Here is a 42,698-nt window from a genome sequence, read left to right on the forward strand (position 1 = left end):
CCGTCCTTGTCCACCGCCTTGGTGAACTGGTCGCGCACGTTGAAATTGCGGATCTCGTTGATGGAGTTGCGGACCTCGTCGAGGTTCGCCTCGCGCACCAGCTCGTCGGCCTGGCCCTGGAACTCGCTGGCCATGCGGCGCAGCTTCGCGATGCCGCGCGCCACGCCGCGGATCGCCTCGGGCAGGTCCTTCGGACCGATGACGACCAGCGCCACCACGCCCACCAGCGCTATCTCGGACCAGGCAAGATCGAACATACCGTCTCCCGCCACGCTGTGGGGCTACTCCCCGGATCGCGCGGCCCCTCCCGTTAGCAGGATAGCCCCGCGGCGCCAATCTAGGGAGGCGGGGGCGGAAATACGAAGGCCCGTTCGGGATCCAAAGCGACCGTCACCCGCTGTCCACGTGCCAGCCGGGCGCCGGGCGGCAGCCGGGCATGCAGATGCAGCACCCCGCCCGCCCCGTCCGCCACCGCCAGATGCACCAGGGTGGTCGCCCCCAGCAGCCGGCAGGCCTCCACCTCGGCGGGGGTACCCGCATGGCTCCCCCCGGCGGCATCGACCCGCAGCCCCTCCGGACGCAGCAGCAGCTCGGCCGGGCCATCCGGCAGGCGGCAGTCCTCCGGCCGCGGCATCGGCCCGATCGCCGTCTCCACCCGCCCGTCGCGCAGCCGCGCCGGCAGCCGGTTCACCTCGCCGAGGAAGGTGGCGACGAAGGGATCGGCCGGCCGGAGATAGAGCGCCTCCGGCGTCCCGAGCTGCACCACCCGCCCGGCCCGCATCAGGGCGATGCGGTCGGCCAGGAACATCGCCTCCTCGGCGTCGTGGGTCACGATCAGCGCCGGGATGCCGGCGGTCTGGAGCACGTGCAGGGTGTCGTCCCGCACCTGCTCCCGCAGCCGGGCATCGAGCGAGGCGAAGGCCTCGTCCAGCAGCAGCACCTGCGGCCGCGGCGCCAGCGCCCGGGCCAGCGCCACCCGCTGCTGCTGCCCGCCCGAGAGCATGTGCGGGAAGGCATTGGCGTGGGTCTCCAGCCCCACCCGGGCCAGCGCCTCGGCCACCTGCCAGGCCCGTTCCCCCTTCGGGATGCGGCCGAGCCCGAAGGCGACGTTCTGGGCGACGGTCAGATGCGGGAAGAGCGCGTAATCCTGGAACACGAAGCCGACGCGGCGGGCCTCCGGCGGCAGGTCCCGCCCCGGCTCGCCGACCACCACCCCGCCCAGCTCGATCCGCCCGGCCTGCAGCGGCTCCAGCCCGGCCACCAGCCGCAGCAGCGTGGTCTTGCCGTCGCCCGAGGGGCCCAGGAGACAGAGGATCTCCCCCGCCGCCACCTGCAGGTCGATGCCGCGCAGCACCTCCCGCCCGCCATAGGCGTGGCGGATGCCCGCGAGCCGCAGGGTCATCCCTGCGGCTGGCCGCCGGCCTGGAGCCGCGGCGCCTGGAACAGCCCGCCGGGCTCGTTGACCAGCTCCTCCCGCCGCGGCAGGTCGCCGAGGCCCTGCAGCCCGAATTGCTCGAGGAAGCGCGGGGTGGTGCCCCAGAGGCTGGGCCGCCCCGGCACTTCCTTGCGGCCGCGCGGAGCGATCAGCCCGTGCTCCAGCAGTGCCTCGAGCGTGGCCTGGGACAGCGCCGCGCCGCGGATCTCCTCGATCTCCGGCCGGGTCACCGGCTGGTGGTAGGCGATGATGGCCAGCGTCTCCATCGCCACCCGCGGCAGCTTGCGCGGCACCTCGACCACCCGGGTCAGCGCCGGGGCGAGGTCGGCGGCGGTGCGGAAGGCGTAGCCGCCGCCCACCTCGACCAGCTCGACCGGCCGGCCGGCGGTGGTCGCCAGCAGCGAGGTCAGCACCGCCCGCGCATCCACCCCGGGCGGCAGCGCCTGCTGCACCTTGGCGGCGGCGATCGGCCGGTCGCTGGCGAAGACCAGCGCCTCGGCGATCCGCAGGGCATGGGCGAAGAGCGCCGGGTCGGCCGCCGCATCCGCGCCGGGCGCGGCCTCCGGGGCGTCAGGCTGCTCGGACATCGGGTAGCGCCTCCTCCATCGGGGTCGACCGGCGGACCAGGATCGGCCCGAAGGCCCGTTCCTGGCGCAGCTCGATGCCGCCGCCGCGGGCCGTCTCCAGCGCCGCGATCAGGGTGCTGGCGAGCGCCGCCCGCCGCTCGACCGGATCGGTCAGCCCCTCCGGCAGGAAGCGGGTCAGGGTGGCCCAGTCCGGCAGGGCGCCGACCATGCCGCCGAGCCGGGCCAGGGCATCCTGCACGGTCCAGAGCTTGCGGTGCTTCGGCGCATAGGGTCGCCGCGCCAGGGCCCGGCGGCGGGCCGCGGCATAGGCCTGCAGCAGCGCCGGCAGGTCGGCGTTCAGCCCGCTGCGGTCCTCGACCCGGAGGTTCTCGGCCGCGCCGCGGGCGAAGATCTCGCGGCCGAGCTGCTGCCGGCCGCCGAGGAAGGCGGCCGCCAGCCGCATCCGGTCCAGCTCGGCCAAGCGGTCGGTCAGCGCCGCCGCCAGCGCCTCGGCATCCAGCTCCTCGGCCGGGTCCTGCGGCACCAGCAGGCGGGATTTCAGCCAGGCCAGCCAGGCGGCCATCACCAGCCAGTCCGCCGCCAGCTCGAGCCGCACCCGGCGCGCCTGGTCCAGCACCGCCAGGAACTGGTCCACCAGGGCGATGATGGAGATCCTCTCGAGGTCGACCTTCTGCGCCCGCGCCAGGTCGAGCAGCAGGTCGAGCGGCCCCTCGAAGCCCTCGAGCCGGAGATGCATGACCGGCTGGGTCATCAAGTGCCGCCCGGGGGCCGGGGCATCAGCCATTGCCCGAGGCGCGCAGCACGAGCTCGAAGCCGCGCGCCACCACGTTCCGCAGCGCCCAGCCGACCGGGTCGAAGCCGTCCGTCAGCCGCGGCAGCAGGAAGACGCCGAACAGCACGATGAGGATCCCCCAGCGTTCCAGCCGCATATAGGGCAGCACCAGCGCCCGCGGCAGCAGCCCGGCGACGATCCGCCCGCCATCCAGCGGCGGAATCGGCAGCAGGTTGAACAAGCCAAGCACCAAATTCGCCAGGATGGAAAGCTGGATGAAGTGGATGCCGACCTGCATCGCCTCCCGCGGCGCGATACCCTCGAGCGCCAGCAGCGGATGCGCCAGCAGGCCGGCGATCATCGCCAGGGCGAAATTCATCGCCGGCCCGGCGGCGGCCACCAGCATCATGCCGGTGCGCGGATTGGCCAGGGCCCGGAGGTCCACCGGCACCGGCTTGGCCCAGCCGAACATGAACTCCACCCGCCCGAGGGTCAGCAGCTGCCCGAGCAGCAGCACCCCCGGCACCAGCACCGTCCCGACGCGGTCGACGTGCCGCAGCGGGTTGAGGCTGAGCCGCCCCATCCGCTTGGCCGTGTCATCCCCGAGCCAGAGCGCCGCGTAGCCATGCGCCGCCTCGTGCAGGGTGATCGCCAGGACGGAGGCCACCACCGCGACCAGCAGCTCCGGCAGCCAGCCGAGGAATTCCGTCACGCCGCCGCCGCAAGCTGCGCATCGCGCTCCGCCAGCAGCAGGGTTGGGTCGAGCGCCCGGCGCGCCGCCAGCACCCGCGCCCGGGTCGCCGCCAGCCGCTCCGCCGCCCGGTCGTCGAGCATCGGGCATTCCTCGAGCAGCGCCGCCGTATCGGCCAGCACGCCGTTGCAATGCAGCACCAGGTCGCAGCCCGCGGCGATGGACTGCACCGCCAGCGACCCGGGATCGCCGCGCAGCGCCTTCATGCAGAGGTCGTCGCTGACCAGGATGCCCTCGAAGCCGATCGCCCGGCGGATCACCTGGCCGATGACGCGCGGCGACAGCGTCGCCGGCAGGTCGGGGTCGAGCGCCTCGTAGACGATATGCGCCGTCATCGCCCAGGCGGCGATCCCGGCCAGCGCCGCGAAGGGCCCGCAATCGGCGGCCAGCGCCTCCCGCGGCGCGGCCACCCGCGGCAGGTCGAGATGGCTGTCCACCAGCGCCCGGCCATGCCCCGGCACATGCTTCACCACCGGGATGCAGCCGGCCTGCTGCAGCCCCTCGGCCCAGGCGAGGCCGAGCCGCGCCACCTCCTCGGGGTCGGCGCTGAAGGCGCGGTCGCCGATCACCGCATGCGCGCCGGGCAGCCGCAGGTCGAGCACCGGGGCGCAGACCACGTCGAAGCCGGCCTCGCGGCACATCAGCCCGTGCAGCGCGGCATTGGCCCGCGCCGCCGCCTCCGGCAGGCCCTCGAAGGCCGCCGCCGGCGGGCAGTCGGCCCAGTGCGGCGCCCGCAGCCGGGCCACCCGGCCGCCCTCCTGGTCCACCAGGATCGGCGCCGCCTCCCCCAGCAGGTCGCGGATCGCGGCGGTCAGCGCCCGCAGCTGCACGGGGTCGGCGATGTTGCGGGCGAACAGGATGACCCCGAGCGGCGGGGCGAGGCGGAACAGCGCCACCTCCGCCGCGCTCAGCTCCGTCCCGGCCAGCCCGACGAGGGCGGCCCGGGGCACGATGCGCGGTGACATGCTCAGCCCCCGATCGGCGTGCAGGGGGCGGCCTTGGCGCGCATCGCCTCGCACAGCGACCGCGCCGCGGCGATGCCGGCGAGGCCGCCGGTCCGCAGCCGGTACAGCGGCGCCTGGCCCTCGCCCCGGTCGAAGCGAGTGATCTGCGGCTGGAAGGCGGCCAGCTCGGGCACCCGGCGCTGCAGCCGCTCCCACTCGCCCCGTGCCGATTCCTCGGAGCTGAGGGCCGCGAGCTGTACCATGGCGCGGCCACCGGCAACCGGCGCGAGGCCCGGCCGCACCACGGCGGGGGGCGGCGGCGCGGGCACCGGCGCGGCGGGCGCCTGGGCGCTGGGGGCCGGGGCGGCGGGCACCGTCGGCGCCGGTGCGGGCGATGCCGCCACCGGTGGCAAACGCGGCGCCATGGGGGGCGCCATGGCGGGTGCCTCCGGCACGAGCGAGGGCACCGGCACGGGCGGCGCCATCGCCACCGGCGGCGGGGCCGGCGGGGCGGCCTGCTGGCGCAGCTGCTCCAGCGCCGGCATCTCGGGTCCCTGGTCCAGCCGGGCGCTGACGCCGGCGTTGCGCTCCGCCGCGCGGCGCACCGAGGGCGGCTCCAGCACGAGCTGGTCCTGGTTCGGCACGATCATGCCGCCCGGCGACTCCGGCCGGATCTTCACCGGCCGCGCATCGGGCTCGATCAGCGGGACCGTCCGCGGCCCCATGCGCGAGATGCCCCAGCCCACCGCGCCCGCCACCGCGACCGCACCGAGCAGACCGCCCGCCACCGCCAGCATCCGCCAGTTGGGACCGGGATTTTCCGGGCGCGCGCGCCAGGATGGAATCGTAATGTCGCTCACCGCATCTCCTCGACGGGCGTGACCCCCATGACCTGGAGGCCCGATCTGATCACCGTCGCCGTCGCGGCAACCAACGCGAGCCTGGCCCGCGTCGCCTCCGGCTCATCCCCCCGGATGAAGCGGAGGGTCGAATCCTCTCGTCCCCTGTTCCAGAGTACATGAAAATCGCCGGCCAAGTCATGGAGAAAGAAGGCGATTCGGTGCGGTTCGCGGGCCAGGGCGGCGGCTTCCACGGTGCGCGGCCAGGCCGCCAGCCGGCGGATCAATGCCAATTCGGCGGGATCGGTCAGCGACTCGAGCGGCGCCGCCGCGAGGTCGCCCAGGCCGCCCGGCGCCTCGTCGCCGCTGCGCAGCACGGAGCGGCAGCGGGCATGAGCGTATTGCACGTAGAAGACCGGATTCTCGCGCGACTGCTCGACCACCTTGTCGAGGTCGAACTCCATCTGTGCATCCGCCTTGCGGGTCAGCATGGTGAAGCGCACCGCGTCGCGCCCGACCTCCTCGATCAGGTCGGCCAGAGTCACGTAGGTGCCGGCGCGCTTGCTCATCCGCACCGGCTCGCCGTTCTTCACCACCTTGACGATCTGGGTCAGCACCACGTCGAGCGGCACCGGATGCCCGTCCGACAGCGCCTTCACCGCCGCCACCATGCGCCGGACGTAGCCGCCGTGGTCGGCGCCCCAGACCTGCACCAGCTCGGCGAAGCCGCGCGCCAGCTTGTCGGCGTGGTTGCCGATGTCGTTGGCGAAATAGGTGTTGCTGCCGTCGGACTTCCGCAGCGGCCGGTCGACATCGTCGCCGAATTTTGTGGAGGCGAACAGCGTCTGCGGCCGCGGCTCCCAGTCCTCGGGCAGCTTGCCCTTGGGCGGCTCGAGCACGCCCTCGTAGACCAGGCCCTTGGCGGCGAGGTCGGCGATCGCCCGGTCGGCGACCCCGGCGCGGACCAGCGCCGCCTCGCTGATGAAGACATCCTGCCGCACGCCGAGCGCGGCGAGGTCCTGGCGGATCTCGGCCATCATGGCATCGACCGTGAAGGCGCGGATCAGCTCCAGCACCTCGGCCGAAGGCGGCCCCGCCGCCGGCACCAGCCCGGTGCCATGCGCGGTGAACAGCGCCTGCCCCACCGGCACCAGGTAGTCGCCGCCGTATTGCAGGGCGATGCCGAAGGCCTGCTCGAACGCCTCCCGGCCCTGGGCCGAGGCGGCGAATCCGGCCAGCGCCGGGTTGCCGGCCGCCAGCACCTGCCCCTCCGGCGTCGCCACCAGCACCTGCAGGTAGCGCCAGTAGGCGGCTAGCGCCAGCGCCTGCACCTGCGCCCCGGCGTCGTTGATGTAGTATTCCTTTGTCACGTCCCAGCCGGCCTTGCCCAGTAGGTTGGCCAGCGCATCGCCGACCACCGCGCCGCGGCAATGCCCGACATGCATCGGCCCGGTCGGATTGGCCGAGACGTACTCGACGTTCACGCGGCGGCCGCCGCCGATGCCGCTGTCGCCGTAGCCCTCCCCGGCCGCCAGGATCGCCGGCAATTGGGCGCGGAGGAAATCCTCCCGCAGGCGCAGGTTGACGAAGCCCGGCCCGGCCGGGGCGGCGCTCTCGACCTCGGGCAGCGCCGCCAGCCGCCCGGCCAGGGCCTGGGCCAGCGCTGCGGGAGGCTGCCGCGCCGCCTTGCCGACGACCAGCGCCGCATTGGTCGCCATGTCGCCATGCGCGGCATCGCGCGGCGGCTCCATCTGGACCCTGGCGAAGGCCTCGGCCGGCAGGTCCGGCAGCAGGGCCTCGAGGGCGGCGACGGTACGGGCGCGGAGGGCGGCGAAGATATCGGTGCTGGTCATCGTGGGCCGGGTGTAGCGCGGGCCGCCGCCCGCCGCCATGCCGGGGTTGATTCGGGCTTGGCCCCGGCCGCTAGCCCGGGATGTTCGGGTCGGTCAGCCGCCGGTGCTCCTCGAGTGCGTAGCGGTCGGTCATGCCGGCGATGTAGTCGCAGACCACCCGGGCGCAGCTCGCGCTCCCCGGCTCCCCGGCCTTGGCCCGCCAGTCGTCGGGCAGCATCTGCGGCCCCCCGTGCAGCAGCTGGAACAGCAGCTGGCTCACCCGCTTCGACTTCTGCATCGCCCGGTTCACCCGCCAGTGCCGGTACATCCGGCTGAACAGGAACTCGCGGATCTCCTGGTTGGCCTCCGCCATGCCGCGGGAGAAGCCGACCACCGGCTCGCCGGCGGCGCGGATGTCGTCGGCGCTGCGCGGCGCCAGCCGGGCGATCCGCCGCCCCGCCTCCTCGACCACGTCCTGCACCATGCGGTTGATCACCCGCCGCACCGTCTCGGTCACCATCCGGTCGCGGGCGATGTTCGGATGGGTGGTCCGCACGTCCTGGAAGGCCTCGCCCACCAGCGGCAGCGAGGCCGCCTCCTCCAAGGTGAAGATCCGGGCGCGGATGCCGTCGTCGAGGTCGTGGTTGTTGTAGGCGATGTCATCGGCCAGCGCCGCCACCTGGGCCTCGGCCGAGGCATGGGTGGTGAGCTCCAGCGGGTGCAGCCGGTCGTACTCGGCCATGTAGGCGGTCGGGCGGCGCAGCGGGCCGTTGTGCTTGGCCAGGCCCTCCAGCGTCTCCCAGGTCAGGTTGAGGCCGTCGAAGGCGGCGTAGCGCCCCTCCAGGCTGGTCACCACCTTCAGCGACTGGGCATTGTGGTCGAAGCCGCCGTAGGGGCGCATCTGGGCATCCAGCGCCTCCTCCCCGGCATGGCCGAAGGGCGGGTGGCCGAGGTCGTGCGCCAGGGCCAGCGCCTCGGCCAGGTCCTCGTCCAGCCGCAGCCGGCGGGCGATGGCCCGGGCGATCTGCGCCACCTCGATGCTATGGGTCAGCCGGGTGCGGAAGTAGTCGCCCTCATGGAAGATGAAGACCTGGGTCTTGTACTGCAGCCGGCGGAAGGCCCCGGTATGGATGATCCGGTCGCGGTCGCGCTGCCAGGGCGAGCGCGCATCGCCCCCCGGCTCCGGGTGCAGCCGGCCGCGGGAGGTTGCGGGATGCACGGCCCAGGGTGCCAGCGGTTCCATCGCCATGCGCCCCTAGCAGCCCGGTCCAGCGCCGGGGCCGGCATCGCCCGATTGGAAATCCGCCATGTCGTCCCCTATGTTAGCGGCAACAGACTTGGGTGGCCGCCCGCAGTCGGACAACTTAGCCTCGACACCCTGCCCGCGGCCACCGCCCAGGAGAATGCGCCCGATGCCGGACGGCACCAACCTTCCCCGCTTCCACGTCACGCCCCGCGCCGCCGCGCAGGTGGCCGAGATCGCCAAGCGCGAGGGCAAGCCCGGCGCCGGGCTGCGTGTCTCGGTGAGCGCCGGCGGCTGTTCCGGCTTCCAGTATAATTTCGACCTCGAGGACAAGGCCGGCGCGGACGACCTGGTGATCGAGACCGGCGCCGCGCCGGTCTTCATCGATGCCACGTCGCTCGACCTGCTGGCCGGCTCCGAGCTCGACTGGAACGAGGCGCTGATCGGCGCCCATTTCGCCGTCCGCAACCCCCAGGCGGTCTCCGGCTGCGGCTGCGGCGTCAGCTTCGCGGTCGCCTGACCCCTTACGTCGGGCGGCCGGCCGGGCGATGCTGGCGGCATGATCCGCCTCGCCAGCTTCAACGTGAACTCCATCCGCCGCCGGGTGCCGCACCTGCGGCGCTTCCTCGACCGGCATGCCCCGGACGTGGTCTTCCTCCAGGAACTCAAGTGCCAGACGGCCGAGTTTCCGGCGCTGGAGCTGGCCGACAGCGGCTACCGCCTCCATGCCGTGGGCCAGACCGGCGGCCGCAACGGTGTCGCCGTGCTCGGCCGCATCCCCTTCGAGGTGACCGCCGAGACCCTCCCCGGCGAGGATGAGGATGGCCACGCCCGCTTCGTCTCGGTCGCGGCCGAGGGCATGGAGGTGGCCGGCATCTACCTGCCGAACGGCAATTCCGGCGGCGAGGCCGGCTATGCCTACAAGCTGCGCTGGATGGAGCGCCTCGGCGGCTGGATCAGCGAGCGGCTGGACCGCTTCACCCCGGTCGCGGTCCTCGGCGACTTCAACGTCTGCCCGACCGATGCCGACCTCGCCCCCGGCAGCCTGCCGCCGACCGATGCCCTGGTCCGGCCGGAGACCCGCGCCCGGTTCCGCGCCCTGACCAACCTCGGCATGACGGATGCGCTGCGCGCCCTGCACCCGCAGGATGCGCCGTACACCTATTGGGACTACGGCCCGGCCTTCAACATGAACCGCGGCCTCCGCATCGACCATGCGCTGCTCAGCCCCGAGCTGGCCGAGCGGCTGGTCAGCTGCGGCGTCGATACCGTCGCCCGCTCGGAAGAGGCCCCGAGCGACCATGCCCCGGTCTGGTGCGAGCTGCGCTGACCCGCCGCACCCGGCTCAGCGCCAGCCGCCGGGGATCCAGACCGGCCCGCGGCGGCGTTCCTCCCAATGGCCATGCACCCAGCCGCCACGCCGGATCCGCACCCATTGGCCGGGCACCCAGACATAGTCCCGGCGGGCGCGGACCCAGTGGCCGGGCTGCCACACCAGCCGCGGCCCCGGCGGCCGGCCGGGGGGCGGCTCGAGCCGCAGGGGTGGTGGCGGCGGCGGCCGGCCGTAGGCGGGTTGGGCGCTGGCCGGCCGGGCCAGAAGCCCGGCGAGCAGCCCGGCGGCGAACCGCCGGCGGCCTACCACCGGCGATAGCCGTACCCGTAGCCATAGGGCCGGGCGTAGTACGGCCGGGCATAGACCACCGGCGGCGGCGGCGCATAGGCCCGGCCGTAGTAGCCGGGCGCCGGCGCGACCACGCATCCGGAGAGCAGGGCCAGCGCCGGCAGCAGCAGCAGGGGCAGGAGGCGTTTCATGGGACACTCACTCCTCGTGACAGACCTGCACTCCAACGCCGATCTGTGACGAAAAGCAGGCGGCGGCGATGAAACTCCCGCCATGCGCCCACGGCGCAGGGCGGGATCACGCTTTATTGGTCGGCGTAACAATGCGTCTCGGCCGCGCCGCCCGGATGGGTCACCGCGCCGCGATGCGCCGGACCGACCAGCTGGGCGTATTTCCACAGCGCCCCGGCGTTGTAGTCGGTCCGCCGCGGGGTCCAGGCCGCCTTGCGCTTCGCCAGCTCGGACTCGTCGACCAGCATGTCGATGGTGCCCTGGGCGGCATCGATCACGATCCGGTCGCCGTTGCGCAGCAGGGCGATCGGCCCGCCGACCGCGGCTTCCGGCCCGACGTGGCCGATGCAGAAGCCGCGCGTCGCGCCCGAGAAGCGCCCGTCGGTGATGAGCGCGACCGATTCGCCCATGCCCTGGCCGTAGATGGCGGCGGTGGTCGAGAGCATCTCCCGCATCCCCGGCCCGCCCTTCGGACCCTCGTAGCGGATGACGATGATATCGCCGGCCTTGTAGGCGCGCTGGTCGACGGCGTGGAAGGCCTCCTCCTCGCTGTCGAAGCAGAGCGCACTGCCCTCGAAGCGCAGGGTCTTCATCCCCGCGACCTTCACGATGGCGCCGTCGGGCGCCAGGTTGCCCTTGAGCCCGACCACGCCGCCGGTGGGCGAGATCGCCTTGCTGACGGGGTAGATGACATCCTGGTCGAGCGGGAAGACCACGTCCTTGTGGTTCTCGGCGAGCGTCTTGCCGGTGACGGTCATGCAGTCGCCGTGCAGCAGCCCGGCATCGAGCAGCGCCTTGATGATCACCGGGATGCCGCCGACCTTGTAGACGTCGTAGGCGACGTATTTCCCGCCCGGCTTCAGGTCGGCGATATAGGGCGTGCGCCGCATGATCTCGACCACGTCGTCCATGGTGAAGTCGATGCCGGCCTCATGCGCGATCGCCGGCAGGTGCAGCCCGGCATTCGTGGAACCACCGGTGGCGCCGACCACGACGGCGGCATTCTCCAGCGACCTGCGGGTGACGATGTCGCGCGGGCGGAGGTTCAGCCGCAGCAGCTCCATGACAGCCTTGCCGGATTCCGCCGCCCAGCGGTCGCGCTCCTCGTAGGGCGCGGGGGTGCCGGCCGAGCCCGGCAGCGCCAGGCCGATCGCCTCGCTCACCGTCGCCATGGTATTGGCGGTGAACTGGCCGCCGCAGGCGCCGGCGCTCGGGCAGGCGACGCATTCCAGCTCGTGCAGCTCCTCGTCCGACATGTTGCCGGCGGCGTGCTGGCCGACCGCCTCGAAGACGTCCACCACGGTGACGTCGCGGCCCTTGAACTTGCCCGGCAGGATCGAGCCGCCGTACATGAAGACGCTCGGCACGTTCAGCCGCAGCATGGCCATCATCATCCCCGGCAGCGACTTGTCGCAGCCGGCCAGCCCCACCAGCGCATCGTAGCAATGCCCGCGCATGGTGAGCTCGACCGTATCGGCGATGGCATCGCGCGAGGCGAGCGAGGACTTCATCCCCTGGTGGCCCATGGCGAGGCCGTCGGTCACGGTGATGGTCGTGAATTCGCGCGGCGTGCCGCCGCCCTCCTTCACGCCCTTCTTCACCGACTGCGCCTGGCGGCTCAGGTCGATGTTGCAGGGCGCCGCCTCGTTCCAGCAGGTGGCGACGCCGACGAAGGGCTGGTCGATCTCGGCCTCGGTCAGGCCCATGGCATAGTAGTAGCTGCGATGCGGGGCGCGCTCCGGCCCGACGGTGGTGTGGCGGCTGGGAAGCCTGGACTTGTCCCACGCGGTCATTGCGGTCCTCCATATCTTGGGGCGATGGCCCTTCCGCAGCTTTAGGCAGTCGGGCGAGGGCTGCCAAGGCTTCCGCCCTTTATGCTGGCCCCGCGGCCCCCGGGCGCGGCAGACTGCCCGGCAAGACGGCCAGAGAGCCGCATCGAGGGAGACCCAGCGTGCTTGATCCCCGCCTCCGCCGCCGTGCCCTGCTGGCCGGCCTCGCCGCCCCTGCCCTGCTGCCTGCTCTTGCCCGGGCGCAATCCGGCCCCTGGCCGCAGCAGACCTTCCGCTTCATCAATCTCTATGCCCCGGGCGGCGCCAACGACATCCTCTGCCGGGTCTTCTGCCAGGCGATGACCACGATCACCGGCCAGCAGTTCATCGTCGAGAACCGCACCGGCGCCGGCGGCACGGTGGGCAGCGATGCCATCGCAAAATCCCGGGCAGACGGCTATACCGGCGGCCTTGGCGGCGTCGCCAACCTGGCGATCGCGCCCTCGCTCTTTCCCGGCCTGCCCTACGACCCGGCCCGGGACTACAGCTTCGTCACCGGGCTCTACCGGCAGCCCAATATCCTCTTCGTCAACAACGACCTGCCGGCCCGCGACGTGCCCGGGTTGATCGCGCTGCTGAAGGCCAATCCGGGGAAGTACAACTACGCGACCGGCGGGGCCGGCACGACGCCGCATCTCTCGGCCGAGATGTTCAAGATGCGGACCGGCACCGAGATGCCCTTCGTGCAGTATCGCGGCGGCGCCCCGGCGCTGATCGACCTCATGGCCGGGCAGGTGCAGGTGATGGTCGACAACCTCGCCGGGCCAATCGGGGCGATCCGCGACGGCAAGGTAAGGGCGATCGCGGTGACCAGCCCGGAGCGCAGCCCGGTGCTGCCCGAGGTTCCGGCGCTGGCCGAGTTCCTGCCCGGCTTCGACCTTACCAGCTGGAACGGCATGATCGCCCCGGCGGGGCTCGCCCCCGCCCTGGTGCAGCGGATGGCCGAGCTGTCCCACCAGGCGCTGCGCCGGCCGGAGCTGGTGAAGACCTTCACCGAGAACGGCGCGACCCCCTGGGCGGTGGGGCCCGAGGATTACGCCAGCTACGCCCGGTCGCAGGAGCCGATCATGCGGCGGCTGGTGCAGGTCAGCGGGGCGACGCCGGGCTAGCCGGCGATCCGCGCCATCGCCGCATCCAGGCGGGCGATCTCGGCCTGGAAATTCGCCAGCCGCTCGCGGTTCTCCTCGATCACCTCCGGCTTGGCCCGCGCCACGAAATCGGCGTTGCCGAATTTGGCCTCGACCTTCCGCACCTCGGCCTCGGCCTTGGCCCGGTCCTTGGCGAGGCGGGCGCGTTCGGCGCCGAGGTCGATGACGCCGGCCAGCGGCAGCATCAGCGTCGCCTCGCCCAGCACCGCCTGGATGACGCCCTTCGGCGCCTCGCCCGCCAGCGCCTGGATCTCGGTGATGCGGCCGAGCCGGCGGATGGCGTCGATCCAGCGCCCGGCCCGCGCCAGGCTCTCCGGTGCCGCATCCTTGACCAGCAGCGGCGTGGTGATGGAGGGGGCGACATTCACCTCGGCCCGCACCGTGCGCACCTCGGAGATCAGCCGCACCACCCAGTCCAGCTCCTCGCGCGCCGCCGCGGCCTCGGCCACCGGCGAGGCCGCGGGCCAAGCGGCGCCGATCAGGCTGCACTCCGCGCCGTAGCCGAAGCGGTCCCAGAGCTCCTCGGTGACGAAGGGGATCGCCGGATGCAGCAGCCGCAGGATCACGCCCAGCACATGCTGCGCCGCGCCCTTGACCTCGTCCTTCTCGGCGCCATCCGGGCCGTTGAAGACCGGCTTGGCGAATTCGAGGAACCAGTCGCAGAAGCTGCCCCAGACGAAGCGGTAGCAGGCCGCGGCGTATTCATCGAAGCGATAGGCCTCGAGCGCCGCCGTCGCCTCGGCCACCGCGGCATTGGCGGCATCGAGGATCCAGCGCGAGAGCGGCGCCCGCGCGCTCGCCGGGTCCCAGCCCGGCTGCGGCGCGATGCCGTTCATCTCGCAGAAGCGCGCGGCATTCCACAGCTTGGTGGTGAAGCTGCGGAAATCCTCGACCCGCTTGCGGCCCAGCTTCACGTCCCGCCCCGGCCCCGCCAGCGAGCAGATGGTGAAGCGCAGCGCATCGGCGCCATAGGCGTCGATCAGCTCCAGGGGGTCCATGACGTTGCCCTTGGACTTCGACATCTTCTGGCCCTTCTCGTCGCGGACGAGGCCATGGATGTAGACGGTGCGGAAGGGCACCTCGCCCATGAAGTGCAGCCCCATCATCATCATCCGGGCGACCCAGAAGAAGATGATGTCGAAGCCGGTCACCAGCACGTCGCCGGGGTAGTAGCGCGCGACTTCCGGCGTCCGCTCCGGCCAGCCGAGGGTGCTGAAGGGCCAGAGCGCGCTGCTGAACCAGGTGTCCAGCACGTCCGGGTCGCGCTCCAGCGCGACGTCATGGCCGAACTTCGCCCGCGCCGCCGCCTGCGCCTCGGCCTCGGTCTTCTCGACGAAGATGGTCCCGTCCGGCGCGTACCAGGCCGGGATCTGGTGCCCCCACCAGAGCTGGCGGGAGACGCACCAGGGCTGGATGTCGCGCATCCAGGCGAAGAAGGTGTTCTCCCACTGCTTCGGCACGAATTGGGTGCGGCCGCTCTCGACCGCCTCGATCGCCGGCTTGGCCAGGGTGGCGGCATCGGCATACCATTGCAGCGTCAGCCGGGGCTCCAGCGGCACGCCGCCGCGGTCGCCATGCGGGACCTGGTGCGTATGCGGCTCGACCCGCACCAGCAGACCGAGCTCCTCCAGCTTCGCCACGATGGCCTTCCGCGCGGCGAAGCGGTCCTGGCCTTCCAGCCCGCGGACGAACGCCGGGTCGGCCAGCCCCTCGGCCGCCACAAGTTCGGCCTCGATCTCGCCGATCGCCATCCGCGCCTCGGCGTCCAGCACCGCGGGCATCGCCAGCCCGTGCCGGCGGCCGACCTCGAAGTCGTTGAAGTCGTGCGCCGGGGTGATCTTCACCGCGCCGGTGCCCTTCTCCGGGTCCGAGTAGTCGTCGGCGATGATGGGAATGCGCCGCCCGGTCAGCGGCAGCAGCACCATCTTGCCGACGAGGTCGGCGAAGCGCGCGTCGGAGGGGTGCACCGCGACCGCGGTATCGCCCAGCATCGTCTCCGGCCGGGTGGTGGCGACGGTGATCTCGCCGCCGCCCTCCACCGGGTAGCGGATATGCCAGAGGCTGCCCTTCACCTCGCGGCTCTCGACCTCGAGGTCGGAGATCGCGGTCTGCAGCTTCGGGTCCCAGTTCACCAGCCGCTTGTCGCGGTAGATCAGCCCCTGCCGGTGCAGGGTGACGAAGACCTCGCGCACCGCCGCCGACAGGCCCTCGTCCATGGTGAAGCGCTCGCGCGGCCAGTCGAGGCTGGCGCCGAGGCGGCGGAGCTGGCGGGTGATGGTGCCGCCCGATTCTCCCTTCCACTGCCAGACCCGCTCGACGAAGGCCTCGCGGCCCATCCGCTTGCGGTCCGGCTGGCCCTCGGCCGCCAGCAGGCGCTCGACCACCATCTGGGTGGCGATGCCGGCATGGTCGGTGCCCGGCTGCCAGAGCGCATCCCGCCCCTGCATCCGCCGCCAGCGGGTCAGGGTGTCCTGGATGGTCATGGTCAGCGCATGGCCGATGTGGAGGCTGCCGGTGACGTTCGGCGGCGGGATCATGATGGTGAAGGGCGCGGCATCCGAGGCCGGGTCGCAGGCGAAGGCGCCCGAGCGCTCCCAGCCTTCGTAGAGGCGGGTCTCGAAGCTGGCCGGGGTGAGGTTCTTGTCCAACATGGCGGCATCCGTCCCCTGCCGCCCCGCCCCCGTCAAGGGGTCAGCGGCCCGGGACGGCCGCGGCCGCCCGGATCAGCCCAGGCCGCGGCCGACCACCCGCTCGATCTCGGCCCGCACCAGCCGCTCGACCAGGCCGGGCAGGTGCTGGTCGAGCCAGTCCTTCAGCAGGGGCCGCAGTTCCTCCCGCACCACGTCCTCGATGCTCGGCCCGCCGCGGGTCACGCCGGCGCCGCGGTCCTGCGAGACCGCCCGCATCAGCGTGCCGATCGAGGCACTCGCCGCGGCGGCGACCGCCGGAGCCAGCAGGGCCCCGGCCGGCAACACCTCGGCCGGCGGCGCCAGGGGCGGTGGCGGCGGCTCCGGCTCAGACACCGGCCCCGCCTCGGGCACGGAGTGGAACCCGGCCTCGGGCTCGGGTGCCGGCAGGGCGACCGGCTCGGCCTCCACGGCCATGGCCGGCGCCGCCGGCATCGCCTCGGCCGCCGGCACCGCCACCAGCATGTCCTCGGTGAGGGTCAGCGGCTGGTCGGCGGCCGCGGCCGGCGTGCCCGGCTCGTCCTCGTTCAGGATGCGCCGGATCGAGGCGAGGATATCCTCCATGCTCGGGTCGCCGCCGGGGGCGGCGGGCGCCGAGGGGCCGGCCGGGGCGGGGCGGTCCTCGGCCATCAGCGCCGTTCCGCGACGCCGGAATAATCGCCGAGCCCGAACCAGCGATTGCGCACCTCGTTGTAGTAGGCCCGCATGTCGTAGGGCTCCACCGCCAGCCCCAGGTCGCCGGCCGTCAGCCGGCCGACGGTCGAGGCCAGGGCATAGGACTGCGAGACCACGGTCGAGAGCGCCTGCACCAGGCTGGTGCGCGCGTTCAGCAATTCCTGCTCGGCGTTCAGCACGTCGAGGGTGGTGCGGCTGCCGACGATCGCCTCCCGCTGCACGCCGTCGAGCGCGATCTCGGCGGCGCGGATCTGCGCCCGCACGCTGTCGACCTGGGCCTTGGAGCTCTGCAGCTGCTCCCAGGCCTGGGTGGCGGACTGCCCGACGATGCGGCGCTGGTCCTCGACCTGCTGGCGGGCCTGCTGCGCCGACTGCCGGGCCTGCCGCACCACCGCGTATTCGGCGCCGCCCTGGTAGATCGGCACGGTCAGGCTGGCGGTGAGCTGGGTGCCGGTCTGGCGGGTATTGGGCAGGGCCGCGCCGTCGTTGCGGAAGGTCTGGCCGGAGACGTTCACCTGCGGCAGCAGGGTCGCCAGCTGCAGGTTGATGTTGTCCCGCGCGCCCGCCTCGTCGAACAGCAGGGCGACCACGTTCGGGTTGTTCTGCGCCGCCGCCAGGGCGGCGTCCTGGGCATTGAGCACCGGCGGCCGCAGCGGCTGCGGCGCCAGCAGGTTCTGCGGCGGCAGCCCGACCAGGCGCTGGAAGACGGAGCGCGAGATCTGCAGCGTCCCCTCGGCCTGGGCGCGGTTGGAGCGGGCGCCGGCGAGGCGGGACTCCGCCTGGGCGACGTCGGTCCGGGTGATCTCGCCGACCCGGAAGCGCTCGTTGGTCGCGCGCAGCTGCTCGGTCAGCACCTGCTCGTTGTTGATGTTCAGCCGCAGCAATTCCTGGTCGCGGATGACGTTGACATAGGCCGTCACCGTGTCCTGCATCACCTGCTGCTCGGTCGCCAGCAGCCGGGCGCGCTGCGCCAGGACCTGGTTCTCCGCCCGCCGCGTCCCGGCCACCGTCCGGCCGCCGCGGAACACCGGCTGGGTGATGGTGACGGAGTTCTGGTAAATCTGCCGGTCGGAATCCGTATAGGTCGCGCCCGGGGCGCCGCGCGGCCGGCTCCGGGTGGAGGCATCCAGCACGCTGGCGCTGCTGCTGATCGAGACGGTCGGCCGCCAGCCGGCCAGGGCCTGGGGCACGTTCTCGTCCACCGCGCGCAGCTGGGCCCGGGCCGCCAGCAGGGTCGGGTTGTTCGCATAGGCCTGGGCCAGCGCATCCGGCAGGGTCTGCGCCGCCGCCGAGGGCATCAGGCCCGGCAGCGCGGCCGGCGCCAGCAGGGCGGTGGCCAGGGCCAAAAGGGGGCGGGTCAGCTTCATCGTGGCCTGATCCTTACGGCGCGGCATCCGAAATGTCCTACAGCAGTCGGCCCCCGGGTGCGAGCCGAAGCTGCCGGCCCGGCCGGCAGCGTCGGCCCCGGGTGGTACGAGCCTAGAAAACGAAACCCACGCTGCGGGCGAAGGCCGGCAGCGGCGCCGCGGCGCAGTCGAAGACGGCGCTGGTGGTGAAGCTGCCGCCCAGCTTCTGGCCGAGCACCGCCCGGCCGTTCCGCCGGCCGTCGCCGATGACGCCGACCAGCCGGCCGCCCTCGGCCAGCTGCTTGGCCAGCGCCGGCGGGACCTCCGGCACCTCGCCCTCGATCAGCACCACGTCGTAGGGCGCCGAGCCGGCGAAGCCCGCCGCCGGGCTGGCGGCCTCGAGCCGCACCGCACCGGCCGGCAGGCAGGCCGGCAGCGCCACCCGGGCGACCGCCAGCAGCGCCGCGTCGGACTCGACCGCGGTGACGCGCGCGCCCATGCGCGCCAGCACCGCGGCGCCGTAGCCGGTGCCGGCACCCAGCACCAGCGCCCGGTCGCCCGGCCGCACCGCGGCGAGCTGGAGCAGCCGCGCCAGGATCATCGGCTCGAGCAGGGCGCGCCCGCCGGGCAGCGGCACCTCCTCGTCGGTATAGGCGCGGGCCTGCACGGCGGGCGGCAGGAAGCTCTCCCGCGGCAGCTCCCGCATGGCCTCGAGCAGCCGCAGGTCGGTCACCTTGTTGGGGCGGAGCTGTCCATCCACCATGCGCTTGCGCGCATCCGCGTAGTCCATGAAGCCACAACCTCCGAACGCCCCCTGGACCCTTGCCCGGGGTGATGGGCGAGGCGGTCCTGCCGGCACACCATGGGGCCGGCCGGCCCGCGCGCAGGCCGCAGCGGGGGACGGGCGCCGCAGCGCCGGCCCGTCGCGGTCCGCGGCGGTTATAGGGTCCGCCCTGCCATGCCGCCAAGCCGCCCTGTTGCAGCGCAGCGCCGCCGAGGCCCTCCGCACCGCTTGACCTGCCGCGCCACTGGCCCGATAGAGGCGCACCGCATGGGGATTCCCCGGACGGTCCGGTGGCCGAGTGGTTAGGCACAGGTCTGCAAAACCTGCTACGGCGGTTCAATTCCGCCCCGGACCTCCAGAGACGCCCCGATTTGCGGCAGCCCCCGTTTCGGGCTTCCACCAGCAGCGGCGCCCTGCTATAGGCGCCGCCTCGCGGCTGATCCGGTGTGGCGCAGCGGTAGCGCAGCGGACTGTTAATCCGTTGGTCGTTGGTTCGAATCCAACCGCCGGAGCCAGCGAGGCTTCTTCCTATCATCCCGGTCCCGCCGCAGCCTCCGCCTGACAGGGTCCTGGGGCTGGACGGCATGGACTGATTCCTTCCAGGGCGACGATCCTCCGCCATCCGGGCCGTTGCGGGCCGCCTCACTCTGCGGTGGAAGAGTGAGCGACTGATGAATCCCCCGCCCCGGCTTGCGCCGGACCCGGCCGCCGCCCTATCGCTGCCGCATGAGCATCCCCCGACGGCGGCCCCCTGCCCCTCCGGCCCAGGCATGAGCCCGCTGTCCGGGCTCCGCCTCGCCATCGCCCTCGGCGGCCTGGTCCCGGTCTCGGCCGGGCTGGCCGGGGCGCTGCTGGGCCCGGCGATGCTGGAGCCGGCCAGCGTCGCCAGCCCCGCCGCCGCGGCCGCCGCCGACAGCCATTTCCGCTACCTCTCCGGCCTGCTGCTCGGCCTCGGCCTCGGCTTCTGGAGCACCCTGCCCGACCCGGCCCGCCATACCGCGCGCTTCCGCCTGCTGACCGCCGTCGTGGTGCTCGGCGGCCTGGCCCGGCTGCTCGGGCTGATCCTGCACGGCGACCCCGGCGGCCCGATGCTGGCGGCGCTCGGGATGGAGCTGGTGGTGACGCCGCTGCTCTGCCTGTGGCAGGGCCGACTCGCGGGCGCCCGGGCGTGAGCCGCCGCCTGCTGGTCGCGCTCGCCGGGGCCCTCGCGGTTGCCTTCTTCTTCCGCAACCAGCTCGGCAACGGCTTCACCCTGCTGCTGGGCGACCGCCACGACGCGGTCATCGAGCTCGCCATCCTCGAGCACTGGGCCAATGTGCTGCGCGGCCTGTCGCCCTGGAACCTGACCGACTACTTCCACCCGGTCCCCGGCACCCTCGGGTACAACGACGGCTACCTGCTGTTCGGCCTGCTGCATGCCGGCTTCCGCGGCCTCGGCGCCGACCCCTTCCTGAGCGGGGAGCTGGTCAATGCCAGCACCCGCGCCATCGGCTTCGCCGCCACCTATGCCCTGGCGCGGCGGGCACTGGGGCTGGCCCCCGGCTGGGCGGTGCTGGCGGCGGTGCTCTTCACCATCAGCAACAACCTCTTCATCCGCGGCAGCCATGCGCAGCTCTTCAGCATCGGCTTCGTCCCGGTGCTGGCGCTGCTGATCCACGGGATGCTGCGATCGCTGATCGATGGGCGCCGCGCCGCGCTGCTCGGCTGGGGCGCGGGCCTCGCGCTGGGCTTCGCCGCCTGCCTGCTGACCGGCTTCTACATGGCCTGGTACCTCGCCTTCTTCTGCGCCGCGGCGCTGCCGGCCTGGCTGCTGGTCGCCGGCCGCCCGGCCCGGCGCCGCCTCGGCGCGGCGGCCCGCGCCCAGGCGCTGCCGCTGCTGGCGATCGCCCTCCTGGCCGTCGTCGCCGAGCTGCCCTTCCTCAGCCTCTATCTGCCCAAGGCGGCCGAGACCGGGATGCATCCCTGGGCCGATGTCCTCCGCCACGTCCCCGGCCCGCTCGACACCTTCCACGTCGGCGAGCGGAACTACCTCTGGGGCTGGCTGGTGCGCCTGGCGAACGAGACCTTCCGCCCCGGCTTCCCCGCCTGGTCGGAGCGGATGACCGGCCTGCCGCCGCTGCTGCTGCTGGTCTTCGCCGCGGCGCTGGCCTGGCTCTGGCGCGGCGGCGGCGAGCAGCCCCCGGCCCGGGTCGCCCTGCTGCGCGCCCTGGCGCTGGCGACGCTGGTCACCTGGGCGCTCACGCTCCAGGTCGGGGGCATCACGCCCTGGTCCCTGGTCTATCGGGTCCTCCCCGGCGCCAAGGCCGCCCGGGTGGTCGCCCGCTACCAGATCTTCCTGACCCTGCCGGTGGTGCTGCTCGCGGTCACGCTGCTGGCGGCCGAGGCGCGCCGCCTGCCCCGCGCCGCCCTGGCGCTGCTCTGCGCCCTGCTGCTGGCCGAGCAGGCCAATGCCTATGCACCGCTCTTCCTCGACCGCACCGAGGAGGCCGGGCGCCTCGCCGCCATCCCGCCGGCCCCGGCGGAGTGCCGCGCCTTCTATGTCTCCGCCGCCCGCACCGGCAGCCGCTTCGGCGAGGCGGTCGCCGATCCCTACAACCACAACACCGAGGCGATGCTCATCGCCGCGGTGCTGCACCTGCCGACCATCAACGGCATCTCGACCTTCAACCCGCCGTTCTGGCCGGCCGCCATCCCGGAGGACCCGGCCTACCTGCCCCAGATCCGCGCCTATGCCGCGCATTGGGGGGTGGTGGGACTCTGCGGCCTGGACCTGCGGCGCTTCACCTGGAGCCCGCCGCTGGACTGACCGGCCGGGCTAGCCCAGCCGCGCGACCGCCGCCGCCGTCAGCAGCGCCGCCTCCCCGGCGCAGAAGACCGCGACCACCGCCGGCCCGGCCGGATCGACCAGCACCGCATCGCCCCGCAGCCCCGGCGCCAGCGCGCCGCGGTCGCGCAGCCCGGCCGCCGCCGCCGGGTTGGCCGAGACCAGCGCCCAGGCCTCGGCCAGCCCCAGCCGCCCACGGGCCGCCATGGCGAAGGGCGCCGCCAGCAGCGCCGGCCAGTGGTAGTCGCTCGCCAGCACCGTCACCAGGCCGCGCTCGGCCAGCGGCGCGGCGCTGGCCCAGCCGAGGTGGCTGCCGCCGCGCACCACGTTCGGCGCCCCCATGACCACATGCTCGCCCTGCGCCCGCGCTTCGGCCGCCACCGCCTCGGCCATCGGGAATTCGCAGAGCCGCGCGCCGAGCCCGCGGAAGCAGGCGCGGTCCTCGAGGCTGGCGTCGTCGTGGCTGAGCATCGGGATGCCGGCAGCCGCGGCCGCCGCCGCCAGCCGCGCCCGGGCCGCCGGCACCTCGCCCCGCCGGGCCGCCACCGCCTCGACGAGGGCGCGGAATTCCTCCGCCCCCATCCCGGCCCGCCCGGCGTATTTCGCCACCTCCTTCGCATTCCCCAGCTTCTTCAGGATCGACGGGGTGTGGTCGTTGAAGCCGAGCAGGTGCACCCGCCCGGCGGCGATATCCGCCAGCGCCTCCTCCAGCGCCTCGAGGTTGTCCGCCTCGAAGCGGAGGTGCACCCGCAGGTCCAGCGGATGCGGCCGCGCCGCCGCCAGCGCCGCCAGCAGCGCCCGCCAGGTCGCCAGGGACCGCAGCCCCGGCTCCCAGGACAGGGTGACGCCGAGGAAGGCCGTGGTGATGCCGGAGGCCAGCAGCTGCGCCGCGCTGTCCCGCAGCGCCAGCGCCGGCGGGAAGCCGATTCCCGGCCGCGGCTGCAGCCCGCGCTCATGGGCGTCGCCATGGAGGTCGACCAGCCCCGGCAGCACCAGCAGCCCGGCGGCATCGAGCCGCCGCGCGGCGGCCGGCGCGGTGGCGGCGACCATCCCCCCGTCGAGCGCCAGGTCGCCGCGCCCGAGGGCGCCGTCGCGCAGCACCTCGCCGCCCTGCAGCAGCCAGGCCATGCTCAGCTCTCCACCACGATCTGCATGCGCCCGGCCGCGTAGCAGGCGAAGCTGACCTCGACCGGCTGGCCCTCGGGATCGACGTTCACCGCCTCGGTCACCAGCACCGGCCGGGTGCGGGACTGCTCCAGCAGCGCGGCCTCCTCCGGCGTCGGCATGCGGGCGGTGATGCGGGTCACCTGCCGGCGGTAGTCCGGCACCCCGAGCAAGGCCAGCGCCCGGGTGACCGAGGGATCCTCGGCCAGCAGCGCGGCGATGCCGGGGAAGCGCGCGGCGGAGAACCAGTGGCTGCCGAGCACCACCGGCCGGCCGTCGACCAGCCCCAGCCGCTCCGCCAACACCACCGGCCGGCCGCGGCGCAGCTTCAGCGTCTCGGCGACCCCCGCCTCGGCCGGCAGCTCCTCGATCCGCACCATCCGCCCCTGCGGCTCGCGGTTCTGCCGGCGGATGGTCTCGGAGAAGCGGGTGCGCGGCCCGACCGGGTAGTCCAGCACGTCCTCGGCGACGAAGCTGCCGCGGCCCTGCTCGATCCGCACCAGGCCGCGGCCTTCCAGCTCCTCCATGGCGCGGCGGACGGTGTGGCGGTTGACCGCGAAGCGGGCCGAGAGCTCCGCCTCGGTCGGCAGCCGGGCGCCGGGGCCGAGCTTGCCGGCGCCGATGTCCGTCTCCATCGCCGCGGCGATCTGGCGCCACAGCGCGATGCCCTGGCCACGCGCCAGCGCCGCGGAGGCCGTGCCGGCAGGTTTCATGAAAGCTTCAACCATGGAATTGCGCCGCCATGCGATTTTGCGGCGAACTTAATGAGCTGGACGTCCGCTTGTCTAGACTTTATCATGTCCCGATGCCGACCACCCCGACCGAACCGGATCCCACGGCCGCCCGCCGGCGCTGGATGGGCGTCCTGGCCCGCGCCGATGCCGCCACGCTGCGGACCCGCCTGGCCGAGGCCCCGCCCCTGCCGCCGCATACCCGGCTGCGCGGGCCGGAGACCGGGCTGGTCATGGCCCGCGGCCGCCAGGGCGGCGACGGCGCCCCCTTCAACCTCGGCGAGATCACCGTGACGCGCTGCAGCATACGCCTGCAGGATGGCACGGTGGGGCACGCCTATGCCACCGGCCGCGACTCCGCCCAGGCGGAGCTCGCCGCGGTGCTGGACGCGGCGCTCCAGGATGCCGGCCGGCGCCCCGCCCTGCTCGCCGCGGTGATCGAGCCGCTGGCCGCGGCCCAGGCCGCGCGCCGGGCCGCCGATGCCGCCCGCGCCGCCGCCACCCGCGTGGAGTTCTTCACCATGGCGACCATGCGATGACCGCCGCCGACCCCAGCCCCGGGCTCACCCCCGGCTTCGCCGCGCCGGTCCCCGCCGCGCAGTCCTGCTTCCGCGCCCTGCTTGAGGCGATGTCCCGCCCCGGCCTGATCCAGACCCTCACCGCGCTGCCCGAGGCGCCGGCGCCGCTCGCCCCGGCCGCCGCCGCCGCGATCCTGACCCTGGCCGATGCCGATACCCCGGTCTGGACCGACGCCGGCCCGGCGGCCGAGGCCTGGCTCCGCTTCCACGCCGGCTGCCCGCTGGTCGCCGACCCCGCCGCCGCCAGCTTCCTGCTGGCCACCGCATCGCCGCCCGACCTCGCGCTGCCGGACGCCGGCACCGAGGAGGAGCCGCACCGCTCCGCCACCCTCGTCCTGCAGGTCGCGGCGCTCGAGGCCGGCGCCGGCTGGACCCTGAGCGGCCCCGGCATCGAGACCACCCACCGCCTGCATGCCGCCGGCCTGCCCGCCGGCTTCGCCGCCGCCTGGGCCGCCAATGCCGCCCGCTTCCCGCGCGGCGTCGATCTCGTCCTCTGCGCCGGGGACAGCCTCGCCGCGCTGCCGCGCACCACCCGCCTCGAGGAGACGCGGTAATGGCCTATGTCGCCGTCAAGGGCGGGGAGCGCGCCATCGAGGCCGCCCATGCCTGGCTTGCCGAGGAACGCCGCGGCGACCCCGCGCTGGCCGAACTCTCGCTGGCGCAGATCGAGGCGCAACTCGGCCTCGCGGTCGACCGCGTCATGGCCGAGGGCGCCTGCCACGACCGCGGCCTCGCCGCGCTGGCCATCAAGCAGTCGCGCGGCGACCTGATCGAGGCGGCCTTCCTGCTGCGGGCCTATCGCACCACCCTGGCCCGCTTCGGCGCCAGCGAGCCGCTCGACACCGGCGCCATGCGCATCCGGCGGCGGATCAGCGCCACCTACAAGGAGCTGCCCGGCGGCCAGGTGCTGGGCCCCACCTTCGATTACACCCACCGGCTGCTCGACTTCGCCCTCGCGGCCGAGGGCGCGCCGCCGCCGCCCGCGCCGCGCGCCGCGGCGGCGGAGGCGACCATGCCGCGCGTCACCGGCATCCTCGCCGCCGAAGGGCTGATGGCGCCCGAGCCCGCCTCCGAGGCCGAGCCCGGCGACCTGACGCGCGAGCCGCTGGCCTTCCCCGCCGACCGGGCCCTGCGGCTGCAGGCGTTGGCCCGCGGCGACGAGGGCTTCCTGCTCTCGCTCGGCTATTCCACCCAACGCGGCTACGGCAACGCCCATCCCTTCGTCGGCGAGATCCGCATGGGCGCCGTGACAGTCGAATTCGCCCCGCCCGAGCTGGGCTTCGCCATCGAGCTCGGCGAGATCACCGTCACCGAATGCCAGATGGTGAACCAGTTCGCGGGCTCGAAGACCGAGCCGCCGCAGTTCACCCGCGGCTACGGCCTGGTCTTCGGCCATGGCGAGCGCAAATCCATGGCCATGGCGCTGGTCGACCGCGCCCTGCGGGCGGAGGAGCTGGGCGAGGCGGTCGACGCCCCGGCGCAGGTGCAGGAATTCGTGCTGCTGCACTGCGACAACGTCGAGGCGACCGGCTTCGTCGAGCACCTCAAGCTGCCGCATTACGTCGACTTCCAGTCCGAGCTGGAGAAGCTGCGCGAGCTGCGCGCGACCGCCCAGATGGCGGGCCAGCGGGAGGCCGCGGAATGACCGCGCTCGGCTACAATTTCGGCTACCTCGACGAGAACACCAAGCGGATGATCCGCCGCGCCATCCTGAAGGCGGTCGCCATCCCCGGCCACCAGGTGCCCTTCGGGGCGCGGGAGATGCCGCTGCCCTATGGCTGGGGCACCGGCGGCATCGCCGTCACCGCCAGCATCATCGGCACCGCCGATACGCTGAAGGTGATCGACCAGGGCGCCGACGACACCACCAACGCCGTCTCCATCCGCCGCTTCTTCGCCAAGGTGACGGGCGTCGCCACCACCGAGCGCACCGGCGAGGCCAGCATCATCCAGACCCGCCACCGGATCCCCGAGACGCCGCTGCGCCAGGGCCAGATCCTGGTCTACCAGGTGCCGATGCCCGAGCCGCTGTTCCGCCTGGAACCCCGCCTCGCCGAGACCCGGCGCATGCATGCGCTGGCCGACTACGGGCTGATGCATGTCAAACTCTACGAGGACATCGCCCGGCACGGCCATGTCGCCATCAGCTACGGCTATCCCGTCCTGGTCGGTGGCCGCTACCTGATGTCGCCCTCGCCGATCCCGGCCTTCGACAACCCGAAGATGGACCGCATGCCGGCGCTGCAGCTGTTCGGCGCTGGGCGGGAGAAGCGGATCTACGCGGTGCCGCCCTATACCAGCGTCCGCAGCCTCGACTTCGAGGACCATCCCTTCGTGCCGGTCCGCGCCGATGCCGCCTGCGCGCTGTGCCAGAGCCGCGAGAGCTACCTCGACGAGGTGGTGGTCGACGACCAGGGGGGGCGCATGTTCGTCTGTTCCGACACCGACTACTGCGGCACCCGCCAGTCCCACCGGGAGGCCGCGGAATGAGCGCCCCGCTGCTGCAGGCCTCCGGCCTGTCGCTCCGCTTCGGCGCCATCGCCGCGCTCGATGACGTGGCGCTCGAGATCCACCCCGGCGAGGTGGTCGCCATCGTCGGCGAATCGGGGTCGGGCAAGACCACCCTGCTCCGCGTCCTCTCGGGGCTGATGCGCCCCGAGGCCGGCACCGTCCGCTACCGCGACCCCGCCGGTGCGGTGCATTCGGTCCACGACATGGGCGAGGCCGCCATGCGCCGGCTGCACCGCAGCGACTGGGGCTTCGTCCACCAGAACCCGCGCGACGGGCTGCGCATGCGCGTCTCGGCGGGCGGCAACATCGGCGAGCGGCTGATGGCGGTCGGTGCCCGCCACTACGGCGGCATCCGGGCCGAGGCTACGGCCTGGCTGCAGCGCGTCGAGATCGACCCGGAACGGATCGATGGCATGCCGGACAAATTCTCGGGCGGCATGCAGCAGCGGCTGCAGATCGCCCGCACCCTGGTCACCCACCCCCGGCTGGTCTTCATGGACGAGCCGACCGGCGGCCTCGATGTCTCGGTCCAGGCCAAGCTGCTCGACATGATCCGCGGCCTGGTCGCCGACCTCGGCCTCGCGGTGCTGATCGTCACCCACGACATCGCCGCAGCCCGGCTGCTGGCGCACCGGCTGCTGGTGATGCGCCACGGCCGCGTGGTGGAGCAGGGGCTGACCGACCGGGTGCTGGACGACCCGCAGCACGAATATACCCAGCTGCTGGTCGCCTCGGTGCTGGCGGCATGACCATGGGCATGAGCTGGTCGATCCGCACCGAGGGCCTCGGCAAGGCCTTCACCCTCCACCTCCAGGGCGGCACCCGCATCCCCGTGCTCGGCGGGGTCGACCTCGGCGTCGCCCCCGGCGAATGCGTGGCGCTCTCCGGCCCCTCCGGCGCCGGCAAGTCGACGCTGATGCGCTGCCTCTACGGCAACTACGGCGCCGGCGAGGGCCGCATCCTGCTGCGCCACCAGGGCGAGATCCTCGACCTTGCCGCCGCCGATGCCCGGGCGGTACGGGCGATCCGCCGCGAGACGCTGGGCTACGTCTCGCAGTTCCTCCGCGTCATCCCCCGCGTCCCGACGCTCGAGATCGTCGCCGAGCCGCTGATCGCCCGCGGCACCCCGCGCGAGGCGGCGCTGGCCGCGGCCCGCGCCCTGCTGCTCCGGCTCAACCTGCCGGCCAGGCTGCACGGCCTGCCGCCGGCCACCTTCTCCGGCGGCGAGCAGCAGCGGGTGAACCTCGCGCGCGGCTTCGCGCCGGGCTATCCCGTACTGCTGCTCGACGAGCCCACCGCCAGCCTCGATGCCGCCAACCGGGAGGTGGTCATCGGCCTGATCGAGGCCGCCAAGCTTGCCGGCACCGCCATCATCGGCATCTTCCATGACACCGAGGTCCGCGACCGCGTCGCCGACCGCCTGTTCGAGGTCCTTCCCATGCCGGCCGCCGCCTGATGTCCGAGACCATCCTCACCAACGCAATGCTGGTCCTGCCCGATGCGGTCGTCGCCGGCACGATCGTCATCCGCGACGGGCTGATCGCCGAGGTCCAGCCCGGCCGCAGCAGCCTGCCCGGCGCCGTCGACTGCGGCGGCGACCACCTCATCCCCGGGGTGGTCGATGTCCATACCGACAACCTGGAACGCCAGGTCCAGCCCCGCGCCAATGCCCGCTGGCCGAGCCGCTCCGCCCTGCTGGCGCATGACGCGCAATGCGCCGCGGCCGGCGTCACCACGGTCTTCGACGCGCTCTGCCTCGGCGACCTCGGCTTCGACCCCGGCCGGGTGCAGACCTTCCGCGAAGGCGTCGCCGACCTCACCGCCCTGGTCCCGACCGGGCTGCTGAAGTCCGACCATTTCCTCCACCTCCGCTGCGAGCTGCCGGCGGTCGACATGGTCGCCTCGGTCGAATCGGTGGCCGACCACCCGCTGGTCCGCATGGTCAGCCTGATGGACCACTCCCCGGGCATCGGCCAGTACCGCGACATGGCCCGCTACCGGGTGCTGCGGCAGAAGCAGCAGCAGATGAGCGACACAGCGGTTGATGCCCGCATCGCCGAGCTGCTGGAACGCCGTGCCAGGCTGCGCGAGCCGCAGCGCCGCTGGCTGCTGGACCGGCTGGCCCACCGCGACCTGCCGCTGGCCAGCCACGACGACGACGAGATCGCCGAGGTCGCCCGCAACGCCCGTGACGGCATCCGCATCAGCGAATTCCCGGTGACGCTGGCCGCCGCCCAGGCGGCGCGGGAGATCGGCGTCGAGATCATCGCCGGCGCGCCGAACATCGTCCGCGGCGGCAGCCATTCCGGCAATGTCGCGGTCACCGAGCTGATCGCCGCCGGCGCGGTGGATGCGCTGGCCAGCGACTATGTCCCCGCCGCGCTGATCGAGGCCGCCTTCACCGCCGCGACCGGCACCGGCATCGGCCTGCCCGCGGCCGTCGCCATGATCACCGACCGCCCCGCCCGCATGGCCCGGCTGGCCGATCGCGGCCGGCTCGAGGCCGGGCTCCGCGCCGACCTCGTCCGACTGGCCGCGATCGGGGCCATTCCGGTGGTGCGCGAGGTCTGGCGCGGCGGGGCCCGCGTGGCATAATCCATGGCTGGCCCGTCCCGGGTCGCGGATATCAGCCATGCAGTTGTACCCGGCGTCCCGATGATCGGCGCCCCCGCTCCCGAGGCCCGGCTCGCCCTCTACTGGGCTCCCGGCTACGACGATCCGCTGCACCGCCTCGGCTCTGCCTGGCTCGGCCGGGACGCCGAGAGCGGCGCCCCGATGCACCAGCCGGTCCTGCCCGGCCTGGATATCGCCGAACTCACCGCCGACCCGCGCGGCTATGGCCTGCACGCGACCCTGAAGCCCCCCTTCCGCCTGGCGGTGAGCTGGGTCGAGGCCGTCGCCGCCGCCGAGGCGCTGGCCGCCCGCACCGCCCCCTTCGCGCTTCCGCCGCTGGCGGTCGCCGACCTCGACGGCTTCCTGGCGCTGCGCGAGACCACCCCCTGCCCGGCCCTGCACGCGCTGGCCGATGCCTGCGTCGAGGCGCTCGATGCCTGCCGTGCCCCGCCGGGCGAGGCCGAGCTGGCCCGCCGCCGCCGGCATGGCCTGACAGCCCGGCAGGAGGCGCTGCTCACCCGGTTCGGCTATCCGCACGTGCTGGAGGAATGGCGTTTCCACGTCACCCTCACCCGCCGCCTGAGCGCGGCGGAGAAGGCGGTGGTGCTGCCCGCCGTCACCGAGTTCCTCGGCGATGCCCCGGCCCGGCCGCGCCTGGTCAGCGAACTCGCCCTCTTCACCCAGGCGAAGGCCGGCGCCCCCTTCCTGATCGCCGAGCGCCTGCCGCTGCGCGGCGCGGCATGACCCTGGCCGCGCCGCGCCACCTCTTCCCGCGCGGCGAGGATTTCCTGCTGCTGCCGCCGACCCGGCAGCCGCATGCCTACGCGAACGTCGACCGGATGTTCGCGACCCGCGCCATCCGCCGCGGCGACCATGTCCTGCCACTTCCCTATGGCCCCGAGCTCACCCCCGGCGACGTCGCCGCCCATGTCGAACGCACCGATATCGCCGGGCTGCTGGTGCTGCACCGCGGCCAGATCCGGCTGGAGCGCTATGCCCTCGGCCTGACGGAAGCGACCCGCTGGTCCACCATGTCCATGGTGAAGTCGATGACCTCGACGCTGGTCGGCGCCGCCATCCGCGAAGGCCGCATCGGCGGGCTGGCGGACGACGTCATCCGCTACCTGCCCGCGCTGCGCGGCTCCGCCTACGATGGCGTCTCGGTGCGCGACCTGCTGACCATGTCTTCCGGCACCGCCTGGGTGGAGGATTACGCCGACCGCGGCTCGCACGTGAACCGCTACAGCAAGGCGCTGGGCGACCGGCAGCCGGGTGGCGTCGTCGCGCTGCTGCGCAGCCTCGGCCGCGCCGCGCCGCCGGGCACCCGCTTCAACTACAATACCGGCGACACCTACCTGCTCGGCTGCCTGCTCACCGCCGCCACCGGCCGTCCGCTGGCCGAGTACATGGCCGAGCGCATCTGGTCCCGCTGGGGCATGGAGCACGACGCCTACTACACCCTGGACCAGGAGGGCGGGCAGGAGATCGGCGGCAGCCGCGCCGGCATGGCGCTGCGCGACCTCGGCCGCTTCGGCCAGTTCATCCTCGCGGGCGGCGGCGATATCCTGCCCATGGGCTGGGTCGAGCAGGCCGCCCGCCCCGCCTTCGCCCTGGACCCGGCGCAGAATTCCTACGGCGCCACCGGCTACGGCTTCAGCTGGTGGATCGACCCGAACGGCGCCATGGTCGCGGTCGGCTTCGCCGGCCAGACGCTCTACGTCAACCGCGCGGCGGAGGTGGTGATCGTCACCCTCTCCTGCTGGCCGCAGCCGCCGCATGTCACCGATGGCATCGACCGCAAGGCCGAGCGCCTGGCCTTCTGCGCGGCCGTCGTGGCGGCGCTCAGCCGGGGTTGAGGCCGCGCAGCGCGGCCACCACCCGCGCCACGCCCTGCTCCACCGGCCCGTCGTTCAGCACCCGTACCACCCGCAGCCCCGGCGGCAGCCCGACCTGGCGCGCCAGCCGCGCCGCGACATCCGCCGCATCCTCCCGCCCCCGCGCCGCCAGCCGCGCCGCCAGCACCTCCGGCGGGGCGGTGATCTCCAGCACCCGCAGCGGGAAGCGCGCCGCCGCCTCGGCCAGGACGCCGCGGGAGAGGTTGGCGATGCTCGCCTGGCGCGCGTCGAGGTCCGCCGGGATGCCGTAGAGCAGCCCATGCGCCTCCCACCACAGGGCGAAGCCGCCCGCCGCCCGCTCGGCCGCGAAGCCCGCGCGGTCCAGCGCCCGGTGGTCCTCGCCCCCGGCCTCGGCCGGGCGGGTGATGGCGCGCCGGACGAAGCGGAAGCGCGGGTCGTCGGCGAGGGCCGCCCGCGCCCCCGCCATCAGCGTATCCTTCCCCGCCCCCGAGGGACCCACCACCGCCACCAGCATCCCGCGCTCTTCCGGATTGACCGGTGCCTCTCTGCCTGCCCCTATCACCGCAGGCAACGCCCCACGGAGACCGGCATCCAATGTTCACGACCCGCCCCGAGATCGCCGGCACCTTCGGCGCCGTCGCCACCACCCACTGGATCGCCTCCCAGGTCGGCATGTCGGTGCTGGAGCGCGGCGGCAATGCCTTCGATGCGGCAGCCGCCGCCGGCTTCACCCTGCAGATCGTCGAGCCGCACCTGAACGGCCCCGGCGGCGACTGCCCGATCATCCTGCACAGCGCCAGGACCGGCGCCCAGAGCGTGATCTGCGGCCAGGGCCCGGCGCCGGCCGCGCTGACGGTCGCCAAGCTGAAGGGCGAGCTCGGCCTCGACATCGTCCCCGGCACCGGCTTCCTCTGCGCCCCGATCCCCGGCGCCTTCGATGCCTGGGCGCTGATGCTGCGCGACCACGGCACCTGGCGCCTGCGCGACGTCCTCGACTACGCCATCGGCTATGCCAGCCGCGGCGCCCATGTGGTCGGCCGGGTCGCCGCCACGATCGAGACGGTCCGCCCGCTGTTCGAGACCCATTGGCCGACCTCGGCCGCCCTCTGGCTGCGCGGCATCACCCCGGGCGCGCTCTACACCAACCCCGAGCTGGCCGAGACCTATGCCCGGGTGGTGCGGGAGGCCGAGGCCGCCAGCGGCGACCGCGAGGGCCAGATCGAGGCCGCCCGCAACATCTGGTACGGCGGCTTCGTCGCCGAGGCGATCGACAGGTTCGGCCGCGAATTCGCGGCACTCGACACCTCCGGCCGCAAGCACACCAGCCTGCTGACCGGGCAGGACATGGCCGGCTGGCGCGCCGGCACCGAGGCGCCGCTGACCCACGACTACCGCGGCCATACCGTCCTGAAATGCGGCCCCTGGAGCCAGGGCCCCGCCATGCTCCAGGCGCTCGCCCTGCTCGAAGGCTTCGACCTCGCCGCCATGGACCCGGTCGGCGCCGACTATGCCCATACCGTCACCGAGGCCATGAAGCTCGCCTTCGCCGACCGCGAGGCCTTTTACGGCGACCCGGACTTCACCGACGTGCCCATGGCGACGCTGCTCTCGGCCGCCTACACGGAAGCCCGCCGCGCCCTGATCGGCCGCGAGGCCAACAACGACTTCCGCCCCGGCAGCCCGGACGGCATCGCCCCCCGCACCGACTACGCGGCCGCCATCGCCCGCTCCGGCGCGCTGGCCATGGCCGCCGGCACCGGCGAGCCCACCGTCTCCCGCCTCGGCGCCTCGGGCGGCGATACCTGCCACATCGACGTCATCGACCGCTGGGGCAATTTCGTCTCGGCCACACCCTCCGCCGGCTGGCTGCAATCCTCGCCGGCCATCCCGGGCCTGGGCTTCTGCCTCGGCTCCCGCTGCCAGATGTTCTGGCTGGACGAGAGCCTGCCCAACGGCCTCAGGCCCGGCAAGCGGCCGCGCACCACCCTCTCGCCCAGCATGGTGCTGCGCGACGGCCGCCCCTGGCTCAGCTTCGGCACCCCGGGCGGCGAGCAGCAGGACCAGTGGCAGCCCATCATGCTGACGCGGATGATCGACCACCGCTTCGGCATCCAGCAGGCCATCGACCTGCCGAGCTTCCACAGCGAACACTGGATCAGCAGCTTCTGGCCGCGCGGCGCCAAACCGGGGAAGCTGGTGCTGGAAGGCCGCTATGCGCCGGAGGTGCTGGCGGAGCTCACGGCGCGCGGTCATGGCGCGGAGATGGGCGGCGAGTGGTCCGAGGGCCGGCTGACCGGGGCGCGGCTGGAGGCGGATGGGCAGATCTTCGCCGGGGCCAATCCGCGGGGGATGCAGGGGTATGCGGTGGGACGATGAAGGTTGAAGGGGCGTTGCCCCTTCAAACTACCCCACCAAAGGCCGAAAGGCCTCTGGACACCGATCGTTAAAACTCATGGTTTCCAAAGGCCCTTCGGCCTTTGGCGGGGGTTGGCGGCACTGCTGCCAACGGGCAGAGCCCCTGCCTCTTTAGCGCGTCCGCGGCCCAACCCGCCGCGGCGCCGGGGCCGGCCCGGCCTTCGCCGCCGGCTCCTTCTCCGCCGCGCCCTCGGCCGCCTTCCGCGCCTGCTCGCGCAGCTGCGCGATGGTGCTGCGGTTGGTCACCTGCTCCGGGTTGGTCCGCACCTCGACCAGCGCCGGCTTGCCGCTGGCGATCGCCCGCTGCACCGCCGGCACCAGCTGCTCCGTCGTCTCGACGATCTCGCCATGCCCGCCGAAGCTCTCGATGAACTTCGAGAAGTCCGGATTGGTCAGCGCCGTCGCGGAGACGCGCCCCGGATAGGTCCGCTCCTGGTGCATGCGGATGGTGCCGTACATCTGGTTGTTGAAGACCAGGATGATCGGGTTGACCGAGTGGTGGAAGGCGGTGGCGATCTCCTGGCCCGTCATCATGAAGCCGCCGTCGCCGACGAAGCAGATCACGGTCCGCCCGGGGAAGGTGATCTTCGCCCCGATGGCCGCCGGCACGCCGTAGCCCATGGCGCCGTTCGTGGGCCCGAGGAAGTCCTGCTTCTCGCTGATGTGCATGAAGCGGTTCGGCCAGGTGGCGAAGTTGCCGGCATCGGTGGTGAAGATGGTATCGGCGGGCAGCACCGCCTCCAGCTCCTGCAGCGCGACGGCCAGGTTCAGCGGCCCCTCGTACTGCGCCGGCCTGGCCTGCGCCTCGCGCGCCGCCCGCAGCTCCGCGCGCCAGCCGGCCCAGGCCGGGTTGGCGATCGGCTTGGTCGCCTTGGCGGCGGCCGCGAAGGCGTTCATGTCCGAGGTGATGCCGAGCGCCGGCCGGTAGACCCGGCCGATCTCCGCCTGATCGGGGTAGACCTGAACAATGGGCGTACCGCCGGCCATGTCGAACAGGGTGTAGCCCTGGCTGATCGGCTCGCCCATGCGGGTGCCGATGGCGAGGAACAGGTCGCTCTCGCGCGCCTTGGCGACCAGCGTCGCATCCGCGCCGACGCCGAGGTCGCCGACGAAATTCGGGGAGGTGCCGTCGAACAGCCCCTGCCGGCGGAAGCTGACCGCGACGGGGATGTCGTTGGCGACGAGGAAGTCGCGGATGTCGGCGCGGCCCTGCTCGGTCCAGCAGGCGCCGCCGCCGAGCACCGCCAGCGGCTTCTGGGACTTGGCCAGCAGCCCCATCAGCCGGTCCATGGCATCGGGCGCCGGATGCGGCGGCAGCACCGCCGCCGGGCCGATGTCGGGCACCGAGGCCATGTGCTTCTGCATCTCCTCGGAGATGGCGACCACCACCGGCCCGGGCCGGCCGCTGGTCGCCACGTCGAAGGCATGCGCTATCAGCTCCGGGATGCGCGCGGCGTCGTCGATCTGCGTCACCCACTTGGCGAGCGGGGCGAACATCTTGCGGTAGTCGACCTCCTGGAAGCTCTCCCGGTCGGTCTCCTCGAAGGGGATCTGGCCGATGATGAGCACCAGCGGCGTGCTGTCCTGGAAGGCCACGTGCACGCCGATGGCGGCATGGCAGGCGCCGGGGCCGCGGGTGACGATGGCCACGCCCGCCTTGCCCGTCAGCTTGCCATAGGCCTCGGCCATGTGGACGGCGCCCGCCTCGAAGCGGCAGGTCACCAGCTGGATGCGGTTGCGCTGGGCATAGAGCCCGTCGAGCAGGTCGAGGTAGCTTTCCCCCGGCACGCAGAAGGCATGGCTGACGCCCTGCGCCACCAGCGCATCCGCCAGGATATGCCCGCCGAGACGTGCCTCGGTCCGCCGTGCCTGCGTCATGCTGTGTTCCCGTCCCATTGGTCAGAAGAAGTGCGGCGGACCATACCGGGGCGATGCCGGCGCGTCACCCCGCCCTGCCTATCCGCCCCCCAGGGCCCCGCTCTCCGTCCCGGCATAGAGCAGCCGCAACTCCCGCTTCAGCAGCTTGCCCGCGGTGTTCTTCGGCAGCGCCTCCGCGATGATGATCCGCTTCGGCAGCTTGTAGGGCGCCAGGCGCTCCCGCGCATGCGCCAGCAGCAACGCCTCGATATCCGGGGCCGCCGCGCCGCGCAGCACCACGACGGCCGCGACCGCCTCGATCCACTTCGGATCCGGCACCGCGATCACCGCCACCTCGGCCACCTCCGGGTGGGTGAAGAGCGCCTCCTCCACCTCCCGGCTGGCCACCAGCACGCCGCCGGTGTTGATCAGGTCCTTGGTGCGGTCGACGATCGCCAGGTACCCCTCGGCATCGATGGTGGCGACGTCGCCGCTGTGGAACCAGCCGCCCTCGAAGGCCTTGGCCGTCTCCTCCGGCATCCTCCAGTAGCCCAGCAGCAGCTGCGGCGAGCGGTGCACCACCTCGCCCCGCTCGCCGGGCGCCACGTCGCGCATCCCGGCATCGACCACCCGCGTCTCGACATTCATCACGGCACGCCCGATCGAGCCCGGCCGCGCCGCGTGCTCCTCCGGCCGCAGCACCGTCGCCAGCGGCGCGATCTCGGTCTGGCCGTAGCAGTTGAAGGGCCGCGCCTGCGGCAGCCGGGCGCGCAGCTCCTGCAGCACCGGCACCGGCATGATGGAGGCGCCGTACTGCACCTTCTCGAGGCTGCTCAGGTCGCGCGTGGCGAAGTCCGGGTGCTGCAGCAGGCTGATCCAGACCGTCGGCGGGGCGAAGAAGGTGGTGATCCTCGCGGACTCGATCAGCTCCAGCACCAGCGCCGGCTGCGGCGCATCGATCAGCAGGGTGAAGGCGCCGTTCAGCAGCTGCGGCATGGTGAAGGCATGCATCTGCGCGGTGTGGTACAGCGGCAGCGCCGCCAGCCCGCGGTCGTTGCGCAGCATCTCCAGCTCGACGATGCAGCTCGCGTATTCCGAGAGCAGCCCGCGATGCGACATCATCGCGCCCTTCGGCGCCCCGGTGGTGCCGGAGGTGTACATGATCTGGACGAGGTCCTCCTCGCCCACCGCCTCGCCCAGGGGCGCATCCCCGTCCCAGGACGGGTCCAGCGCGGCGGCGAGCACATCGAGCCCGGCCCCGCCCGCGTCGATGGTCCCGCCCCGCACGCCCGGCGACAGCGCCAGCGCCGCCTCGGCCGGGCCGGCCAGCGCCGGCTGGTAGAGCAGCATGGCGGCGCCGCTCTGGCGCAGCACGTAGTCCAGCTCGGCCGTGGTCAGGGCGAAATTCACCGGGACATGCACCAGGCCGGCGCGGGCGCAGCCCAGCCAGAGCAGCAGGTAGGCATCGGAGTTGCGGCCATAGGCGACCACCCGGTCGCCCGGCGCCAGGCCGGAGGCCAGCAGCCGCCGCCCGACCCGCCCCGCCGCCTGGTGCAGCGCCGCATAGCTCCAGTCCCGCCCGGCGAAGCGCAGCGCCGGCCGCGCCCCGAAGCGGGCGGCGGCCCGTTGCAGCGCGTCGCCGATGGTATTGCGCCTGGCACGGCCGATGGCATCCGACATCTCTTGCCTCCCCTGGTCGGGCCAGCTTAGGGCCCGCAGGGAAATGCGCCACCGGCCGCAGGGGGCCGCGGCCTCAGGCCAAATCTGCGTTATCGGGCGGGTTTCCATGGACCGGGCCGCCGCGCTCCGGCTTCGTGAACAGCGACGCCGCCACTTCCGGCCGCGCCGAAGCGAGGTCGCCATGCGCGTCGACTCCAAGATCCGCCGGGGCGGCCCCGGCGCCCCGCTGCTCGCCGCCGTCATCCTGCTGGCCACCGCTTCGGCCGGCCTGGCCCAAGGCCAGGGCGTGGCCGCGCCTGAGGCCGGCGCGGCGACGCGTCAGCCGAGCGCGGCGCAGGCCGCTCAGCAGGGCCGGATGCGCGACTGCAACGCCGAGGCGGGCCGACGCGATCTGACCGGCGATGCCCGCCGCCCCTTCATGAGCGAATGCCTGGCCGGGCGGATGCCGCCAGCCGCGGCCGGCAGCCCCAGCCCGGCCCAGGCGGCCCAGCGCGAGAGGATGTCCCACTGCAACGCCGAGGCCGCGACCCGCACCCTGGCGGCCGAGGCCCGCCGCGGGTTCATGCGCGACTGCCTGGCGGGCAAGACGCCGGCCGCCCCGCCTGCCACCGGCGGACGCGGCGGCTAGCGCCGGGCCTCAGCCCAGGGTCGCTTCCAGCGTGATGCTGGCGGTCAGCACCTTGGACACCGGGCAGTTCGCCTTGGCCGTCTCGGCGAGCTTGGTGAACTCCTCCTGCGACAGGCCGGGCACCTTGGCCTTCAGCACCAGCGCCACGGCCGCGATCTTCCAGCCGCCGCCTTCCTGCTCGAGCGAGACCTTCGCCTCGGTGTCGAGGCTCTCCGGCGTGTGGCCGGCGCCCGAGAGCTGGAAGGCCAGCGCCATGGTGAAGCAGCCGGCATGGGCGGCGGCGATCAGCTCCTCCGGGTTGGTTCCCGGGCCATTCTCGAAGCGGGTGTTGAAGCCGTACTGGCTGTCCTTGAGGATGCCGGACTGGGTGGTGAGGCTGCCCTTGCCCTCCTTGCCGGTGCCGGTCCAATGGGCGCTGGCGGAACGCTTGATGCTGGCCATGGGTCTGTCTCCTGTGGTTGCCACTCGTTCCGCAGAACGGGGTGCCAGGTCCGGCGTTCCCCCGGGCAGAACAGATAGGCCGCCGGTCCTATTCCGCGGCCGGCTCGCGCAGCGCCAGCCGGCGCAGCGCCGCGGTCTCGGCGCGCAACGCCGCCACCTCGGCCCGCAGCCCGGCCAGTTCCTCGCCCACCGGGTCGCAGGGCGCATCGAGCAGGCCATACCCGGGGCTCGGGGCCTGCGGCACGGCCGGCGGGCGGCCGGCCAGCGCCGGCTGCTCGCGCGGCGGCCGGGCCGGGATGCCCACCACCGTCTCCCCCGCCGGCACCTCGGCGACCACCACGGCATTGGCGCCGATCCGGGCATTGTCGCCGACCCGGATCGGCCCCAGCACCTGCGCCCCGGCGCCGATCGCCACGCCATGGCCGATGGTCGGGTGCCGCTTGCCCGGCTGGCCCGAGAGCCCGCCGAGCGTCACCCCGTGGTAGATCAGCACGTCGTCGCCGACCTCGGCGGTCTCGCCGATCACCACCCCCATGCCGTGGTCGATGAAGAGCCGCCGCCCGAGCCGGGCGCCGGGGTGGATCTCGATGCCGGTGATGAAGCGGTTGGTATGCGAGATCATCCGCGCCGGCGCCTTCAGCCCGGCCCGGTAGAGCGCATGCGCGAGGCGGTGCATCAGCACCGCCTGCAGCCCGGCATAGCAGGTGAAGGCCTCGATCCAGCCCGGCCGCGCCGGGTCCCGCGCGCGGATGCTGCGGGCCAGCTCGATCAGCTCCATCACCGCCGCCTCAGGCCAGCCAAGGCGGCACCGGCAGGCCGCGCTCGCGCAGGAATTCCGGGTTGAAGAGCTTGCTCTGGTAGCGGGCGCCGCCGTCGCAGAGGATGGTGATGATGGTATGCCCCGGCCCCATGGCGCGGGCGACGCGGATCGCCGCCGCCACGTTGATGCCGGCCGAGCCGCCGACCGAGATCCCCTCGTGGATCTGCAGGTCGAAGACCTGCTCCAGCGCCTCCGGATCGGCCACCTGCACCGCGTCGTCGATGAACTCGCGGGCGATCTCGAGGTTGCCCGGGACCCGGGCCGCCTGGCCGATGCCCTCGGTGATGGAATTCCCCTCGGCCTTCAGCACCCCGGTCTTGATCCAGCTGTACAGCGCGCTGCCCATCGGGTCGGCGAGGATGATGCGCACCCCGGGATTGCGCGCCTTCAGCGCCCGGGCGATGCCGGCCAGCGTGCCGCCGGTGCCGGCGGCGCAGGTGAAGGCATCGACTCGCCCGCCGCACTGGTCCCAGATCTCCGGGCCGGTCACCGCCTCGTGCGCCGCGCCATTGGCCAGGTTGTCGAACTGGTTGGCCCAGATCACCCGCTCCCCGGCCGCCGCCAGCTCCTCGGCGATGCGGCGCGAGACATGGACGTAATTGCCGGGGTCGCTGAAGGGCTTGGCCTCGGTCAGCCGCAGCTCGGCGCCGATCATCCGCAGGAAGTCGATCTTCTCCCGGCTCTGGGTCTTCGGGATGGCGATGATGGTGCGGTAGCCCCGGGCATTGGCCACCAGGGTCAGGCCGATGCCGGTGTTGCCGGCGGTGCCCTCCACCACGATCCCGGGCTGGCCGGGGATCAGCGTCCCGCGCCGCTCGGCATCCTCGATGATCCCGAGCCCTGCCCGGTCCTTCACGCTGCCGCCGGGCTGCATGAATTCGGCCTTGCCGAGGATCTCGCAGCCGGTGGCGGCGCTGGCCCGCGCCAGCCGGATCAGCGGGGTATTCCCGATGGCGCCGGCGAGGCCCCGGACGATATGGCCCGCAGGGGGCGCCGCGGAGGGCGCCGCGGGCGGTGTCGGCTGCTGGCGTGTCATGGCGTCTCCGGTATCTTGGGCCGTTCGGGCTGATCTGCGGCCGAGGCCGGGCGGTATTCAAGGGCTTGGCGGCGGAGAATGCCAAGATCCCCCCCGCAGGGCAGCCCCGCGTCCCGCCCCTAGCTGGCCGGGCCGCCCGGCCGGCGGGGAGGAAAGCCTTGACCGGAGGCACCGCCGTACTGGAACATAATACGAACGACATGCCCAAGCCCCCCGACGATCCCCCTCCCGGCCGCCCGGGACCGCCACGGCTCGACCGCCTCGGCCTTTCGGCGCTGCTGCGGGCGCGGGCGGCGCGCGCCATCCCCGCCCCGGACGGGGAGGGCATTCCGCTCTGCCCGCCGATCGACGGGGTCCTGCCCGGCGGCGGCCTCGCCCGGGCGGCGCTGCACGAGGTGCTGGCCGCCGACCCCGCCGCCGCCGCCGGCTTCTGCGCCCTGGTCCTCGCCCGTGCCGCCGCCGGCCGCGGCCCCGTGCTCTGGATCGCCGCCGCCCCCGGCGAGCGGCCGCCGGGCCTGGGCCGCTTCGGCCTCGCCCCGGCCGAGCTCGTGCTGGTGCGGGCGCCGCGACCGGCCGATGCCTTCTGGGCGATGGAGGAAGGCCTGCGCTGCCCCGGCGTCGCCGCCGCGGTGCTGGTCCTGCCGGAGCCCGGCCCCGAGACGGGTTGCGAGCCCGAGTCCGGCCCCGACTCCGGCTGGCCCGACCGCCTGCGCCTAGCGGCGGGGACCGGCGGCGCGCTCGGGCTGCTGCTGCGGCCGGACCATGAAGGGCCGGGGCTGGCCGCCGCCCTCACCCGCTGGCGGGTCGCCGCCCTCTCCGGCCATGCCTCGCCGCTCGACGACCCCCGCTGGCGCCTCGCGCTGCTGCGCGGCCGCGGCACCCAGCCGGCCGCCTGGGCGGTGACCTGGCGCCCGGCGGCGGAGCGGCTGGACGTCGAGGGCGCCGAGCAGTCGCCGCCGCCGCCCCGCCGCGCCCTCGGCCGCCGCGGCGGCTGACCGGCCGGGGAGGCCGGACCGCCTGCCATGCTTCTCCGGCCGCGGCTTTATTTGCGAATGCTTCTCAGTTGCGGTAGCCTCGCCCAACACGACGGAGATCGCGCAATGGCGACACATGGCCTCCCCGCCTGGCCCTGGGCCGGCACCGAAACCGCCGACCTGCCCCCGGCCGAGTCGCTGCTGCTGGAGGCGATCCGCCGCTGGGCCGGCGCGGCGCGCGAGGGCGCCCCGGCGCGCGCCGCCTGCCGCCTGCCCCTGATCGCCGAGGACGCCGGCGCCGCCGCCCTGCCGCTCGACGGCCTGCTGCATGCCGTCGCCGCCGCCGGACGGGGCGGCGGCCTGCCGCCCATCGGCTGCCCGCTCTGCCCCTGCGTCACCCCGGCCGAGGCCGACCTGCTGCTCGCCGCCGCCCTGGCCCAGCGCGGCTGCCGCGCCCAGGCGCTGGGCCTGCTGCTGCGCCACCTGCCGCTGGCGGCGGCGGCGGCGGCGGTGCCCCAGGCCATGCTGCTCGGCGCCCGGCTGCGGACCGCGGGCCTGGTGCTGCGCAACCCGCTGCGCTGAGCGCCCCGCGGCTAGCCCAGCCCGCCCAGCCGCAACCCCTGGCGGTAGAGCGCCCGGTCCCCGGCCAGGCGCAGCGGCGTGCGCTGCAGCGCCTGCTCCAGCGTGAAGCCGGGCTCGATCGCCAGCAGCCTCGCGCGCACCGCCGCCGCGGCCTCCCGGTCGCCGAGATGCCCGAGTGCCGCCAGCAGCACCTTCTGCGGGAAGCTGAAGCCCGGCTGCAGCGCGATCGCCGCGCGGCAGACCGCGGCCGCCTCGGCGTGCCGGCCCAGCAGCAGCAGCGGCACCGCCCGCGCCGCGTCGAAGAAGAAGGCGTGCGGGTGGCAGGGCGCCAGCGCCCGGTAGCGGTCCAGCCGCCGCAGCGCCGCCGCATGCTCGCCGAGGTAGCTCTCGGCCATGCCGAGGAAGACCCAGGCCATCGCCAGGTTCGGGTTCAGCGCCAGCGCCCGCCGGTGCAGCGCCGCCGCCTCCTCGACCCGGTGGTGCACGAAGGCATGGACATGGCCGAGGATGGTCAGCGCCTGGGCATCCAGCGGGTCGAGCGCGATGGCCCGGCTCGCCAGCCGCTCCGCCGCCGCCATCGCCTCCTGCTCCTGCCCCGCGGCCCAGCCCTGGCCGAGCAGGAACACATGCCAGTAGGCGTGCCAGGCCAGGGCCGGGGCGTAGTCCGGCTCCAGCGCCGTCGCCTGCCGCAGCCAGTCGCCGGCGGCGAGGAAGCCGGCCTGGTCCAGCCGGTGGATCGCCGGGATCGCCCGCAGCAGCAGCTCATAGGCCGAGGCGCCGGTGGCCGCCCCGGCCCGGACCTGCGCCCGCCCGGCCTCGATCAGCAGGATGTCCGGGTCGATCCGGGCGACCACCGCCGCCGCCACCTCGTCCTGCAGGTCCAGCAGGTCGCCCGCCTCCCGCTCGAAGCGCTGGGTCCAGACCACCCCCGCCGGCGGCCGCAGGTCGGTCAGCCGCAGCGAGATCCGCACCCGCGCCCCCTCCGGGCCGGTGCCGGGCGCCGGCCCGCCCCGCCGCACCGTGCCGGTCAGCAGGAAATCGAGCCCGAGGGTCCGGGCCGCCGCCGCCGCCCCCTCCCGCGCCGCGGCGGCGGCGAGGGAGCTGCTGTCCACCACGAACATCCAGCGCAGGCAGGCCAGGGCCGCGGTGATCTCCTCGGCCAGCCCGACCGAGAGGTCCTCCTCCGGCAGCGGTCCCGGCGCGGCCAGCGGCAGCACCTCGATCCGCGCCCGCCGCGCCGCCAGCCTGGCCGGCGCCGGCGCCTC

General features: G+C 73.7%; 43 protein-coding genes and 2 tRNA genes (1 of these 45 running past the window's edge). 20 read left to right on the forward strand and 25 right to left on the reverse strand.

What is annotated here, in order from left to right:
• The 9 genes from tatB to QWZ14_RS13990 all read right to left on the reverse strand — a co-directional run.
• Nucleotides 1-257, reverse strand: partial view of a Sec-independent protein translocase protein TatB gene (gene tatB, locus QWZ14_RS13950; protein ID WP_290317299.1) — the beginning only. Its footprint begins 328 nt before the window's first position; only the first 257 of its 585 coding nucleotides appear in the window; the start codon lies at nt 255-257; its stop codon lies off the left edge, out of view.
• Nucleotides 258-337: 80 nt separating this feature from the next.
• Complete coding sequence (locus tag QWZ14_RS13955; RefSeq protein WP_290317300.1) at nt 338-1,402, reverse strand: ABC transporter ATP-binding protein; 1,065 nt, start codon at nt 1,400-1,402, stop codon at nt 338-340.
• On the reverse strand, nt 1,399-2,022 hold the full coding sequence (scpB, locus tag QWZ14_RS13960; protein ID WP_290317301.1) for an SMC-Scp complex subunit ScpB: 624 nt from the start codon (nt 2,020-2,022) through the stop codon (nt 1,399-1,401). Before scpB ends, QWZ14_RS13955 begins: the two co-directional genes overlap by 4 nt.
• Entirely contained in the window at nt 2,006-2,773 is a 768-nt protein-coding gene (locus QWZ14_RS13965; RefSeq protein ID WP_290317302.1) for a segregation and condensation protein A, read from the reverse strand. Before QWZ14_RS13965 ends, scpB begins: the two co-directional genes overlap by 17 nt.
• 25 nt (nt 2,774-2,798) lie before the next feature.
• Complete coding sequence (locus QWZ14_RS13970; RefSeq protein WP_290317303.1) at nt 2,799-3,506, reverse strand: site-2 protease family protein; 708 nt, start codon at nt 3,504-3,506, stop codon at nt 2,799-2,801.
• Nucleotides 3,503-4,510 (reverse strand): beta-N-acetylhexosaminidase, encoded by a 1,008-nt coding sequence (gene nagZ, locus QWZ14_RS13975; protein ID WP_290317304.1) that lies wholly within the window; start codon nt 4,508-4,510, stop codon nt 3,503-3,505. Before nagZ ends, QWZ14_RS13970 begins: the two co-directional genes overlap by 4 nt.
• A 2-nt stretch (nt 4,511-4,512) precedes the next feature.
• A complete protein-coding gene (locus QWZ14_RS13980; protein ID WP_290317305.1) occupies nt 4,513-5,349 on the reverse strand; it encodes an SPOR domain-containing protein in 837 nt (278 codons plus the stop codon).
• Entirely contained in the window at nt 5,346-7,181 is a 1,836-nt protein-coding gene (locus QWZ14_RS13985; protein ID WP_290317306.1) for an arginine--tRNA ligase, read from the reverse strand. The genes QWZ14_RS13980 and QWZ14_RS13985 overlap by 4 nt, the downstream gene beginning before the upstream one ends.
• A gap of 70 nt (nt 7,182-7,251) precedes the next feature.
• A complete protein-coding gene (locus tag QWZ14_RS13990) occupies nt 7,252-8,403 on the reverse strand; it encodes a deoxyguanosinetriphosphate triphosphohydrolase (RefSeq protein ID WP_290317307.1) in 1,152 nt (383 codons plus the stop codon).
• 169 nt (nt 8,404-8,572) lie between these two features.
• Between QWZ14_RS13990 and QWZ14_RS13995 the strand changes: the two genes are divergently transcribed.
• Both QWZ14_RS13995 and xth read left to right on the forward strand, forming a co-directional pair.
• Complete coding sequence (locus tag QWZ14_RS13995; protein WP_290317308.1) at nt 8,573-8,923, forward strand: HesB/IscA family protein; 351 nt, start codon at nt 8,573-8,575, stop codon at nt 8,921-8,923.
• Between the two features lie 42 nt (nt 8,924-8,965).
• Complete coding sequence (gene xth, locus QWZ14_RS14000) at nt 8,966-9,733, forward strand: exodeoxyribonuclease III (protein WP_377755066.1); 768 nt, start codon at nt 8,966-8,968, stop codon at nt 9,731-9,733.
• A gap of 15 nt (nt 9,734-9,748) precedes the next feature.
• On the opposite strand, the gene QWZ14_RS14005 is transcribed toward xth, so the two are convergent.
• The 3 genes from QWZ14_RS14005 to ilvD all read right to left on the reverse strand — a co-directional run bounded on the left by QWZ14_RS14005 (nt 9,749) and on the right by ilvD (nt 12,047).
• Entirely contained in the window at nt 9,749-10,045 is a 297-nt protein-coding gene (locus QWZ14_RS14005; RefSeq protein ID WP_290317310.1) for a hypothetical protein, read from the reverse strand.
• A complete protein-coding gene (locus QWZ14_RS14010) occupies nt 10,039-10,215 on the reverse strand; it encodes a hypothetical protein (RefSeq protein WP_290317311.1) in 177 nt (58 codons plus the stop codon). The genes QWZ14_RS14005 and QWZ14_RS14010 overlap by 7 nt, the downstream gene beginning before the upstream one ends.
• A gap of 113 nt (nt 10,216-10,328) precedes the next feature.
• Nucleotides 10,329-12,047 carry a dihydroxy-acid dehydratase gene (ilvD, locus tag QWZ14_RS14015; RefSeq protein ID WP_290317312.1) on the reverse strand — a complete coding sequence of 573 codons (1,719 nt, stop codon included), beginning with the start codon at nt 12,045-12,047 and terminating at the stop codon, nt 10,329-10,331.
• A 158-nt stretch (nt 12,048-12,205) separates the two neighbouring features.
• Here ilvD and QWZ14_RS14020 point away from each other — a divergent pair, with 158 nt between their 5' ends.
• Nucleotides 12,206-13,192 (forward strand): Bug family tripartite tricarboxylate transporter substrate binding protein, encoded by a 987-nt coding sequence (locus tag QWZ14_RS14020; RefSeq protein ID WP_290317314.1) that lies wholly within the window; start codon nt 12,206-12,208, stop codon nt 13,190-13,192.
• Here the strand turns inward: QWZ14_RS14020 and QWZ14_RS14025 are convergent.
• From QWZ14_RS14025 to QWZ14_RS14040, 4 genes are all read right to left on the reverse strand, one after another.
• Nucleotides 13,189-15,882 (reverse strand): valine--tRNA ligase, encoded by a 2,694-nt coding sequence (locus QWZ14_RS14025; protein WP_290317315.1) that lies wholly within the window; start codon nt 15,880-15,882, stop codon nt 13,189-13,191. The two genes, QWZ14_RS14020 and QWZ14_RS14025, sit on opposite strands and share 4 nt — an antisense overlap.
• Before the next feature lie 72 nt (nt 15,883-15,954).
• Nucleotides 15,955-16,548, reverse strand: coding sequence for a DUF2497 domain-containing protein (locus QWZ14_RS14030; protein ID WP_290317316.1), 594 nt, complete (start codon nt 16,546-16,548; stop codon nt 15,955-15,957).
• Nucleotides 16,548-17,960 (reverse strand): TolC family outer membrane protein, encoded by a 1,413-nt coding sequence (locus tag QWZ14_RS14035; protein WP_290317317.1) that lies wholly within the window; start codon nt 17,958-17,960, stop codon nt 16,548-16,550. The genes QWZ14_RS14030 and QWZ14_RS14035 overlap by 1 nt, the downstream gene beginning before the upstream one ends.
• A gap of 112 nt (nt 17,961-18,072) precedes the next feature.
• Complete coding sequence (locus QWZ14_RS14040) at nt 18,073-18,729, reverse strand: protein-L-isoaspartate O-methyltransferase family protein (RefSeq protein ID WP_290317318.1); 657 nt, start codon at nt 18,727-18,729, stop codon at nt 18,073-18,075.
• 278 nt (nt 18,730-19,007) lie between these two features.
• Here QWZ14_RS14040 and QWZ14_RS14045 point away from each other — a divergent pair.
• The 4 genes from QWZ14_RS14045 to QWZ14_RS14060 all read left to right on the forward strand — a co-directional run bounded on the left by QWZ14_RS14045 (nt 19,008) and on the right by QWZ14_RS14060 (nt 21,529).
• A tRNA-Cys gene (locus tag QWZ14_RS14045) sits at nt 19,008-19,081 on the forward strand.
• 82 nt (nt 19,082-19,163) lie between these two features.
• Nucleotides 19,164-19,238 (forward strand) — tRNA-Asn (locus QWZ14_RS14050).
• A gap of 255 nt (nt 19,239-19,493) precedes the next feature.
• A complete protein-coding gene (locus tag QWZ14_RS14055; protein ID WP_290317319.1) occupies nt 19,494-19,895 on the forward strand; it encodes a DUF4345 domain-containing protein in 402 nt (133 codons plus the stop codon).
• Nucleotides 19,892-21,529, forward strand: a complete 1,638-nt coding sequence (locus tag QWZ14_RS14060; protein WP_290317320.1) for a hypothetical protein — start codon at nt 19,892-19,894, stop codon at nt 21,527-21,529. The genes QWZ14_RS14055 and QWZ14_RS14060 overlap by 4 nt, the downstream gene beginning before the upstream one ends.
• A gap of 9 nt (nt 21,530-21,538) precedes the next feature.
• Here QWZ14_RS14060 and QWZ14_RS14065 read toward each other — a convergent pair whose 3' ends face one another.
• Together QWZ14_RS14065 and phnF are read right to left on the reverse strand one after the other, a co-directional pair.
• Nucleotides 21,539-22,675, reverse strand: coding sequence for an alpha-D-ribose 1-methylphosphonate 5-triphosphate diphosphatase (locus QWZ14_RS14065; protein ID WP_290317321.1), 1,137 nt, complete (start codon nt 22,673-22,675; stop codon nt 21,539-21,541).
• A 2-nt stretch (nt 22,676-22,677) separates the two neighbouring features.
• Complete coding sequence (phnF, locus tag QWZ14_RS14070; RefSeq protein WP_290317322.1) at nt 22,678-23,424, reverse strand: phosphonate metabolism transcriptional regulator PhnF; 747 nt, start codon at nt 23,422-23,424, stop codon at nt 22,678-22,680.
• A gap of 92 nt (nt 23,425-23,516) precedes the next feature.
• On the opposite strand from phnF, the gene phnG reads away from it, so the two are divergent.
• Genes phnG through QWZ14_RS14115 form a run of 9 tightly spaced genes read left to right on the forward strand, consistent with a single transcriptional unit; the run spans nt 23,517 to nt 31,000 of the window.
• Nucleotides 23,517-23,981 carry a phosphonate C-P lyase system protein PhnG gene (phnG, locus tag QWZ14_RS14075; protein ID WP_290317323.1) on the forward strand — a complete coding sequence of 155 codons (465 nt, stop codon included), beginning with the start codon at nt 23,517-23,519 and terminating at the stop codon, nt 23,979-23,981.
• Entirely contained in the window at nt 23,978-24,574 is a 597-nt protein-coding gene (gene phnH, locus QWZ14_RS14080; RefSeq protein ID WP_290317324.1) for a phosphonate C-P lyase system protein PhnH, read from the forward strand. The genes phnG and phnH overlap by 4 nt, the downstream gene beginning before the upstream one ends.
• A complete protein-coding gene (locus QWZ14_RS14085; RefSeq protein ID WP_290317325.1) occupies nt 24,574-25,665 on the forward strand; it encodes a carbon-phosphorus lyase complex subunit PhnI in 1,092 nt (363 codons plus the stop codon). The genes phnH and QWZ14_RS14085 overlap by 1 nt, the downstream gene beginning before the upstream one ends.
• Complete coding sequence (locus QWZ14_RS14090; RefSeq protein ID WP_290317326.1) at nt 25,662-26,510, forward strand: alpha-D-ribose 1-methylphosphonate 5-phosphate C-P-lyase PhnJ; 849 nt, start codon at nt 25,662-25,664, stop codon at nt 26,508-26,510. The genes QWZ14_RS14085 and QWZ14_RS14090 overlap by 4 nt, the downstream gene beginning before the upstream one ends.
• Nucleotides 26,507-27,280 (forward strand): phosphonate C-P lyase system protein PhnK, encoded by a 774-nt coding sequence (gene phnK / locus QWZ14_RS14095; RefSeq protein WP_290317327.1) that lies wholly within the window; start codon nt 26,507-26,509, stop codon nt 27,278-27,280. Before QWZ14_RS14090 ends, phnK begins: the two co-directional genes overlap by 4 nt.
• An 8-nt stretch (nt 27,281-27,288) precedes the next feature.
• Nucleotides 27,289-27,987: a phosphonate C-P lyase system protein PhnL gene (phnL, locus tag QWZ14_RS14100; protein WP_290317328.1), complete on the forward strand. Its 699-nt coding sequence runs from the start codon at nt 27,289-27,291 to the stop codon at nt 27,985-27,987.
• Nucleotides 27,987-29,126: an alpha-D-ribose 1-methylphosphonate 5-triphosphate diphosphatase gene (locus QWZ14_RS14105; RefSeq protein WP_290317329.1), complete on the forward strand. Its 1,140-nt coding sequence runs from the start codon at nt 27,987-27,989 to the stop codon at nt 29,124-29,126. Before phnL ends, QWZ14_RS14105 begins: the two co-directional genes overlap by 1 nt.
• Before the next feature lie 60 nt (nt 29,127-29,186).
• Complete coding sequence (locus QWZ14_RS14110) at nt 29,187-29,888, forward strand: DUF1045 domain-containing protein (protein ID WP_290317330.1); 702 nt, start codon at nt 29,187-29,189, stop codon at nt 29,886-29,888.
• Nucleotides 29,885-31,000: a serine hydrolase domain-containing protein gene (locus tag QWZ14_RS14115; protein ID WP_290317331.1), complete on the forward strand. Its 1,116-nt coding sequence runs from the start codon at nt 29,885-29,887 to the stop codon at nt 30,998-31,000. The genes QWZ14_RS14110 and QWZ14_RS14115 overlap by 4 nt, the downstream gene beginning before the upstream one ends.
• Here the strand turns inward: QWZ14_RS14115 and phnN are convergent.
• Complete coding sequence (gene phnN, locus QWZ14_RS14120) at nt 30,987-31,514, reverse strand: phosphonate metabolism protein/1,5-bisphosphokinase (PRPP-forming) PhnN (protein ID WP_290317332.1); 528 nt, start codon at nt 31,512-31,514, stop codon at nt 30,987-30,989. The genes QWZ14_RS14115 and phnN overlap by 14 nt on opposite strands.
• Nucleotides 31,515-31,594: 80 nt before the next feature.
• Between phnN and QWZ14_RS14125 the strand changes: the two genes are divergently transcribed.
• Complete coding sequence (locus QWZ14_RS14125; protein WP_290317333.1) at nt 31,595-33,376, forward strand: gamma-glutamyltransferase family protein; 1,782 nt, start codon at nt 31,595-31,597, stop codon at nt 33,374-33,376.
• Nucleotides 33,377-33,526: 150 nt separating this feature from the next.
• On the opposite strand, the gene QWZ14_RS14130 is transcribed toward QWZ14_RS14125, so the two are convergent.
• Complete coding sequence (locus tag QWZ14_RS14130; protein WP_290317334.1) at nt 33,527-35,293, reverse strand: thiamine pyrophosphate-dependent enzyme; 1,767 nt, start codon at nt 35,291-35,293, stop codon at nt 33,527-33,529.
• Nucleotides 35,294-35,371: 78 nt separating this feature from the next.
• On the reverse strand, nt 35,372-36,952 hold the full coding sequence (locus QWZ14_RS14135) for a fatty acyl-CoA synthetase (RefSeq protein ID WP_290317335.1): 1,581 nt from the start codon (nt 36,950-36,952) through the stop codon (nt 35,372-35,374).
• A 181-nt stretch (nt 36,953-37,133) separates the two neighbouring features.
• Between QWZ14_RS14135 and QWZ14_RS14140 the strand changes: the two genes are divergently transcribed.
• Nucleotides 37,134-37,580, forward strand: a complete 447-nt coding sequence (locus QWZ14_RS14140; RefSeq protein ID WP_290317336.1) for a PsiF family protein — start codon at nt 37,134-37,136, stop codon at nt 37,578-37,580.
• A 9-nt stretch (nt 37,581-37,589) separates the two neighbouring features.
• Here QWZ14_RS14140 and QWZ14_RS14145 read toward each other — a convergent pair whose 3' ends face one another.
• The 3 genes from QWZ14_RS14145 to QWZ14_RS14155 form a co-directional block, all read right to left on the reverse strand.
• A complete protein-coding gene (locus tag QWZ14_RS14145) occupies nt 37,590-38,021 on the reverse strand; it encodes an OsmC family protein (protein ID WP_290317337.1) in 432 nt (143 codons plus the stop codon).
• Nucleotides 38,022-38,109: 88 nt separating this feature from the next.
• A complete protein-coding gene (gene cysE, locus QWZ14_RS14150) occupies nt 38,110-38,799 on the reverse strand; it encodes a serine O-acetyltransferase (protein ID WP_290317338.1) in 690 nt (229 codons plus the stop codon).
• A 10-nt stretch (nt 38,800-38,809) separates the two neighbouring features.
• Nucleotides 38,810-39,877 carry a cysteine synthase A gene (locus tag QWZ14_RS14155; protein WP_290317339.1) on the reverse strand — a complete coding sequence of 356 codons (1,068 nt, stop codon included), beginning with the start codon at nt 39,875-39,877 and terminating at the stop codon, nt 38,810-38,812.
• Nucleotides 39,878-40,077: 200 nt separating this feature from the next.
• On the opposite strand from QWZ14_RS14155, the gene QWZ14_RS14160 reads away from it, so the two are divergent.
• A complete protein-coding gene (locus QWZ14_RS14160) occupies nt 40,078-40,872 on the forward strand; it encodes an ImuA family protein (RefSeq protein WP_290317340.1) in 795 nt (264 codons plus the stop codon).
• Nucleotides 40,873-40,977: 105 nt separating this feature from the next.
• Nucleotides 40,978-41,433: a hypothetical protein gene (locus tag QWZ14_RS14165; protein ID WP_290317341.1), complete on the forward strand. Its 456-nt coding sequence runs from the start codon at nt 40,978-40,980 to the stop codon at nt 41,431-41,433.
• 11 nt (nt 41,434-41,444) lie between these two features.
• Here the strand turns inward: QWZ14_RS14165 and QWZ14_RS14170 are convergent.
• Nucleotides 41,445-42,698 (reverse strand): hypothetical protein (locus tag QWZ14_RS14170; RefSeq protein ID WP_456307242.1); only part of this gene is annotated, 1,254 nt, incomplete at its 5' end.

This window comes from Paeniroseomonas aquatica (assembly GCF_030409335.1).
Taxonomy (GTDB): Bacteria; Pseudomonadota; Alphaproteobacteria; order Acetobacterales; family Acetobacteraceae; genus Belnapia; species Belnapia aquatica.

Coding starts and splice junctions, on each gene's coding strand:
- QWZ14_RS13955 (WP_290317300.1), bottom strand. CDS start 1,402: ATGACCCTGCGGCTCGCGGGCATCCGCCACGCCTATGGCGGGCGGGAG.
- scpB (WP_290317301.1), bottom strand. CDS start 2,022: ATGTCCGAGCAGCCTGACGCCCCGGAGGCCGCGCCCGGCGCGGATGCG.
- QWZ14_RS13965 (WP_290317302.1), bottom strand. CDS start 2,773: ATGACCCAGCCGGTCATGCATCTCCGGCTCGAGGGCTTCGAGGGGCCG.
- nagZ (WP_290317304.1), bottom strand. CDS start 4,510: ATGTCACCGCGCATCGTGCCCCGGGCCGCCCTCGTCGGGCTGGCCGGG.
- QWZ14_RS13985 (WP_290317306.1), bottom strand. CDS start 7,181: ATGACCAGCACCGATATCTTCGCCGCCCTCCGCGCCCGTACCGTCGCC.
- QWZ14_RS13990 (WP_290317307.1), bottom strand. CDS start 8,403: ATGGAACCGCTGGCACCCTGGGCCGTGCATCCCGCAACCTCCCGCGGC.
- QWZ14_RS13995 (WP_290317308.1), top strand. CDS start 8,573: ATGCCGGACGGCACCAACCTTCCCCGCTTCCACGTCACGCCCCGCGCC.
- QWZ14_RS14010 (WP_290317311.1), bottom strand. CDS start 10,215: ATGAAACGCCTCCTGCCCCTGCTGCTGCTGCCGGCGCTGGCCCTGCTC.
- ilvD (WP_290317312.1), bottom strand. CDS start 12,047: ATGACCGCGTGGGACAAGTCCAGGCTTCCCAGCCGCCACACCACCGTC.
- QWZ14_RS14025 (WP_290317315.1), bottom strand. CDS start 15,882: ATGTTGGACAAGAACCTCACCCCGGCCAGCTTCGAGACCCGCCTCTAC.
- QWZ14_RS14030 (WP_290317316.1), bottom strand. CDS start 16,548: ATGGCCGAGGACCGCCCCGCCCCGGCCGGCCCCTCGGCGCCCGCCGCC.
- QWZ14_RS14035 (WP_290317317.1), bottom strand. CDS start 17,960: ATGAAGCTGACCCGCCCCCTTTTGGCCCTGGCCACCGCCCTGCTGGCG.
- QWZ14_RS14040 (WP_290317318.1), bottom strand. CDS start 18,729: ATGGACTACGCGGATGCGCGCAAGCGCATGGTGGATGGACAGCTCCGC.
- QWZ14_RS14055 (WP_290317319.1), top strand. CDS start 19,494: ATGAGCCCGCTGTCCGGGCTCCGCCTCGCCATCGCCCTCGGCGGCCTG.
- QWZ14_RS14065 (WP_290317321.1), bottom strand. CDS start 22,675: ATGGCCTGGCTGCTGCAGGGCGGCGAGGTGCTGCGCGACGGCGCCCTC.
- phnF (WP_290317322.1), bottom strand. CDS start 23,424: ATGAAACCTGCCGGCACGGCCTCCGCGGCGCTGGCGCGTGGCCAGGGC.
- phnG (WP_290317323.1), top strand. CDS start 23,517: ATGCCGACCACCCCGACCGAACCGGATCCCACGGCCGCCCGCCGGCGC.
- phnH (WP_290317324.1), top strand. CDS start 23,978: ATGACCGCCGCCGACCCCAGCCCCGGGCTCACCCCCGGCTTCGCCGCG.
- QWZ14_RS14085 (WP_290317325.1), top strand. CDS start 24,574: ATGGCCTATGTCGCCGTCAAGGGCGGGGAGCGCGCCATCGAGGCCGCC.
- QWZ14_RS14090 (WP_290317326.1), top strand. CDS start 25,662: ATGACCGCGCTCGGCTACAATTTCGGCTACCTCGACGAGAACACCAAG.
- phnK (WP_290317327.1), top strand. CDS start 26,507: ATGAGCGCCCCGCTGCTGCAGGCCTCCGGCCTGTCGCTCCGCTTCGGC.
- phnL (WP_290317328.1), top strand. CDS start 27,289: ATGAGCTGGTCGATCCGCACCGAGGGCCTCGGCAAGGCCTTCACCCTC.
- QWZ14_RS14105 (WP_290317329.1), top strand. CDS start 27,987: ATGTCCGAGACCATCCTCACCAACGCAATGCTGGTCCTGCCCGATGCG.
- QWZ14_RS14110 (WP_290317330.1), top strand. CDS start 29,187: ATGATCGGCGCCCCCGCTCCCGAGGCCCGGCTCGCCCTCTACTGGGCT.
- QWZ14_RS14115 (WP_290317331.1), top strand. CDS start 29,885: ATGACCCTGGCCGCGCCGCGCCACCTCTTCCCGCGCGGCGAGGATTTC.
- phnN (WP_290317332.1), bottom strand. CDS start 31,514: ATGCTGGTGGCGGTGGTGGGTCCCTCGGGGGCGGGGAAGGATACGCTG.
- QWZ14_RS14125 (WP_290317333.1), top strand. CDS start 31,595: ATGTTCACGACCCGCCCCGAGATCGCCGGCACCTTCGGCGCCGTCGCC.
- QWZ14_RS14130 (WP_290317334.1), bottom strand. CDS start 35,293: ATGACGCAGGCACGGCGGACCGAGGCACGTCTCGGCGGGCATATCCTG.
- QWZ14_RS14135 (WP_290317335.1), bottom strand. CDS start 36,952: ATGTCGGATGCCATCGGCCGTGCCAGGCGCAATACCATCGGCGACGCG.
- QWZ14_RS14140 (WP_290317336.1), top strand. CDS start 37,134: ATGCGCGTCGACTCCAAGATCCGCCGGGGCGGCCCCGGCGCCCCGCTG.
- QWZ14_RS14145 (WP_290317337.1), bottom strand. CDS start 38,021: ATGGCCAGCATCAAGCGTTCCGCCAGCGCCCATTGGACCGGCACCGGC.
- cysE (WP_290317338.1), bottom strand. CDS start 38,799: ATGGAGCTGATCGAGCTGGCCCGCAGCATCCGCGCGCGGGACCCGGCG.
- QWZ14_RS14155 (WP_290317339.1), bottom strand. CDS start 39,877: ATGACACGCCAGCAGCCGACACCGCCCGCGGCGCCCTCCGCGGCGCCC.
- QWZ14_RS14160 (WP_290317340.1), top strand. CDS start 40,078: ATGCCCAAGCCCCCCGACGATCCCCCTCCCGGCCGCCCGGGACCGCCA.
- QWZ14_RS14165 (WP_290317341.1), top strand. CDS start 40,978: ATGGCGACACATGGCCTCCCCGCCTGGCCCTGGGCCGGCACCGAAACC.